Origin of the sequence: Streptomyces sp. JJ66, from assembly GCF_019303495.1 — a bacterium.
Classification (GTDB): Bacteria; Actinomycetota; Actinomycetes; order Streptomycetales; family Streptomycetaceae; genus Streptomyces.
On record NZ_JAEVFI010000005.1, the window covers coordinates 1 to 57,671 of the forward strand.

47 protein-coding genes, 1 tRNA gene and 2 pseudogenes are annotated in these 57,671 nt (G+C 70.3%); 37 read left to right on the forward strand and 13 right to left on the reverse strand.

From position 1 onward, the window contains the following. Positions 1-507: 507 nt before the first annotated feature. From JJV70_RS04815 to JJV70_RS04825, 3 genes are all read right to left on the reverse strand, one after another. Entirely contained in the window at positions 508-768 is a 261-nt protein-coding gene (locus JJV70_RS04815; RefSeq protein ID WP_219046443.1) for a hypothetical protein, read from the reverse strand. Between the two features lie 10 nt (positions 769-778). Then, the gene (locus JJV70_RS04820; protein ID WP_219046444.1) at positions 779-1,492 is read right to left on the reverse strand and encodes a TetR/AcrR family transcriptional regulator; all 714 of its coding nucleotides are present in this window, start codon (positions 1,490-1,492) and stop codon (positions 779-781) included. Positions 1,493-1,606: 114 nt separating this feature from the next. Continuing rightward, positions 1,607-2,548: a diiron oxygenase gene (locus tag JJV70_RS04825; RefSeq protein ID WP_219046445.1), complete on the reverse strand. Its 942-nt coding sequence runs from the start codon at positions 2,546-2,548 to the stop codon at positions 1,607-1,609. Between the two features lie 287 nt (positions 2,549-2,835). Between JJV70_RS04825 and JJV70_RS04830 the strand changes: the two genes are divergently transcribed. From JJV70_RS04830 to JJV70_RS04850, 5 genes are all read left to right on the forward strand, one after another. Further along, entirely contained in the window at positions 2,836-3,954 is a 1,119-nt protein-coding gene (locus tag JJV70_RS04830; protein WP_219046446.1) for a ferritin-like domain-containing protein, read from the forward strand. 53 nt (positions 3,955-4,007) lie between these two features. Further along, positions 4,008-4,079, forward strand: a tRNA-Arg gene (locus JJV70_RS04835). Positions 4,080-4,480: 401 nt separating this feature from the next. Continuing rightward, positions 4,481-5,860: a DUF2254 domain-containing protein gene (locus JJV70_RS04840; protein WP_219046447.1), complete on the forward strand. Its 1,380-nt coding sequence runs from the start codon at positions 4,481-4,483 to the stop codon at positions 5,858-5,860. Positions 5,861-6,582: 722 nt separating this feature from the next. Then, positions 6,583-7,602 (forward strand): LysR family transcriptional regulator, encoded by a 1,020-nt coding sequence (locus JJV70_RS04845; RefSeq protein ID WP_219046448.1) that lies wholly within the window; start codon positions 6,583-6,585, stop codon positions 7,600-7,602. A gap of 208 nt (positions 7,603-7,810) precedes the next feature. Continuing rightward, complete coding sequence (locus JJV70_RS04850) at positions 7,811-9,172, forward strand: carbohydrate-binding protein (protein ID WP_219046449.1); 1,362 nt, start codon at positions 7,811-7,813, stop codon at positions 9,170-9,172. Positions 9,173-9,281: 109 nt separating this feature from the next. Here the strand turns inward: JJV70_RS04850 and JJV70_RS04855 are convergent, their stop codons facing one another. Next, positions 9,282-9,956 (reverse strand): DedA family protein, encoded by a 675-nt coding sequence (locus JJV70_RS04855; protein WP_219046450.1) that lies wholly within the window; start codon positions 9,954-9,956, stop codon positions 9,282-9,284. Positions 9,957-10,314: 358 nt separating this feature from the next. Between JJV70_RS04855 and JJV70_RS04860 the strand changes: the two genes are divergently transcribed. The 25 genes and pseudogenes from JJV70_RS04860 to JJV70_RS04980 all read left to right on the forward strand — a co-directional run. Beyond that, positions 10,315-10,845 (forward strand): PleD family two-component system response regulator, encoded by a 531-nt coding sequence (locus JJV70_RS04860; protein ID WP_219046451.1) that lies wholly within the window; start codon positions 10,315-10,317, stop codon positions 10,843-10,845. Positions 10,846-10,894: 49 nt separating this feature from the next. Further along, entirely contained in the window at positions 10,895-11,677 is a 783-nt protein-coding gene (locus tag JJV70_RS04865; protein ID WP_219046452.1) for a DALR anticodon-binding domain-containing protein, read from the forward strand. A gap of 15 nt (positions 11,678-11,692) precedes the next feature. Beyond that, positions 11,693-13,084, forward strand: a complete 1,392-nt coding sequence (gene lysA, locus JJV70_RS04870) for a diaminopimelate decarboxylase (RefSeq protein ID WP_219046453.1) — start codon at positions 11,693-11,695, stop codon at positions 13,082-13,084. A gap of 143 nt (positions 13,085-13,227) precedes the next feature. Continuing rightward, positions 13,228-14,529, forward strand: a complete 1,302-nt coding sequence (locus tag JJV70_RS04875) for a homoserine dehydrogenase (RefSeq protein WP_219046454.1) — start codon at positions 13,228-13,230, stop codon at positions 14,527-14,529. Between the two features lie 5 nt (positions 14,530-14,534). Further along, complete coding sequence (gene thrC, locus JJV70_RS04880; RefSeq protein ID WP_219046455.1) at positions 14,535-15,623, forward strand: threonine synthase; 1,089 nt, start codon at positions 14,535-14,537, stop codon at positions 15,621-15,623. Between the two features lie 340 nt (positions 15,624-15,963). Beyond that, positions 15,964-16,947 carry a homoserine kinase gene (gene thrB, locus JJV70_RS04885; RefSeq protein WP_219046456.1) on the forward strand — a complete coding sequence of 328 codons (984 nt, stop codon included), beginning with the start codon at positions 15,964-15,966 and terminating at the stop codon, positions 16,945-16,947. A 369-nt stretch (positions 16,948-17,316) separates the two neighbouring features. Continuing rightward, positions 17,317-19,398: a transcription termination factor Rho gene (gene rho / locus JJV70_RS04890; protein WP_219046457.1), complete on the forward strand. Its 2,082-nt coding sequence runs from the start codon at positions 17,317-17,319 to the stop codon at positions 19,396-19,398. A gap of 374 nt (positions 19,399-19,772) precedes the next feature. Beyond that, the gene (gene rpmE, locus JJV70_RS04895) at positions 19,773-19,991 is read left to right on the forward strand and encodes a 50S ribosomal protein L31 (RefSeq protein ID WP_219046458.1); all 219 of its coding nucleotides are present in this window, start codon (positions 19,773-19,775) and stop codon (positions 19,989-19,991) included. Positions 19,992-20,098: 107 nt separating this feature from the next. Further along, positions 20,099-21,169 (forward strand): peptide chain release factor 1, encoded by a 1,071-nt coding sequence (prfA, locus tag JJV70_RS04900; protein ID WP_219046459.1) that lies wholly within the window; start codon positions 20,099-20,101, stop codon positions 21,167-21,169. A 33-nt stretch (positions 21,170-21,202) separates the two neighbouring features. Beyond that, entirely contained in the window at positions 21,203-22,084 is an 882-nt protein-coding gene (gene prmC / locus JJV70_RS04905) for a peptide chain release factor N(5)-glutamine methyltransferase (protein WP_219046460.1), read from the forward strand. Further along, positions 22,084-22,731 (forward strand): L-threonylcarbamoyladenylate synthase, encoded by a 648-nt coding sequence (locus JJV70_RS04910; protein WP_219046461.1) that lies wholly within the window; start codon positions 22,084-22,086, stop codon positions 22,729-22,731. The genes prmC and JJV70_RS04910 overlap by 1 nt, the downstream gene beginning before the upstream one ends. Continuing rightward, on the forward strand, positions 22,728-23,381 hold the full coding sequence (locus tag JJV70_RS04915) for a protein-tyrosine-phosphatase (protein WP_219046462.1): 654 nt from the start codon (positions 22,728-22,730) through the stop codon (positions 23,379-23,381). The genes JJV70_RS04910 and JJV70_RS04915 overlap by 4 nt, the downstream gene beginning before the upstream one ends. 112 nt (positions 23,382-23,493) lie before the next feature. Then, a complete protein-coding gene (locus JJV70_RS04920; protein WP_219046463.1) occupies positions 23,494-24,837 on the forward strand; it encodes an MraY family glycosyltransferase in 1,344 nt (447 codons plus the stop codon). A gap of 296 nt (positions 24,838-25,133) precedes the next feature. Then, positions 25,134-25,565 (forward strand): hypothetical protein, encoded by a 432-nt coding sequence (locus JJV70_RS04925; RefSeq protein ID WP_219046464.1) that lies wholly within the window; start codon positions 25,134-25,136, stop codon positions 25,563-25,565. A 267-nt stretch (positions 25,566-25,832) separates the two neighbouring features. After that, positions 25,833-26,642, forward strand: a complete 810-nt coding sequence (gene atpB, locus JJV70_RS04930) for a F0F1 ATP synthase subunit A (protein ID WP_219046465.1) — start codon at positions 25,833-25,835, stop codon at positions 26,640-26,642. A 96-nt stretch (positions 26,643-26,738) separates the two neighbouring features. Next, on the forward strand, positions 26,739-26,972 hold the full coding sequence (atpE, locus tag JJV70_RS04935; RefSeq protein WP_219046466.1) for an ATP synthase F0 subunit C: 234 nt from the start codon (positions 26,739-26,741) through the stop codon (positions 26,970-26,972). Positions 26,973-27,009: 37 nt separating this feature from the next. Next, positions 27,010-27,573 (forward strand): F0F1 ATP synthase subunit B, encoded by a 564-nt coding sequence (locus JJV70_RS04940; RefSeq protein WP_219046467.1) that lies wholly within the window; start codon positions 27,010-27,012, stop codon positions 27,571-27,573. Further along, positions 27,570-28,394 carry a F0F1 ATP synthase subunit delta gene (locus tag JJV70_RS04945; RefSeq protein WP_219046468.1) on the forward strand — a complete coding sequence of 275 codons (825 nt, stop codon included), beginning with the start codon at positions 27,570-27,572 and terminating at the stop codon, positions 28,392-28,394. The genes JJV70_RS04940 and JJV70_RS04945 overlap by 4 nt, the downstream gene beginning before the upstream one ends. Positions 28,395-28,491: 97 nt before the next feature. Further along, a complete protein-coding gene (gene atpA / locus JJV70_RS04950) occupies positions 28,492-30,063 on the forward strand; it encodes a F0F1 ATP synthase subunit alpha (protein WP_219046469.1) in 1,572 nt (523 codons plus the stop codon). Between the two features lie 2 nt (positions 30,064-30,065). Then, positions 30,066-31,004, forward strand: coding sequence for a F0F1 ATP synthase subunit gamma (locus JJV70_RS04955; protein ID WP_219046470.1), 939 nt, complete (start codon positions 30,066-30,068; stop codon positions 31,002-31,004). A gap of 2 nt (positions 31,005-31,006) precedes the next feature. Further along, positions 31,007-32,449: a F0F1 ATP synthase subunit beta gene (gene atpD, locus JJV70_RS04960; protein ID WP_219046471.1), complete on the forward strand. Its 1,443-nt coding sequence runs from the start codon at positions 31,007-31,009 to the stop codon at positions 32,447-32,449. A gap of 94 nt (positions 32,450-32,543) precedes the next feature. Continuing rightward, on the forward strand, positions 32,544-32,924 hold the full coding sequence (locus JJV70_RS04965) for a F0F1 ATP synthase subunit epsilon (protein ID WP_219046472.1): 381 nt from the start codon (positions 32,544-32,546) through the stop codon (positions 32,922-32,924). Between the two features lie 170 nt (positions 32,925-33,094). Next, the gene (locus tag JJV70_RS04970; RefSeq protein WP_219046473.1) at positions 33,095-33,547 is read left to right on the forward strand and encodes a DUF2550 domain-containing protein; all 453 of its coding nucleotides are present in this window, start codon (positions 33,095-33,097) and stop codon (positions 33,545-33,547) included. Between the two features lie 132 nt (positions 33,548-33,679). Beyond that, positions 33,680-35,701, forward strand: a complete 2,022-nt coding sequence (locus JJV70_RS04975; protein WP_219046474.1) for an NADPH-dependent 2,4-dienoyl-CoA reductase — start codon at positions 33,680-33,682, stop codon at positions 35,699-35,701. Between the two features lie 33 nt (positions 35,702-35,734). Next, positions 35,735-36,259: pseudogene (locus JJV70_RS04980) on the forward strand (PadR family transcriptional regulator); the annotation flags it as partial. A gap of 236 nt (positions 36,260-36,495) precedes the next feature. On the opposite strand, the gene JJV70_RS04985 reads toward JJV70_RS04980, so the two are convergent. Both JJV70_RS04985 and JJV70_RS22465 read right to left on the reverse strand, forming a co-directional pair. After that, on the reverse strand, positions 36,496-38,034 hold the full coding sequence (locus JJV70_RS04985; RefSeq protein ID WP_257573447.1) for a glycosyl hydrolase family 18 protein: 1,539 nt from the start codon (positions 38,032-38,034) through the stop codon (positions 36,496-36,498). Between the two features lie 360 nt (positions 38,035-38,394). Next, positions 38,395-38,556: pseudogene (locus JJV70_RS22465) on the reverse strand (response regulator transcription factor); the annotation flags it as partial. A gap of 250 nt (positions 38,557-38,806) precedes the next feature. On the opposite strand from JJV70_RS22465, the gene JJV70_RS04995 reads away from it, so the two are divergent. From JJV70_RS04995 to JJV70_RS05005, 3 genes are all read left to right on the forward strand, one after another. Next, positions 38,807-40,273, forward strand: a complete 1,467-nt coding sequence (locus JJV70_RS04995; protein WP_219046477.1) for an aldehyde dehydrogenase family protein — start codon at positions 38,807-38,809, stop codon at positions 40,271-40,273. 16 nt (positions 40,274-40,289) lie between these two features. After that, positions 40,290-41,837 (forward strand): GMC family oxidoreductase, encoded by a 1,548-nt coding sequence (locus tag JJV70_RS05000; RefSeq protein ID WP_219046478.1) that lies wholly within the window; start codon positions 40,290-40,292, stop codon positions 41,835-41,837. Between the two features lie 128 nt (positions 41,838-41,965). Next, positions 41,966-42,172 carry an antitoxin gene (locus JJV70_RS05005; RefSeq protein ID WP_219046479.1) on the forward strand — a complete coding sequence of 69 codons (207 nt, stop codon included), beginning with the start codon at positions 41,966-41,968 and terminating at the stop codon, positions 42,170-42,172. Positions 42,173-42,687: 515 nt separating this feature from the next. On the opposite strand, the gene JJV70_RS05010 is transcribed toward JJV70_RS05005, so the two are convergent. After that, on the reverse strand, positions 42,688-43,122 hold the full coding sequence (locus JJV70_RS05010; RefSeq protein ID WP_219046480.1) for an ATP-binding protein: 435 nt from the start codon (positions 43,120-43,122) through the stop codon (positions 42,688-42,690). A 235-nt stretch (positions 43,123-43,357) separates the two neighbouring features. Here JJV70_RS05010 and JJV70_RS05015 point away from each other — a divergent pair, with 235 nt between their 5' ends. Further along, on the forward strand, positions 43,358-44,212 hold the full coding sequence (locus tag JJV70_RS05015) for a helix-turn-helix transcriptional regulator (RefSeq protein WP_219046481.1): 855 nt from the start codon (positions 43,358-43,360) through the stop codon (positions 44,210-44,212). A 2-nt stretch (positions 44,213-44,214) separates the two neighbouring features. Then, entirely contained in the window at positions 44,215-44,418 is a 204-nt protein-coding gene (locus tag JJV70_RS05020) for a DUF397 domain-containing protein (protein ID WP_219046482.1), read from the forward strand. A gap of 156 nt (positions 44,419-44,574) precedes the next feature. Here JJV70_RS05020 and car read toward each other — a convergent pair whose 3' ends face one another. From car to JJV70_RS05045, 5 genes are all read right to left on the reverse strand, one after another. Further along, a complete protein-coding gene (gene car / locus JJV70_RS05025) occupies positions 44,575-47,985 on the reverse strand; it encodes a carboxylic acid reductase (protein ID WP_308294687.1) in 3,411 nt (1,136 codons plus the stop codon). 137 nt (positions 47,986-48,122) lie between these two features. Next, positions 48,123-50,072 carry an anthranilate synthase family protein gene (locus tag JJV70_RS05030; RefSeq protein ID WP_219046483.1) on the reverse strand — a complete coding sequence of 650 codons (1,950 nt, stop codon included), beginning with the start codon at positions 50,070-50,072 and terminating at the stop codon, positions 48,123-48,125. Further along, entirely contained in the window at positions 50,069-50,746 is a 678-nt protein-coding gene (locus JJV70_RS05035) for an isochorismatase family protein (RefSeq protein WP_219046484.1), read from the reverse strand. The genes JJV70_RS05030 and JJV70_RS05035 overlap by 4 nt, the downstream gene beginning before the upstream one ends. A gap of 97 nt (positions 50,747-50,843) precedes the next feature. Next, the gene (locus JJV70_RS05040) at positions 50,844-52,046 is read right to left on the reverse strand and encodes a 3-deoxy-7-phosphoheptulonate synthase (protein ID WP_219046485.1); all 1,203 of its coding nucleotides are present in this window, start codon (positions 52,044-52,046) and stop codon (positions 50,844-50,846) included. A 449-nt stretch (positions 52,047-52,495) separates the two neighbouring features. Beyond that, the gene (locus tag JJV70_RS05045; RefSeq protein ID WP_219046486.1) at positions 52,496-54,019 is read right to left on the reverse strand and encodes an MFS transporter; all 1,524 of its coding nucleotides are present in this window, start codon (positions 54,017-54,019) and stop codon (positions 52,496-52,498) included. Positions 54,020-54,121: 102 nt separating this feature from the next. On the opposite strand from JJV70_RS05045, the gene JJV70_RS05050 reads away from it, so the two are divergent. Continuing rightward, on the forward strand, positions 54,122-55,006 hold the full coding sequence (locus JJV70_RS05050; protein ID WP_219046487.1) for a helix-turn-helix transcriptional regulator: 885 nt from the start codon (positions 54,122-54,124) through the stop codon (positions 55,004-55,006). Between the two features lie 335 nt (positions 55,007-55,341). Then, entirely contained in the window at positions 55,342-56,523 is a 1,182-nt protein-coding gene (locus JJV70_RS05055) for a transposase (protein WP_257573412.1), read from the forward strand. A gap of 164 nt (positions 56,524-56,687) precedes the next feature. Here JJV70_RS05055 and JJV70_RS05060 read toward each other — a convergent pair whose 3' ends face one another. Continuing rightward, positions 56,688-57,638: an oxidoreductase gene (locus tag JJV70_RS05060; protein WP_219046488.1), complete on the reverse strand. Its 951-nt coding sequence runs from the start codon at positions 57,636-57,638 to the stop codon at positions 56,688-56,690. Positions 57,639-57,671: the final 33 nt, after the last annotated feature.

Here is a 57,671-nt window from a genome sequence, read left to right on the forward strand (position 1 = left end):
GGGCGAGGCAGGCGCGGCGGGCGCGGACGGCGCGCCGGACACGGCCGGGGCGGGCGCGGACGGGGCGGACGGCCCGGACGAGGCGGCAGGGGACGGCGGTGCGGGCGCAGGTGCCGCCGTGGCCGGGAGCGGCGTGGGCCGCAGCGGTCCGGTGAGCGCCACGACCACCGCCGTGGCGGCACACACTCCGCCGATCCGTCGCCCGCGCCGACCCGTCTTCGGGGCGCCACGTGCCGCACGTGCTGACACGGCCTCACCTCCCACGTTCTACAAGAGGGGATGCACCCGCCGCGCAGTCATATTGTCGTCAGGAAGCTGGGCGATTCGGCCCAGTGAAATCACCCGCCCAGGGAGCGGTGCGCCCGCCACCGACGGCTCGCCCGCCTGCCGCCCGCGCCGATGCGGACCGTAGGCCGCGCTGCGGCACCCACGCCCCGCTAGGCCGCCGGACGCGCGAGCCCACCGGGAGCCCGCGCGTCGCGAGCGGGGCGCACCGGAGCCCGGGCCTCAGCGTCCGGACCCCCACGGCCAGCGCACGCGCGGCGGCCGCCCCTGTGGCGCGTAGACGTACCGCCAGCCACGCGGCAGCCCCAGCTTGCCGGTTCCCGCGGGCTCCAGGCGGTAGGCGTGGACGAGCGGCGGCCCGCCCCCGGCGTCGGGTACCGGCACCTCGTACCACTTCGGCGGGCGCCCCGTCGGGCCGACCAGTACCTCCAGCACGCGTCCGTCCAGCGGTCCGCCGACGAACACCGTCTCCTCGCTCCTCACCGGACCAGTCTCACAGCAGATGTTCGGCGCTGGCCACGACGGGCAGGACGCGGCGCGTCAGGACACCGGCGGGGCTGTCGCGGTTCTCCTGCGCGAGCGCCCGCCGCACGACGTCCGCGCTTTCCTCGTCCTGAACGGCGGTGGTCAGCAACTGCGCGATGAACTGGTCCACGAGCCAGTCGCGCAGCTCCGCGCGCGGCGGCTGCTTGCCCTCGTCCAGCCAGATCAGCGACGCCGCCTCCACCCCGGCGATCCAGGTGCGCAGCGTCAGCCGCACCCGGGTGGCCGTCGGCGGCACCTGGAGGTGCAGGGCCAGCGTGTCGGCCGCCGCGCGCCGCACCTCGTCCACGATGGCGGTGGTACGGGAGGTCTCGGCGACGCTGCCGCCCGCGAGCAGTGCGGTGAACCCGGCGGCGTGCTCCTCCACAAAGGCCAGGTAGCGGTCGAGCACGTTGACCAGCCGCAGCGACGGCGGCCCGGCGGGCGGCTCCTCGAAGCAGCCCTCCAGCAGGTCAGCGGCACCGCGCAGCGCGGCCTCGTACAGCTGCTGTTTGCCGCCGGGAAAGTAGCGGTAGACCAGCGGCCGGGACACCCCCGCCTCGGCGGCGACGTCGTCGAGGGTGACGTCCTCGGGCGCGCGGTGCGCGAACAGGCCGAGCGCGGTCGCGATCAGCTGGCTGCGCCGTTGTTCCACGCTCAGTCGTCGGTAGGCCGGGGCGGACATGGCCGCAGCGTAACCGCCCGGGTCCCGGTCAGCCGTTAGCGGGCCGGTCAGGCGTCCGGAGCCCGGGCGTCAGGCGTCCGGAGCCCCCGGGCGTCACGCGGGTGGGCCAGCAGATCAGGCCAGCAGGCCGGAGCTCTTCCACAGACGCCGCCCGGTACCGCGCAGCACGCCGATCTCGTCCAGGAAGCCGGTCAGCCGCCTGGCGCCGGACTGCATCACCTCGCGCCGGTGCGCGCTGGCCTTGACCTGTGCCACCGCCTCCCGGCGGTCCAGCCCTACGTCGGTGTAGACCTGCGGGTTGACGAAGGCGAGGGAGAAAACCCGGGCGGCCTCACCCGAGCTGAGCCGGGTCAGTTCCCGCTCCCAGCGCGGCGCGGTGACCATCTGGCGGCGCAGCTCCTCACGCGCGTACCGCACATGCCGCGCCTCCTCCACCACGTGGATGCGCGTCACCCCACGCACCAGTGGCTGCACACGTTCGTCGGGGAAGGTCAGCCGTTGCATCCAGTCGAGGATCTCCTCGCCCAGCAGCGTCGCGGCGAAGGAGCCGGGCGTGGTGGAGACCGTCTTCAGCACCCGCGCGAGGTTGTGGTGCAGCCTGCGCACGGGATAGGCGGGGGCACCAGCGCGCTCGATCATGCGGGCGAACATCATCGAGTGGCGGCACTCGTCGGCGATCTCCGTCAGCGCGTACCGCACGTGTCGGCTGGTCAGCGGTTTGTCGTAGATGTGCCGCACGAGCAGCTGCATCAAGATCACCTCGAACCAGACGCCCAGCGAGGCGAGCGAGGCGGCCTCGTGCCGGGCCAGCTCCCGTTGCTGCTCCTCGGTCATCCGCCGCCACATGGGGGTGCCGTAGAGCGACACCAGCTCCGGTGGCCAGAACCACTTGCCCGCTTCGAAGGGCGCGTCCCAGTCCAGCTCCGTGTCCGGATCGAAGGAGTGCTTGCGGGAAGACTCCAGCAGGCGCTCGGCGATCTGCTCACGGTCCTTGAGCTGGCCGAGCGCGTCGTGGAGGAGGGTGAAGTCGGTCCCGGTGTCGGAAACTGCGGTCATGGGGCACCTCACTGCGGTACGGGAGCGCGGCGCTGGTTACCGGCGGTCACGCCTGTGGTGCTTTTATGAGACAGCGTGTCAGCAACGACGTCAACCCCTCATTCGCGACGTGTTGACCGCCGCCGCGAACCCGTGTGACCCTGCCACCAAACTCCTGCTCTCCACGTCTAGTTGACGAAGATACCGCCCTGCGGGGCCACGCGGGTCGCCCGCACGCGTGCGCAGCGCCCGCCGCCGGCGGTGAACATCCGCCCCCCGTCGCACCATGAGGCTCCACGGAGGCACCCATGTCGACGCACGACCTGTACGCGAAGGCCCCCGACGCCCCCGGCTGGCAGGTCCCCGCCACCGGCGCCGCCCGCTTCACCTGGGATTACGACGACGGCCGCGACCGCCTCCTGGCCCTCTACCAGAAGGGCAAGGACAAGCAGTGGGACGGCGCCCGGCGTATCGACTGGGACCAGGACGTGGACCCCTACGACGCCCTCGGCCTCCCCGACGAGGCCCTGGCCCTCCACGGCACCCCGCACTGGGACCGCCTGGCCCCACGGGACCGCGCCGAGCTGCACCGGCACGTCGCCTCCTGGCAGTTCAGCCAGTTCCTGCACGGCGAGCAGGGTGCCATGATCTGCGCCGCCCGTATCGTCGAATCCGCCCCCGATCTCGACGCCAAGTTCTACTCCGCGACCCAGGTCATGGACGAGGCCCGGCACGCGGAGATCTACGCCCGCTTCCTGCACGACAAGCTGGGCCTGGTCTACCCGGTCAACGACAACCTCCAGACCCTCCTCGGCGACACCCTGCGCGACTCCCGCTGGGACCTGCCCTACCTCGGCATGCAGGTGCTCATCGAAGGGCTGGCCCTGGCCGCCTTCGGCATGCTGCGCGACGTCACCGACAAGCCGCTGCCGCAGCAGATCCTCGCCTACGTCATGCAGGACGAGGCCCGGCACGTCGCCTTCGGCCGCATGGCCCTGCGCGACTACTACCGCCAGCTCACCGACGCCGAACGCCGCGAGCGCGAGGACTTCGTCATCGAGGGCTGCTACCTGATGCGCGACCGCCTGAAGGGAGCCGAGGTGCTGGAGAACTTCGGCATCCCGCCCCGCCTCGCCGACACCTACAGCGAGCAGTCCGCCTACCTGCGCCTGTTCCGCAAGCTGCTGTTCAGCCGCATCGTGCCCTGCGTCAAGGACATCGGCCTGTGGGGCGAACGCCTCCAGCGCGCCTACCTCGACCTCGGTGTCCTCGACCTTGGTGACGCCAGCCTCGACGCGCTGATGACCCAGGACGAGGAGATCGCCGAGCGCCTGGACGCCAGCCGCTTCGCCGCCGAGGAAGCCGCCCGCCGCGCCGAGGTCACCGCCACGATCACCACCGCCGCCACCGGGGAAACGGGTTCCTGACCACGCCGCACGAGCTGGTAAGGTTTGACCCGTCGCCGCCACCAGGCAGCCACGCCCCCGTAGCTCAGGGGATAGAGCAACGGCCTCCGGAGCCGTGTGCGCAGGTTCGAATCCTGCCGGGGGTACTTGCAGGTCGGTAAGCCGTATCGAGGCTCTGGCCAGGGCAGGAACCCACGAGAACGGGTGGTACTCAGTCTCACCGAGTACCACCCGTTGTCGTTCATCCTCGACGCTCGCGACTCACCCTCACCCCTGTCCCGCCCCCTCCAGTGCGGCGGTGATCATGCGGTTCGCGGGCCTCTCCTCAGGGCCGCTGGCTACGCGTCAGGGTGCCGCGCCCTGACGGCTGAACCGTCGCGTACCAGGGCACGCTCGGCGGGACGGGATGCTCTGGGGCAGCGTTTTCCCGTGTGCTGGGCTCGTCATGGCCGGTAGCGTGAGACCGTGGTTGATGTCGCGCTGCCTGCTCCCTCCCGCTGTCCCCAAGGCCCCTTCGGGCTGTCTGGTCGTCCTGTTGGTGCTGCCGGTGAGTGACACGCTCCGGGCGCAGCTGTGGCCGCTGCCGACGCTGGGTGTCGGGCTCGCCGTCGTCGCGGGCGTGGGGATGCCGCGGGTGGACAAGCGTATCCAGTACGACATGCCCGCCGGGCTGGACGATTACCTCTTCGGCGGCAACGCGGATGCCGCGCGCTCGGTCCTGGGGGCCATCGCTGGCTCCATGATCACGGTCACAGCGCTGACGTTCTCGCTCACGGTGCTGACGCTGCAACTGGCCAGCAGCCAGTTCTCCCCGCGCTTGCTGCGGACCTTCGCCGCGGACCGGTACGTCCAGACGACTCTGGCACTCTTCCTCGCCACGTTCACGTACGCCCTGACCGTATTGCGCACCGTGCGCACCGGGGAGGACGGGCGGACCGGCTTCGTCCCTCAGGTCTCCGTCACGGTGGCCTTCATGCTCACGCTGACCAGCGTGCTCGCCCTGGTGCTCTTCCTATCGCATCTGGCGCGCGAGATCCGCATCGAGACGATGATGAGCAGCGTCCACACCGCCGCGCAGCGCACGATCCGCCGCGTCTTTCCAGCGGAGCCGCAGGAGCCGGACGCTCCGGAGGGCGGGGGTGAGCCGCACGGGAGTCACGCCGCCGGGGACCCTCGTGGCCTCCCGCCGGAACCGCCCGCGAACGCGCTGCTCCTGACCGTCGGAGCGTCCGGTTTTCTGACCGCTGTGGACGAGGGGACACTGCTGCGGGCTGCGGTGGAATCCGACGCCGTCGTGTTCATCAACCGCTCTCCCGGCAGTTCTCTGATCACCGGCACGCCCGTAGGCGCCGCCTGGCCACGCGACGGGGGGTCATTCGCGCCCGATATCCCGGCACGCTTGACGGCGGATGTCGCCGGGGCGCTGACCACCGGACCCGAACGCACCGACCGTCAGGACGTCGCCCTGGGGCTGCGGCAGTTCGCCGACGTCGCGGCCAAAGCCCTCTCCCCGGGAGTCAACGATCCGACGACCGCCGTCCATGCCCTGTCTCATGCCTCCGCGCTGCTGTGTGAGCTGGCACGGCATGACCTCGGCCCCCGCTTGCTGTGTGACGACGATCAGCAGATCAGGGCGGTACTGCGACGCCCGGACCTGGAGGACCTGCTGGACCTGGCGGTGGCCCAGCCGATGCGCTACGGCGCTGCCGAACCCGCTGTCCTGTCCCGTATCGCGATGCTGCTGCGCGAACTCGCCTGGAGCGTTGCCCCCGGACGGCAAACACCCGTCGCCGCCGCGCTCACCCGGTTGCGTGCCACCATCGACGCCCAGGACTTCCACCCCGCTGAGCGCCTCCAGCTCACCGAACTGACCGAGCTCGTGGACCAAGCGCTGGCCGGGCAGTGGCCGCTCGGCCCGACCCCCTGACCGCGGCACCGCGCGGGCCGAAACCCACCCGTCGGGCCGCGCCCAGCACCCTGTCGCCGCAACTCAGACCGCTCCGGACGCGGGCGATGAGGATGGCGCTCGCGCGGACGGCGCGGGCGCAGGCTCCGGAGCGGCCTGGGCAGACCGTATCCCGGTCCTGCCCGCCCTGACCCTGCTTACCGGTGTCGTGTGGCTCACGCTCATCGCTCTCCGCCAGCGGCACCTTGAACACCCGCTGATCGGATTTTCCCTGTTCCGTGACCGTGTCTTCACCATCGCGATCACCCCCCGGTCTGCTACCGCTGGCAGCGTGGTCGGCGGCGGCATACGCGACAGAAATCAATACCTTCAGCGCAGTTCAGTTCACCCCCTGCCGCGCTCACAGCGGTCGTCACTCTGGGGCGAGCATGCCGGACGGTCTGCCCGTCCGGCGCGTTAGCCATACCCCCTCGGTCCCCGGGTTACTTCCGACGGCCTCGCCCCGGGCACCCGGGATGGCATGGCCGCGCGGCACCGGCCCCACTGGCGGATCGGGGCTGTCCGGGGCGCCGGCCCCTCGCCCACGCGGGCCGGAAGCGCACCCCGGGCGGCGCCTGACGGCTCGCGGCACGAGCGCTCACGCCGCCCGCACCTTCGCACCTTGACGCGCGTGCGGTTCCCGCGTGCTGCTGGTCGCCGCACGAGCCTTGTCGGTGAGGTGTGGTCTGGACCAAGCTCGGGGGATGGAGCTGGAATTGCGGCACTTGCGAGTGGTCCGCGCGGTGGCCGAGGCGGGCAGCCTGACCAAGGCCGCCTCAGCGCTGGGCGTCGCGCAACCGGCACTGAGCGCCCAGCTCAAGCGGGTGGAGCGCATGCTCGGCGGGCAGCTGTTCGAACGGTCGCGGCAGGGTGTGCGGCCCACGGCGCTGGGGGAGTTGGTACTGCACCGTACCCGGGTGGTGCTCCCGGCCGTCGCGGCGTTGCAGGAGGAGGCCGTGCGGTTCGCGCGCGGGGGCGGGCAGGCACGGGGCTTCCGGCTGGGCGGGACGCACGGGCCGCTGCTCGGCGGGCTGGTGGACCGGCTCGCGTCCGCGCACCCGGGCGTGCCGGTCACCACGCAGACGTCGTGGTCGGAGCGTGTGCTCGCCGAGGCGGTGCGCGCGGGGCGGCTGGACTTCGCGCTGGCCGGAGCCTGCGGGGACAGCGCGCCACCCGGGGTGGAGGGACTCGTGTGGCGGGTGGTGGCCGTCGATCCCGTCTTCGTCATGCTCCCGGAGGATCACGTGCTGGCCGGGCGGACGGAGATCGCCCTCGCGGAACTGGCGGGCGCGACGTGGACCGACGTGCCCGGGGACGGATGCTTCGCCGACTGTTTCGCCGCCGCCTGCGCCCGCGCCGGGTTCACCCCGGCCGGGGTGTACGAGACGGACACCGCCGCCTGCGTCCACCTAGTGCGGGTGGGTCGCGCGGTGGGGCTGTGCCGGGCCACCTTTCCCCCGACGCCGGGCCTGGTGACGCGACCGCTCGCCGGGACGCCGCTGTCCTGGCGGCACCTCATCGGCTGGCACCCCGACGCGGCGTCCGCCTGCGCCGGGGTGCCAGCCCCGGCCGTGCTGGGCCACGCCCGCGCCGCGCACGCCGACGCCGCCGCCCGCAGCGCCAGCTACACCGCCTGGCTCACCCACCACCCGGACGGAGTCCGGGGCGTCCCCGCCATGCCCCCGCCCCCCGCCGGGCCGTCGCCGTGCACCGGGCTGGAGTGACCGCCGGGCCACCGCCGTCCGCCGGTCAGTGCCGCCGTCAAAGCCGTGCGCCGGGCCGGTGGTCCCGTGCGGAACCGGGCCGTCCGGTGGCGCCGACCCGGGTGAGGCGGTGGTCATAACGCCAGGGCAGGGGCGAACTGGTCTCTCCTCTGCTTGACGTGCTCACGGCTAGCGTTTCGGGCACCCCCCGAAACCGAGGAGATGACTCATGCTCCACAGATCCGTCAAGGCCGCCTGCGCCGCCGTGCTGGCGGTCGGCGCACTGTCGGCCACCGGGCTTCAGGCCACCGCGGCGGCCGATCCCGCCCCGGCCTCCACCCCGTCCGCCTCGGCCGACGTCGATCCGCGCCTGCTGGACGCGTTGCAGCGCGACCTCGGCCTCACCGAGGCCGGGGCCCGGCAGCGGCTCGCGGCCGAAAGCCGGGCCACCGCCGACGCCCGCACCCTGAGCACCGCGCTCGGTGACACCTTCGCGGGCGCCTGGGTCAGCGGGGACGACGCCCACCTGACCGTCGCCACCAGCGACCCGGCCGACGCCTCGCGCATCACCGACGGGGGTGCGCGGGCCCAGGTGGTCCCGCACGGACTGGCCGAGCTGGAGGCCGCCAAGGCCACCCTGGACGCCGCCGCGCTGGAGGAGGCGCCCGCCGCCCGCGTCTGGTACATCGACGTCACCACCAACACCGTGGTCGTGCACGCCCCGGACCCGGCCGACGCCCGCGCCTTCGTGGCCGACAGCGGCGCCGACGCCAGCCTCGTCCGTGTCGTCGCCTCCGATGAGGCGCCGCGTCCGCTGTACGACCTGCGCGGCGGCGACGCGTACTACATGGGCTCCAGCGGCCGGTGCTCCGTCGGCTTCCCGGTGACCCGCGGCACGCAGCAGGGCTTCGCCACGGCGGGCCACTGCGGCCGCGTCGGCACCACGACCTCCGGCTACAACCGCGCCGCCCAGGGCACCTTCCAGGGCTCGTCGTTCCCCGGCAACGACTACGCGTGGGTGGCCACCAACAGCAGCTGGACGGCGACGCCCTACGTCAAGGGCTCCGGCGGCCAGAACATCCAGGTCACCGGATCGACCCAGGCTCCGGTGGGCGCGTCCATCTGCCGCTCCGGTTCCACCACCGGCTGGCACTGCGGCACCATCCAGCAGCACAACACCTCCGTCACCTACCCGGAGGGCACCATCACCGGCGTGACCCGCACCAGCGTGTGCGCCGAGCCCGGCGACTCCGGCGGCTCCTACATCTCCGGCAGCCAGGCCCAGGGCGTCACCTCCGGCGGTTCCGGCAACTGCCGCACCGGCGGGACGACGTACCACCAGCCGGTCAACGAGATCCTGTCGGCCTACGGCCTCACCCTGAAGACCACCACCGACCCGGGTGACCCCGGTGACCCGGGCGACCCGGGTGACCCCGGCGACCCGCCGGGCGGCACGTGGGCGGCGGGCACGCAGTACCAGGCGGGTGACACGGTCACCTACGGTGGCGCGACCTACCGCTGCCGCCAGGGTCACCGCGCGCAGACGGGCTGGGAGCCGCCGAACGTCCCCGCACTCTGGCAGCGCGTCTAGAACCAGTAAGAACCCGCGAGCACGGCACGGGCGCGGGCGGCCGGAACCATGTGGGGATGCGTTCCGGCCGTCTCCGGCGCCCGCGCCGTGCTCGCGGCGCCACCCCGGGTCAGGTGCGGCGGTGGCGGCCGCCGCTCCCGGAGCGGGCGGGCTTGACCAGCAGCCGACGGCCGACGAACACGACGACGGCGACGACGACGGCCGCGAGCACCACCTTGGAGAACACGCCGACGTAGTTCTCCACGACGTGCCACTGGTCACCGAGCCAGTAGCCCGCCAGCACGAGCACGCTGTTCCAGATCGCGCTGCCCAGCGACGTCAGCACCAGGAACAGCAGCAGCGGCATGCGCTCCACACCGGCGGGCACCGAGATCAGGCTGCGGAAGATCGGCACCATGCGCCCGAAGAAGACGGCCTTGCGGCCGTGCTTGGCGAACCACGCCTCCGTCTTCGCCAGGTCGGAGACCTTGACCAGCGGCAGCCGCGCCCAGATCGCGTACATCCGCTCCCGGCCCAGCAGCGCCCCCAGCCAGTACAGCGCGGTGGCCCCGACAACCGAACCCAGCGTCGTCCAGAACAGCGCGGAGGCGAGGCTGAGCACCCCCTGGCCCGCGGCGAAGCCGGTGAGCGGGAGGATGATCTCGCTGGGCAGCGGCGGGAACAGGTTCTCCAGGGCGATGGCGATGCCTGCCCCGGGGCCGCCCATGGCTTCGACCAGGCCGGTCGCCCAGCCCGCGATGCCGCCAGAGGGTTCGCCCTCAAGGGCCAGAGTGACGGAATGCATGCAGTGCCTTTACGCCTCGGAGTTCCGGCTTACCCACCGCAGAACCTAAGGTGCCGAAGCGGCCACCCCTACGGCGGGGTGCCTCGGTGGACGGTCAGGGTCCTCACCCCCAACGCCTTCCGCATAACGGTAGTTCCCCACGCGGGTGGCAGGGCGCACGCGGGCGGCAGCGCGCTGGTGCCGGGCGGCGGCGGGCTGACCGGCACCGGCTGGGAGACCGGGCCGCGCTCCGGCCAGAACGGTACGTGCGTCAACTGCCCGGCTCCAGGGCCGAATCGCCGCGCGCGGGAGCGCCGCCGTCGGGGACGCGTGACGTACGCCCGCCCGCCGCCACCGGCCCGGCGCCGAGCACGCCGCGATGCGGGAGCGGACCGAAACGGGCAAACGCCGGACGGGGCGACGGCGCGCCGCCTACGCTGGCCGAGTGGCAGGTGCATCCGGCCGGGTGCTCGTCGTGGACGACAGCGCGGTGATCCGGCAGCTGATCACGGTCAACCTGGAGCTGGAGGGCTTCGAGGTGCTGACCGCCACCGACGGTGTCGCGTGCCTCGACCTCGCCCACCGCGTCCGCCCTGACGTGATCACCCTCGACATCGTCATGCCGCACCTGGACGGGCTGCGCACCGCCGAGCGCCTGTACGCCGACCCGCGCACCCGGCACGTCCCGGTCGCCGTCGTCAGCGCCCGCACCCAGCTGGGTCCGGCGCGCGGGGTGGACGCCTTCCTGCGCAAGCCCTTCGACCCGGCCGACCTGGTCCACCTGGTGCGCCGCCTGGCCCGCCCCGGCGTGCGCGGGCGGCGCGGGGCCTGGCCGTCAGGGTCGTCAGGACCACCAGGCTCGTCACCCTCGGTGGCCGGAAATGCGGAGCGGGTGGCGCGGCGTCCCTGAGGGTGAAACGGATTCGCCCCACCGCACCGGCGTCCCTAACCTGGCTTCCGTGACCCCCGACCAGCTCACGCGCACCCTGCACGCCGCCCTGCGCCGTGCCGTGGCCGCCGGGACGCTGCCCGGGCCCGCCGCGCTGCCGCCGAAGGTCACCCTGCGCCGTCCGCCGCACGGGGACGCCGACTACGCCTCCAACCTCGCCCTGCGCCTCGCGCCCGCGCTGGCCCGTCCCGCCCGCGAGGTCGCCGCCGTGCTGCGCGCCCAGCTGGCCCACGCGCCGGGCCTGGCCGCCGTCGAGGTCGCGGGCCCCGGTTTCCTCAACCTCACCCTGGACGCCGACGCCCGGCCCGGCATCGTCGCCGCGCTGCTGGCCCGCCCCGCACCTCAGCGGCTTCCCGAGGACCCGGCCCGCGACGCCACCCGATGGGCGCACCTCACCGGCGCCCCGCTGACGTACGCCCGCCGCGCCCACAGCCCCCTGTTCCGCGTCCAGTACGCCCACGCCCGCACCCGGGCGCTGCGCACCGGCGCCCGCGCGCTCGGCTTCCGCGCCGCACCCGGCCCCGGCACCGGCCGCGCCGAGCAGGCGCTCACCGCCCTGCTGGCCGACGCCGACCGGGTGGCCGCACGCCGTGACCCCGCCGCCCGCGCCCGGCACCTGGTGCACACCGCGGACGCCTTCCTCGACGTCTTGGAGGCGCACCCCGTGCTGCCCAGCGGCGACGAGAAACCCGGGGCCGCCCACCGCGCCCGCCTGGCCCTCGCCGAGGCCACCGGGACGGTGCTGGCCGGCGGCCTGACCCAGCTCGGCATCAGCGCACCCGAACACGTCTGAGGAACCGAAGAGACCATGAGCCGTTCCGCCCACCCCGCCGGGCCCCGTCACGCCGACGTCCTGCCCGAGGCCCACCACGCCCCGCCGCCCGCTGACCTCAACGCGCTCGACCCCCGCGTCTGGCCGGGCACCGCCGTCCGTGACGACCGTGGCGTGCTCACCGTCGGCGGCCTGCGCGTCACCGACCTGGCCGAGGAATTCGGCACCCCCGCCTACTTCCTGGACGAGGCCGACTTCCGCGCCCGCTGCCGCGCCTGGCGCGACGCCTTCGGCCCGGACGCCGACGTTTTCTACGCGGGCAAGGCGTTCCTCTCCCGCGCGGTGGTGCGCTGGCTGCGCGAGGAGGGCCTGAACCTGGACGTGTGCTCCGGCGGCGAGCTGGCCACCGCGCTGGCCGCCGGGATGCCGCCCGAGCGCATCGCGCTGCACGGCAACAACAAGTCCACCGCCGAGCTGCGCCGCGCGATCGAGGCCGGGGTGGGCCGCATCGTGCTCGACTCCTTCCAGGAGATCGCCCGCGTCGCCCACCTCGCCGCACAGCGGGGCGTACGGCAGAAGGTGCAGCTGCGGGTGACCGTCGGCGTCGAGGCCCACACCCACGAGTTCATCGCCACCGCGCACGAGGACCAGAAGTTTGGCATCCCGCTCGCCGACGGGCAGGCCGCCGAAGCCGTGCGGCGGGCCCTGAAGCTGGACGGGCTGGAGCTGGTCGGCGTCCACTCGCACATCGGCTCGCAGATCTTCGACACCTCCGGATTCGAGGTCGCCGCCCACCGCGTCGTCGCCCTGCTGGCCGACGTGCGCGACGAGCACGGCGTCGAACTCCCGGAGATCGATCTCGGGGGTGGCCTGGGCATCGCCTACACCCCCGAGGACGATCCCAGCGCGCCGCAGGACATCGCCGCGTCGCTCACCGACATCGTGCGCCGTGAGTGCGAGCTGGCCTCGCTGGCCGTGCCCCGGCTGTCGGTGGAGCCGGGACGGGCGATCGCCGGGCCGACGACGTTCACGCTGTACGAGGTGGGCACCGTCAAGCCGCTCCCGCACCTGCGCACGTACGTCAGCGTGGACGGCGGCATGTCGGATAACATTCGCACCGCGCTCTACGACGCCGCGTACTCGGTGACGCTGGCCTCCCGCACCTCCACCGCACCGCCGATGCTGAGCCGGGTGGTGGGCAAGCACTGCGAGAGCGGCGACATCGTCGTGCGCGACGCGTTCCTGCCCGCCGACCTCGCCCCCGGCGACCTGCTCGCTGTCCCGGCGACCGGCGCGTACTGCCGCTCGATGGCCAGCAACTACAACCACGTGCCGCGCCCGCCGGTCGTGGCCGTCGCCGACGGGACGGCCCGCCCGATCGTCCGCCGGGAGACGGAGGAAGACCTGCTGCGGCTCGACGTGGACTGAACGGCTGGGCGCCTCCAGCGCGGGGTGCACGCAGAGTGAGAGACACATTTCACATGCTGGACCCGGGGCGGAATCCCGGGTCCGGTGCGTGAGACTGGTGAGCGAAGTACACACCGTGCCGAGAGGCTGAGAGGCGAGGTCAGATGATGCGTACGCGTCCGCTGAAGGTGGCGCTGCTGGGCTGCGGAGTGGTCGGCTCCGAGGTGGCGCGCCTGATGACGACGCACGCGGAGGACCTCGCCGCCCGCATCGGGGCCCCCGTGGAGCTGGCCGGGATCGCGGTGCGGCGGCCCGGCCGGGTGCGCGAGGGCGTGCCGGAGCACCTGGTCACCACCGACGCCCAGGGCCTGGTCGCCCGCGAGGACGTGGACGTCGTGGTGGAGGTCATCGGCGGCCTGGAACCCGCCCGCTCGCTGATCACCACCGCCTTCGAGCACGGCGCCAGCGTGGTGTCCGCGAACAAGGCGCTGCTCGCCCAGGACGGCCCCACCCTGCACGAGGCGGCCGAGAAGCACGGCGTGGACCTGTACTACGAGGCCGCCGTCGCCGGTGCGATCCCGCTGGTGCGCCCGCTGCGCGAGTCGCTGGCCGGGGACAAGGTCAACCGCGTCCTGGGCATCGTCAACGGCACCACCAACTTCATCCTCGACCGCATGGACACCCTGGGCGCCGGCTACTCCGAGGCGCTGGAGGAAGCCACCGCGCTCGGCTACGCCGAGGCCGACCCGACCGCCGACGTCGAGGGCTTCGACGCCGCCGCCAAGGCCGCCATCCTCGCCGGGATCGCCTTCCACACCCGCGTCGGCCTGGACGAGGTGCACCGCGAGGGCATCACCGAGATCACCGCCGCCGACATCGCCTCCGCGCGCCGCATGGGCTGCACCGTCAAGCTGCTGGCGATCTGCGAGCGGGCCGCCGACGGCCGCTCGGTCACCGCCCGCGTCCACCCGGCGATGATCCCGCTGGCCCACCCGCTGGCCTCGGTGCGCGAGGCGTACAACGCGGTGTTCGTGGAGGCCGAGGCCGCCGGGCAGCTGATGTTCTACGGCCCCGGCGCGGGCGGTTCGCCCACCGCCTCGGCCGTACTCGGCGACCTGGTCGCCGCCTGTCGCAACAAGGTCGGCGGCGCCCGCGGGCCGGGCGAGTCGGCGTACGCGCAGCTGCCGGTCAGCCCGATGGGTGAGGCCGTCACGCGCTACCACATCAGCCTGGACGTGGCCGACAAGTCCGGCGTGCTGGCCCAGTGCGCGCTGGTCTTCGCCGAGCACGGGGTGTCCATCGACACCGTCCGCCAGCAGGGCAAGGAGGGCGTCGAGGGCGACGCCTCCCTGGTCGTCGTCACTCACCACGCCTCGGACGCCGCGCTCGCCGCCACCGTCGAGGCACTGCGCGCCCTGGACACCGTCCACGGCGTCGCGAGCATCATGCGGGTCGAAGGGGAATGAACAGCATGTCCGCAACCGCCAACCCCGTCCGCCCGGCCACCCACCAGTGGCGCGGGATCATCGAGGAGTACCGCGACCGGCTCCCGGTCAGCGACGCGACGCCGGTGGTCACCCTCGGCGAAGGTGGCACGCCGCTGGTGCACGCGCAGGTGCTCTCCGAGCGCACCGGCTGCGAGGTGTACCTGAAGGTCGAGGGCGCCAACCCGACCGGCTCCTTCAAGGACCGTGGCATGACGATGGCGATCTCGCGCGCCCGGGAGGAGGGCGCCAAGGCCGTCATCTGCGCCTCCACCGGCAACACCTCCGCCTCGGCCGCCGCCTACGCGGTGCGCGCGAGGATGGTGTGCGCGGTGCTGGTGCCGCAGGGAAAGATCGCACTCGGGAAGATGGGTCAGGCCCTCGTCCACGGCGCCAAGATCCTTCAGGTGGACGGCAACTTCGACGACTGTCTCACCCTGGCCCGTGGCCTGTCCGACAACTACCCTGTCGCGCTGGTCAATTCGGTCAACCCGGTGCGCATCGAAGGCCAGAAGACGGCCGCCTTCGAGGTCGTGGACCGCCTCGGCGACGCCCCTGACCTGCACATCCTGCCCGTCGGCAACGCCGGGAACATCACCGCCTACTGGAAGGGCTACCAGGAGTACGCCGCCGACGGCGTCTCCTCGCGCACCCCGCGCATGTGGGGCTTCCAGGCCGCCGGTTCCGCGCCGATCGTGCGCGGCGAGCCGGTGAAGGACCCGCAGACCATCGCCACCGCCATTCGCATCGGCAACCCCGCGTCGTGGAAGCTCGCCGAGGCCGCGCGGGACGCGTCCGGCGGCCGCATCGACGAGGTGACCGACCGTCAGATCCTCGCCGCCTACCGCCTGCTGTCCTCCCAGGAGGGCGTGTTCGTGGAGCCCGCGTCCGCCGCCTCGGTGGCCGGGCTGCTCAAGGCCACCGAACAGGGCCTGGTGGACTCCGGCCAGCGCATCGTGTGCACGGTCACCGGGAACGGGCTGAAGGACCCGGACTGGGCCGTCGCCGGTGCCCCGCAGCCCGTCACCGTCCCGGTCAACGCGGCCGCCGCCGCGGCCCGGCTCGGCCTGGCCTGACGCCGCCCCGACCGCGGCCGGGTGACCGGCCGTGGCGGGCCGTCCGGCCGCTACGGAAGCTCAGCCTGGCCCGGCGCGTGGCCGGGCTGAGCCGCCCGCACGCCGCCCCGGCGGCCCGGGAGCACGGGCAGGAGGACGACACGCATCGTGCGCCGCTTGTGCGCCCTGTGTCGCGACGGAAGCTTCCTTCGCTAGGCTGTCCCCAGCCCCCGCCCTTCGCGCACGCCTGTGCCATGGGCCGGCCCATGCCGCGTGTCCCCACACCACGCGCGGCGCCGCTTCCCACGGCGGCAGAGCCGGGGCTTCGCTCCATCCACCAACCAAGGAGAGTCACCGCCAGATGGCCGGTCCAGCGTTCCGCGCCGCCGCCGTCCGGGTCCGGGTGCCCGCCACCAGCGCCAACCTCGGGCCCGGCTTCGACGCCCTCGGCCTGTCCCTCGGCCTGTATGACGACGTCGTGGTCCGGGTCGCCGACTCGGGGCTGCACCTCGACATCGCGGGCGAAGGCGCCGACACCCTGCCCCGGGACGAGAGCCACCTGCTCGTGCGCTCGCTGCGCACCGCCTTCGACCTGCTCGGCGGGCAGCCGCGCGGCCTGGAGATCGTGTGCGCCAACCGCATCCCGCACGGCCGTGGCCTGGGCTCATCCTCGGCCGCCATCTGCGCCGGGATCGTCGCCGCCCGCGCGGTGACCACCGGCGGTCCCGAGAAGCTGGACGACACCGCCCTGCTGGAGCTGGCCACCGAGATCGAGGGCCACCCGGACAACGTCGCCGCCTGCCTGCTCGGCGGCTTCACCCTCGCCTGGACCGACGGCGGCGCGGCCCGCGCCATCCGGATGGACCCGGCGCCCGGCGTCGTCCCGGTCGTCTTCGTGCCCGGCAAGCCGGTGCTCACCGAGACGGCCCGTGGCCTGCTGCCGCGCACCGTCCCGCACGTGGACGCCGCCACCAACGCGGGCCGCGCGGCCCTGCTCGTCGAAGCGCTCACCCGGCGCCCGGAGCTGCTGCTCCCCGCCACCGAGGACCGGCTGCACCAGGAGTACCGGGCGCCCGCGATGGCCGAGAGCGTCGAGCTGATCAGCCGGCTGCGCGCCGAGGGCGTCCCGGCGGTCATCTCCGGCGCCGGGCCCACGGTGCTGGCGCTGGCGGAGGAGAAATCGGCCGGCCAGGCCGAGGAGATCGCCAGGGCGGCGGGCGCGGGCTGGACCGCGAACCGCCTGGCCCTGGACCTGGGGGGTGCGGCGGTGCTGCCGCTGACGGACGCGCACGGCGCCCCGCAGGGCGCCGGGGAACCGCGTCCGCGCACCGGCCAGGGGCAGTGACACGATTGTCTGGTCCGGACTGGGGGAATGTTTGGAAGAGCCGGCAGTGTTAACCTCAAGTCTGCATCCGCAGCCGTACCGGTGCGGTGCACGCGTCCCCTTCCGGGGCCACTCTTTCTTCCGGGAGCCATCCACACTGTCCGAGCAGCATGCCGAGCAGTGCCGAGCCTGCCCCGGAACCGGCGCGAACCTCGCAGGTCAGCCTGTCGCGCCAAGCGCCACACACCTTTGTGACGCGTTTGATTCTCCGCCGTACGCACAGGCGGGACCACCGCCCCGGCCCGGTCCACCGATCCAGGACCGCAGCCGGACAGCACGACCGGTCGCCGAGCCTGACAGGCCGACGTCCGCTCCAGGGAAGGACCCTTCGTGAGCGACACCACCGATCTGATGGGCGTGAACGCCGACGCGCCCGCCACGGACGCCTCTGCCGCGCCTGCCTCCGGTGCTCCCTCCGGCACCGCCGGACGGCGGCGCCGCTCCGGCACCGGCCTTGAGGGCATGGTCCTGGCGGAGCTGCAACAGGTCGCCTCTTCTCTCGGTATCAGGGGCACCGCGCGCATGCGCAAGAGCCAGCTGATCGAGGTCATCAAGGAGAAGCAGGCCGCCAGTGGCGGCGCAGCGCCCACCTCCGGCGGCGACGGCGCCCCCGCGCCGGATGCCGCCGAGACCAAGCCCAAGCGCCGGACCACCTCCAAGGCCCGCACGGGCGCGGACGAGGCCGCGGACGGCGCCGGGAAGACCGACGGCGCCGATGGCCGGGAGCGGTCCGCGCAGCAGCAGATCGACATCCCCGGCCAGCCGGCCAGCGACGACCCGCAGGGCGGCGCCACCCGTCGCGGCCGGGTCCGCGCCGACCAGCCGGCCGACGGCACGGCCCAGGCCAGCGCCGACACCGCCGAGGGCAAGGCCGCTCCGGCCAAGGACGCCGACGCGAAGCCCGACACCGGCAAGGGCGAGCCCAGGGCCGAGGCCAAGGGCGACACCGGCAAGGGCGACGCCCGGCAGGGCCAGGGCCAGCAGGGCCAGGGCGGCGGCCAGGGCCAGGGCGGCGGCCAGGGTCAGGGCGGCCAGGGCCAGCAGGACCGCCAGTCCAAGCGCGAGCGCCAGCGTGGCCGCAAGGGCGGCGACGGCGGCGGCAAGGGCGACGGCGGCCAGAACCAGCAGCAGGGCGGCGGCCGTCAGGGCAACCGCGACAACCGTGACGATGACGACTTCGACGGCGGCCGCCGAGGTCGCCGGGGCCGCTACCGCGACCGCCGGGGTCGCCGGGGCCGCGACGAGCAGTTCGAGCCGCAGATCGCCGAGGACGACGTCCTCATCCCGGTCGCCGGAATCCTCGACATCCTCGACAACTACGCCTTCGTGCGCACGTCCGGCTACCTGTGGGGGCCGAACGACGTGTACGTCTCCCTCGCCCAGGTCCGCAAGAACGGCCTGCGCAAGGGCGACCACGTCACCGGTGCAGTGCGCCAGCCCCGCGAGGGGGAGCGCCGCGAGAAGTTCAACGCGCTCGTGCGGCTGGACTCCGTCAACGGCATGTCGCCCGAAACCGGCCGTCAGCGCCCGGACTTCACCAAGCTCACCCCGCTCTACCCGCAGGAGCGCCTGCGCCTGGAGAACGACCCCGGTGCGCTGACCACCCGGATCATCGACCTGGTCTCGCCCATCGGCAAGGGGCAGCGCGGTCTGATCGTGGCCCCGCCGAAGACCGGTAAGACCATGATCATGCAGGCGGTGGCCAACGCCATCACCCGCAACAACCCCGAGTGCCACCTGATGGTCGTCCTCGTGGACGAGCGTCCGGAAGAGGTCACCGACATGCAGCGGTCGGTCAAGGGCGAGGTCATCTCCTCGACCTTCGACCGCCCCGCCGAGGACCACACCACGGTCGCCGAACTGGCCATCGAGCGCGCCAAGCGCCTGGTGGAGCTGGGCCACGACGTGGTGGTCCTGCTGGACTCCATCACCCGCCTCGGCCGCGCCTACAACCTGGCGGCCCCGGCCTCCGGGCGCATCCTGTCCGGTGGTGTGGACTCCACGGCCCTGTACCCGCCGAAGAAGTTCTTCGGCGCCGCCCGCAACATCGAGGACGGCGGCTCCCTGACCATCCTGGCCACCGCGCTGGTCGAGACCGGCTCGCGCATGGACGAGGTGATCTTCGAGGAGTTCAAGGGCACGGGCAACATGGAGCTCAAGCTCGACCGCAAGCTCGCCGACAAGCGGATCTTCCCCGCGGTGGACGTGGACGCGTCCGGCACCCGCAAGGAGGAGATCCTCATGGGCAGCGACGAGCTGGCCATCGTGTGGAAGCTCCGCCGCGTGCTGCACGCGCTGGACCAGCAGCAGGCGATCGAGCTCCTGCTGGACAAGATGAAGCAGACCAAGTCCAACGCCGAGTTCCTGATGCAGATCCAGCAGAAGACGCCGATGCCGGGCAACGGCGACTGAGGGGGCAGCTCCGCCCCCTCACCCCCCGAAGGGCCGCCCTCGCCGGGTGGCCCTTCGGCCCTTTCCGGAGCAAGTGCCCTGCCCCGCACCTTGGCAAGTGCCCTGTCCCGTACCTTCCCGAAACTGGGGCTCACACCCCCCGGGAGCGACTTCGCCCCTGTCCTCACCCGCCGGACGGGCTGAATCGCGCAAGGGACGAAACGGGGGCACCCCGCGCCGTCGGTCCGCCCAGCTGAACGCGGCCCGGAATAGCGGTGAGCGGGAGCGCGTTTTGAAGGTGCGGCCCCAGTAGTGGCAGACTGGTCCGTCGGCCCCGGTTCACGCCCCGCGTCCGCGACGGCGACCCGGCGCCCTCCCGATCCCTAGGAGACACCGTGAAGCGCGACATCCACCCGGAGTACGTCGAGACCCAGGTCAGCTGCACCTGTGGCGCGTCGTTCACCACCCGTAGCACCGTCAGCGACGGCACCATCCGTGCCGACGTGTGCTCCGAGTGCCACCCCTTCTACACCGGCAAGCAGAAGATCCTCGACACCGGTGGCCGCGTGGCCCGCTTCGAGGCCCGCTTCGGCAAGAAGAGCGCGGCCAAGTAGCGACGTTCAGCGCCGGTTCCCGGCCCGCCGCCCGGCGGGTGCGGGACCGGCGCTTTGTCGTCGTCACCGCCAGCCCACCCCCTTCCCGCACCCAGAGGAACCTGACGATGTTCGAGGCGGTCGAGGAACTGATCGGCGAACACGCCGACCTCGAAAAGCAGCTCGCCGACCCGTCGGTCCACGCCGACCAGGCCCGGGCCCGCAAGCTCAACAAGCGCTACGCCGAGCTGACGCCCGTCGTCGCGACCTACCGGAGCTGGAAGCGCACGGGCGAGGACATCGACACCGCCCGCGAGCTGGCCGCCGACGACCCGGAGTTCGCCGGGGAGGTCAAGGAGCTCCAGGCGCACCGCGAGGAGCTGACGGACAGGCTGCGCCTGCTGCTCGTCCCGCGCGACCCGAGCGACGACAAGGACGTGATCCTGGAGGTCAAGGCGGGGGAGGGCGGCGACGAGTCGGCCCTGTTCGCCGGGGACCTGCTGCGCATGTACCTGCGCTACGCCGAGCGCCAGGGCTGGAAGACGGAGATCATCGAGGCCACCGAGTCCGACCTCGGCGGCTACAAGGACGTCCAGGTCGCCGTGAAGGCCAAGGCGAACGCCGAGCCGGGCCAGGGGGTGTGGGCGCGGCTGAAGTACGAGGGCGGCGTGCACCGCGTGCAGCGCGTGCCGGCCACCGAGTCCCAGGGCCGCATCCACACCTCCGCCGCGGGCGTACTGGTGCTGCCGGAGGCCGAGGAGGTGGACGTCGAGATCAACCCGAACGACCTGCGTATCGACGTCTACCGCTCGTCCGGCCCGGGCGGCCAGTCGGTCAACACCACCGACTCCGCGGTGCGCATCACCCACGTGCCCACCGGCATCGTCGTCTCCTGCCAGAACGAGAAGAGCCAGCTCCAGAACAAGGAGCAGGCGCTGCGCATCCTGCGCGCCCGGCTGCTGGCCGTCGTCCAGGAGGAGGCCGATCGGGAGGCGTCCGACGCGCGCCGCAGCCAGGTCCGCACCGTGGACCGCTCCGAGCGGGTGCGCACCTACAACTTCCCGGAGAACCGGATCTCCGACCACCGCGTGGGCTTCAAGGCGTACAACCTTGACCAGGTGCTCGACGGCGAACTCGACGCGGTCATCCAGGCGTGCGTGGACGCCGACTCCGCGGCCAAGCTGGCCGCGGCGAGCTGAGCGGGCACACATCGGGACGGGTGAGGAACAGCGATGCGGCAGTCTCCCGGGGGCCGCGCCCCCTCTCCGCGCAGTGTGCTGCTGGCGGAGGTCGCGCAGGCCACGCAGCGGCTGGCCGACGCGGGCGTCCCCTCGCCCCGGTTCGACGCCGAGGAGCTGGCGTCGTTCGTGCACGGCGTCAAGCGCGGTGAGCTGCACCAGGTCGCCGACGCCGACTTCGACGCACGCTACTGGGAGGCCATCGCCCGGCGCGAGGCCCGCGAACCGCTCCAGCACATCACCGGGCGCGCGTTCTTCCGCTATCTGGAGCTGGCGGTCGGACGCGGGGTGTTCGTGCCGCGTCCGGAGACGGAGTCCGTGGTCGGCTGGGCGATAGACGCCGTGCGGGCCATGGATGTCGCCGAGCCGCTGATCGTGGACCTGTGCACCGGCTCCGGCGCCATCGCGCTCGCCCTGGCCCAGGAGGTGCCGCGTTCGCGGGTGCACGCCGTCGAGCTGGACGAGGGCGCGCTGCACTGGGCGCGCAAGAACACCGACGGCACCCGGGTGCGGCTGCACCACGCCGACGCCCGCACCGCGCTGCCGGAGCTGGACGGCCAGGTGGACCTGGTCATCTCCAACCCGCCCTACATCCCGCTCACCGAGTGGGAGCACGTCGCCCCCGAGGCCCGCGACCACGATCCGCAGCTGGCCCTGTTCTCCGGCGAGGACGGCCTGGACCTCATCCGGGGCCTGGAGCGCACCGCGCACCGCCTGCTGCGGCCCGGCGGGCTCGTCGTCATCGAGCACGCCGACACCCAGGGCGGCCAGGTGCCGTGGATCTTCACCGAGGACCGGGGCTGGGCCGACGCCGCCGACCACCCCGACCTGAACAACCGCCCCCGATTCGCCACAGCCCGCAGGGAGGTGCCGTAATGGCACGGCGCTACGACTGCTCCGACCCCACCGACCGCCGGACCGGGCTGCGCGAGGCCGCCGCCGCCGTCCGCCGCGGCGAGCTGGTCGTGCTGCCCACCGACACGGTGTACGGGATCGGGGCGGACGCGTTCGCCCCGGAGGCCGTCGCCGACCTGCTTCAGGCCAAGGGACGCGGCCGGGGCATGCCCTCCCCGGTGCTCGTCGGCTCCCCGAACACCCTGCACGGGCTGGTCACCGACTTCTCCGAGTCCGCCTGGGAACTGGTGGACGCCTTCTGGCCCGGCGCGCTCACCCTCGTCGCCCGCCACCAGCCCTCGCTGACCTGGGACCTGGGGGAGACGCGTGGCACCGTCGCCGTGCGCATGCCGCTGCACCCGGTGGCGATCGAGCTGCTGACCGAGGTCGGCCCGATGGCCGTCTCCTCGGCCAACCTCACCGGCCACCCGGCCCCGCAGGACTGCGACGCGGCACAGGAGATGCTGGGCGACTCCGTCGCCGTCTACCTCGACGGCGGCCCCACCCCCGACACCGTGCCGTCCTCCATCGTTGACGTCACCGGAACGCAGCCGGTGCTGCTGCGCGCCGGGGCCCTGAGCGCCGACGAGCTGCGCAAGGTGGTCCCCGACCTCAAGGAGGCCAGTTGACCGCGCCCGAAGGGCGTGGCATAGCGACCCCCACCGAGGCCGGTACGCCCTTCCGCATCCTGCACGTCTCCACCGGCAACGTCTGCCGCTCACCCATCACCGAGCGGCTGACACGGCACGCCCTGGCGGCCCGGCTGGACGGGATGGCCGCCGGTGGCCTGCTGGTGGAGAGTGCCGGGACGTGGGGGCACGAGGGCGCGCCCATGGAGGAGCACGCCGCCACCGTCCTGGCCGACTACGGCGCCGACGCCACCGGCTTCACCGGCCGCGAGCTGCTGGACGAGCACGTCATCCGCGCCGACCTGGTGCTGACCGCCACCCGCGACCACCGGGCGCAGGTCATCTCCATGGGGCACTCCGCGGGGCTGCGCACGTTCACCCTGAAGGAGTTCACCCGGCTGGTGGGCGCGATCGACGCCGCGAGCCTGCCGGACCCGGCCTCGCCCGGCGGCGTCGCCGAGCGGGCCCGCGCCCTGGTCCAGGCCGCAGCCGCACTGCGCGGCTGGCTGCAGGCTCCCACCGCCGAGGCGGACGAGGTCTACGACCCGTACGGGGCGCCCATCACCTACTTCCGCAGCGTCGGCGAGGAGATCAGCCGCGCGCTCGACCCCGTGGTGACCGCGCTCACCGGGGTGCCCGCCCCGGCGTAGCCGCTGGGCGGGGGACGCAACCAGCCAGCCGCGTCGCCGTGTCCTAGTCTGTAGGGCCTAGTACTCCTAGTACGCCAGCTGGTACTAGGCGCCGAAGAACCCAGGGGAGCCCGTGCGGGAGTATCTGCTGACGTTGTGCGTCACGGCCGCGGTCACCTACTTGCTGACCGGGCCGGTGCGGAAGTTCGCCATCGCGGCGGGCGCCATGCCGCAGATCCGCGCCCGGGACGTACACCGTGAGCCCACCCCGCGACTCGGCGGCATCGCGATGTTCGGCGGCCTGTGCGCGGGTCTGCTGGTCGCCTCACAGCTCACCAATATCGGTGAAGCCTTCACCCTGTCCGACGAACCGCGCGCGCTGCTCGCCGGCGCCGGGATCATCTGGGTGCTGGGCGTGCTGGACGACAAGTTCGGCGTGGACGCGCTGGTCAAGCTCGGCGGCCAGATGATCGCCGCCGGTGTCATGGTGTGGCAGGGCCTGACCATCTTGTGGCTGCCCATCCCCACCGTCGGCAACGTCGCCCTCACCCCGCTCCAGGGCACCCTGCTGACCGTCGCGCTGGTCGTCATCACCATCAACGCCGTGAACTTCGTGGACGGGCTGGACGGGCTGGCCGCGGGCGTGGTGTGCATCGCGGCGATGGCGTTCTTCATGTACGCCTACCGCATGTGGTACGGCTACGGCATCGAGGCCGCCGCCCCGGCCACGCTCTTCGCCGCCGTCCTCATCGGCATGTGCCTGGGCTTCCTGCCGCACAACATGCACCCCGCCCGCATCTTCATGGGTGACTCCGGCTCGATGCTCATCGGCCTCGTCCTCGCGGCGGGCGCGGTCACGATCACCGGCCAGGTGGACCCGGACGTGGTCACCGAGCACGAGGGTTCGGTGCGCGAGGCGGTGCAGGTGATGGTGCCGGTCTACATGCCGCTGCTGCTGCCGCTGACGATCCTGGCCGTCCCGATCGCCGACCTCGCGCTGTCGATCATCCGGCGCACCTGGAAGGGCCAGTCGCCGTTCGCCGCCGACCGGGGGCACCTGCACCACCGGCTGCTGGAGATCGGTCACAGCCACAGCCGCGCGGTGCTGACGCTGTACTTCTGGTCCGCGCTGATCGCCTTCGGCGCGGTCGCCTTCTCGGTGAAGTCCCGCTCGCTGGTGATCGTCCTGACGATCGTCCTGCTGAGCGCGGTGGGCCTCGTCGTCCTGCTGCTGCCCCGCTTCACCCCGCGCGTCCCGGCCTGGGGCCAGCGCCTGGTCCCACCCCGCTACCGGCGCCTGGAGGACGAACCGGTAGCGGCGCCCGCCGGGGAAACGGAGTCCGCCGCTCCGCAGCGCGAACCGGAGACCATCAGCGCTTCGGCCGCCCGTCCGCACACCTCTGGTCTCAACGGCGCGACCGCCCTCACCGACCGCCACCGCCCCTCCCGCCGCCGCACGTTGGACTCCCGTTCCTGAGGGTGTCGCCCGCCCTGGCGGCGGCTGCCGCGAGCACCGCGGTAAGCGAGCGCTCAGCTAGGGTGGTGCCAACTGCCCGTCAGTGCACGGATGATGGGCGTCGCTCTCAAGTGTGACGGCTGGCACACCAACTTGGTAAAGACCTCATCAAATAGTTTGTGATACCGTTCACGAGACCGGTCAGGAGGTCGGCGGGCAGCGACCCAGGCCCCCGCTCCGCGCGTTCGCGCCGCCGGGCTACGCTCACCACCGACGTCACGTCGCCCCCCGCAGTCCCCCTTGCTGGAGCAGCACTTATGCAGTCGAACGACGCCCGGATTCTCCGCGGCGCCGCGATTCCCTCGGCCTGCGCCGGGCTGGTCGGCGTCGTCGTCGGCACCCTCGTGGCCGGTGCGCAGGGTGCTCTCGGGGCCGCGCTCGGCACCGTGCTCGTCCTCGCGTTCTTCGGTGCCGGACTCGTCGCGCTGAGCCGTATCGGCGAGGCATGGCCGCACCTCTTGCTCGGCGCGGGGTTCCTCGTCTACACGACACAGGTCGGCGTCATGCTCGTCCTGCTCCTGCTGCTGCGCGACGCCACGTGGATGGACGGCCGGGTCTTCGGCCTGACTGTCCTGGCCTGCCTGCTGGTGTGGCTCGCCGCCCAGGCGTGGACCCACACCCGGGTGAAGACCCTGTACGTCGATCCCCCCGCCCCGAGCACGTCCACGGACGCGGAGCCCCGCGCATGAGGGCCGAGTACGGAGGCACCGAAGGTAGGGGCGACATAAGAACACCTTCGGCGGACTGCTATGGTCCGACGCCGAGAGTGTGGCGAGCGATGGAGCGTGCGCTGTGCGGGACAGCGTCGCGAGCTCCCCGCTTCTTCGTGGACCGCTCTGCCGTCGCGCCGGCCGGTCCCTCCTCCCGTGATACCCAGTCCAGTGCCGCTCCGTGGCCCTGTGCCGCGCCGACACACGAGGTAGCCGTACCTATGCGTCCGACCGAAGGAGCTCGCGGTGAGTAGTGATCAGTTGCTCGCCTTCGAGGTTGACTGCCACCTGTTCCAGGGGTGTGGCTTTGAGGCCCCGAGCGTGTGGTCGTTCATCTTCGAGCCGATGTTCACGGTCGGGCCGCTCGAGTTCAACAAGCCGATGCTCCTCGCGTTCATCGGTACCGGCCTCATCCTCACGTTTTTCGGGATGGCGTTCTCGAAACCCAAGGTCGTCCCCGGCAAGCTCCAGATGGTCGCCGAGGCGGGCTATGAGTTCGTGCGCAAGGGCATCGCCCGCGAGGTGATCGGCAAGAAGGGCGAGCCCTTCGTCCCGCTGCTCGTCTCGCTGTTCTTCTTCGTGTGGGTGATGAACCTGTGGGCGCTCATCCCGATCGCCCAGTTCCCGGTCACCTCCGTGATCGCCTACCCAGCCGCTCTGGCGATCGTCGTGTGGGTCACCTACATGACGGTGACGTTCAAGACGAACGGGTTCGTCGGCGGCATGCGCAACCTGTGTGTACCTTCCGGGCTGCCGAAGCCGATCTACGTGATCCTGACCCCGATCGAGTTCGTCTCGAACATCTTCGTCCGGCCGTTCACGCTGGCCGTACGGCTCTTCGCGAACATGTTCGCAGGTCACACCCTGATCCTGATCTTCACGATCGCGACCTGGTACATGCTCGGCACGGTCCTCGGAACCGTGTACGCCACCGCCTCCTTCGCCATGACGGTCGTGCTCACCGTCTTCGAGCTTTTCATCCAGGCGTTGCAGGCGTACGTGTTCACCGTGCTGACGGCCACCTACCTCTCGCAGGCGCTGGAAGAAGCGCACTGAGGTAGCGGCCCGCACGCCCGCCAAGCCACCCCGCACCACCCAAGACGTCCGGTGGACCAACCACCCACCGGCCCACCAAGAGAAGGAACCAAGGGAATGTCTGCTCTCGAGACGCTCGCGCAGGTTGAAGGCAACGTCGGCACCATCGGCTACGGCCTCGCCGCGATCGGCCCCGGTATCGGCGTCGGCATCATCTTCGGTAACGGTGTGCAGGCCATCGCCCGCCAGCCCGAGGCGGCCGGCCTCATCCGCCAGAACATGCTGCTCGGTTTCGCGGTCGTCGAGGCCCTCGCCCTCATCGGTTTCGTCGTTCCGTTCGTCCTGAACTGACCATCGGACCCGAGCCGCATCAGACGAAAGGTCCCCCATGATGTACCTGGCAGCCTCAGAGGAACAGAATCCGCTGTTCCCGGTCTGGCCTGAGATCGTCATTGGCCTGCTCGCCTTCGGCATCGTCTTCTTCGTCTTCGCCAAGAAGCTCCTCCCGGCCATCAACAAGGCCCTGGACGAGCGCCGGGAGGCGATCGAGGGGGGCATGGAGAAGGCCGAGGCAGCTCAGGCCGAGGCGCAGCAGACGCTGGAGGAGTACCGGGCGCAGCTCGCCGAGGCCCGGCACGAGGCCGCGCGGCTGCGGCAGGACGCCCAGGAGCAGGGTGCCGCGATCATCGCCGAGATGCGCGCGGAGGGCCAGCGGCAGCGTGAGGAGCTCGTCGCCGCCGGTCACACCCAGATCGAGGCCGACCGCAAGCAGGCCGCGCAGGCGCTGCGCCAGGACGTGGGCTCGCTCGCGACCACCCTGGCCGGCAAGCTCGTCGGCGAGTCCCTTGAGGACCAGGCCCGGCAGAGCCGCACGATCGACCGGTTCCTGGACGAGCTGGAGCACAAGGCCGACGCTACAGCCGCCTCCGACGCCGCCGGGGCCGCCCGATGAACGGAGCGAGCCGCGAGGCACTGGCCGTCGCCCGGGAGCAGCTGGACGCGCTGACGGACAACACCGCCGTTGACGCGCGGCAGCTGGCCGACGAGCTGGCCGCTGTCACCACGCTGCTCGACCGCGAGGTGCGCCTGCGCCGGGTGCTCACCGACCCGGCGCAGCCCGGCGAGGCCAAGGCCGAACTGGCCAGACGCCTGCTGGGCCGCCAGGTCAGCGGCGAGGTGGCCGACCTCGTCTCCGGCATGGTCCGCTCGCGCTGGTCCCGGTCGCGCGACCTGGTGGACGCCGTCGAGCAGCTTGCCGACAGCGCCGACCTGATCGCCGCCGACCGGGCCGGCACCCTGGACGACGTGGAGGACGAGCTGTTCCGGTTCGGCCGGATCGTCGCGTCCTCGACCCAGCTGCGGGCCGCGCTCAGCGGCAAGGTTGACGACCCCGCCGCGCGCGGTGCGAAGACCGAGCTGCTGCACCGCCTGCTGGGCGGCCGGGCCAAGCCCGCCACCGAGCGGCTGGTGACGCGCCTGGTCGCCGCCCCGCGGGGTCGTAGCCTGGAAGGTGGCCTGGAGGCGCTGTCCCGGCTGGCCGCCGAGCGCCGCGACCGCTCCGTCGCCGTCGTCACCTCCGCGGTGCCGCTCAGCGACGGGCAGAAGCAGCGTCTGGGCGCCGCGCTGGCCCGCCTGTACGGGCGGGAGGTGCACCTCAACCTCGACGTGGACCCGGCGGTCCTCGGCGGGATCTCGGTGCGCATCGGTGACGACGTCATCGACGGCACCGTCGCCGCGCGTCTGGGTGAGGTCGAACGGCGGATGGCCGGTTAGTCCCGGCCGCACAACCAACTCAACAAGCAGTACGTAGCGGCCCGAGTTGGGCCGTAGCAGATACATACGGGCCCAACAAGGAGAGCAGGGAACCCAGATGGCGGAGCTCACGATCCGGCCGGATGAGATCCGGGACGCGCTGGAGAACTTTGTCCAGTCGTACACGCCGGACGCGGCCTCGCGCGAAGAGGTCGGGACGGTCAGCGTTGCCGGTGACGGCATCGCGAAGGTCGAGGGGCTGCCCTCGGCCATGGCGAACGAGCTGCTGAAGTTCGAGGACGGCACGCTCGGCCTCGCCCTGAACCTCGAAGAGCGCGAGGTCGGTGCGGTGGTCCTCGGCGAGTTCAGCGGCATCGAGGAGGGCCAGACGGTGCGCCGCACCGGCGAGGTCCTCTCGGTGGCGGTGGGCGACGGCTACCTCGGCCGTGTCGTCGATCCGCTGGGCAACCCGGTGGACGGACTCGGCGACATCGAGACCTCGGGCCGCCGTGCGCTGGAGCTGCAGGCCCCCACGGTCATGCAGCGCAAGTCGGTGCACGAGCCGATGGAGACCGGCTACAAGGCCGTGGACGCCATGACCCCGATCGGCCGTGGCCAGCGTCAGCTGATCATCGGCGACCGGCAGACCGGCAAGACGGCCCTGGCGGTTGACACGATCATCAACCAGAAGGCCAACTGGGAGACCGGCGACCCGAGCAAGCAGGTCCGCTGCATCTACGTCGCCGTCGGCCAGAAGGGCTCCACCATCGCTGGCGTGCGCGGCGCGCTGGAGGAGGCCGGTGCCCTGGAGTACACGACGATTGTCGCCGCCCCGGCGTCCGACCCGGCGGGCTTCAAGTACCTGGCGCCCTACACCGGTTCGGCCATCGGCCAGCACTGGATGTACGAGGGCAAGCACGTCCTGATCGTCTTCGACGACCTGTCCAAGCAGGCCGACGCCTACCGCGCCGTGTCCCTGCTGCTGCGCCGCCCGCCGGGCCGTGAGGCGTACCCGGGTGACGTGTTCTACCTGCACTCCCGGCTGCTGGAGCGCTGCGCCAAGCTGTCGGACGAGATGGGCGCGGGCTCGATGACCGGTCTGCCGATCGTCGAGACCAAGGCCAACGACGTGTCGGCGTTCATCCCGACCAACGTCATCTCCATCACCGACGGCCAGTGCTTCCTGGAGTCCGACCTGTTCAACGCGGGCCAGCGCCCGGCGCTGAACGTCGGCATCTCGGTCTCCCGCGTCGGTGGCTCCGCGCAGCACAAGGCGATGAAGCAGGTGTCGGGCCGTCTGCGCGTGGACCTGGCCCAGTTCCGTGAGCTGGAGGCGTTCGCCGCCTTCGGCTCGGACCTGGACGCCGCGTCCAAGTCCTCCCTGGAGCGCGGTCAGCGCATGGTGGAACTGCTCAAGCAGAGCCAGTACGCGCCGTACCCGACCGAGAACCAGATCGTCTCCATCTGGGCGGGCACCAACGGCCTGATGGACGAGGTCCCGGTCGCGGACATCCGCCGCTTCGAGAAGGAGCTGCTGGACTTCCTGCACCACGAGCACAAGGACCTGATGACGTCCATCCGCGAGGGCGCCAAGATGTCGGACGACACCCTGGCCAAGCTGCGTGAGGTCGTCGACTCCTTCAAGCGCCAGTTCGAGACCTCGGACGGCAAGCTGCTGGGCGAGGGCTGAGCATGGGTGCCCAGCTCCGCGTCTACAAACGACGGATCAAGTCCGTCAAGGCGACCAAGAAGATCACCAAGGCGATGGAGATGATCGCCGCCTCGCGCATCGTCAAGGCGCAGCGCAAGGTGGCGGCCTCCACTCCGTACGCCGACGAGCTGACCGCCGCGGTCACCGCGGTGGCCGACGGGGCGAACGTCAAGCACCCGCTGACCACCGAGGCGGAAACCCCCAGGCGGGCCGCCGTCCTGCTGATCACCAGCGACCGCGGTCTGGCCGGCGGCTACTCCTCCAACGCCATCAAGGCCGCGGAGGCGCTGACCGCGCGGCTCGACGGTGAGGGCAAGGAAGTCCAGACCTACGTCGTCGGCCGCAAGGGCGTGGCGTACTACAACTTCCGTGAGCGCCCGGTCACCGACTCCTGGACCGGCTTCACCGACGCGCCGTCCTACGCGGACGCCAAGACGGTGGCGGCTCCCCTTATCGAGGCGATCGAGCGGGAGACGGCCGAGGGCGGACTGGACGAGCTGCACATCGTCTTCACCGAGTTCGTCTCGATGATGACCCAGACGCCCGTCCAGCGCCGCATGCTGCCGCTGACGTTCGAGCCGGACGCCAGCGAAAGCGCCGAGAACGCCGAGGGCACGGCGAAGGAGCGGCAGATCCAGCCGCTGTACGACTTCGAGCCCTCAGCCGAGGAAGTCCTCGACGCGCTGCTGCCGCGTTACGTCGAGAGCCGGGTCTACAACGCCCTGCTCCAGGCCGCCGCCTCCGAGCACGCGGCCCGCCGCCGGGCGATGAAGTCGGCGACGGACAACGCGGAAGAACTCATCAAGTCGCTCACGCGGCTTGCCAACGCGGCCCGCCAGGCCGACATCACCCAGGAAATCAGCGAGATCGTCGGTGGTGCCAGCGCGCTGGCCGACGCTTCTGCGGGGAGTGACCGATAACTATGACCACCACTGCTCAGACGGCCGTCGCGACGGGCCGCGTCGCGCGGGTCATCGGCCCGGTCGTCGACGTGGAGTTCCCCGTCGACGCGATGCCGGACATCTACAACGCCCTGACCGTCGAGGTCCTCGACCCGTCGGCCGAGGGTGCCACCAAGACGCTGACGCTGGAGGTCGCACAGCACCTCGGCGAGGGTGTGGTGCGCGCCATCTCCATGCAGCCCACCGACGGCCTGGTCCGCCAGGCCCCGGTGACCGACACCGGCGACGGCATCACGGTGCCCGTCGGCGACGTCACCAAGGGCCGCGTGTTCAACACGCTCGGCGAGATCCTCAACGAGCCGGAGGCCGCCTCCGAGGTCACCGAGCGCTGGGCGATCCACCGCAAGGCCCCGGCCTTCGACCAGCTTGAGTCCAAGACCGAGATGTTCGAGACCGGCCTGAAGGTCGTGGACCTGCTGACCCCGTACGTCAAGGGCGGCAAGATCGGCCTGTTCGGCGGCGCGGGCGTCGGCAAGACCGTGCTCATCCAGGAAATGATCATGCGTGTGGCCAAGCTGCACGAGGGTGTTTCCGTGTTCGCCGGTGTGGGTGAGCGCACCCGTGAGGGCAACGACCTGATCGAGGAGATGGCCGAGTCCGGCGTGCTCCCGCAGACCGCCCTCGTCTTCGGCCAGATGGACGAGCCGCCGGGCACGCGTCTGCGCGTGGCGCTGGCCGGTCTGACCATGGCGGAGTACTTCCGCGATGTGCAGAAGCAGGACGTGCTGTTCTTCATCGACAACATCTTCCGCTTCACCCAGGCCGGCTCCGAGGTCTCCACGCTGCTGGGCCGCATGCCCTCCGCGGTGGGCTACCAGCCGAACCTCGCGGACGAGATGGGCATCCTCCAGGAGCGCATCACCTCCACCCGTGGTCACTCGATCACCTCGATGCAGGCGATCTACGTCCCCGCGGACGACCTGACCGACCCGGCCCCGGCGACCACGTTCGCCCACCTGGACGCCACCACGGTGCTCTCCCGTCCGATCTCGGAGAAGGGCATCTACCCGGCGGTGGACCCGCTGGACTCCACCTCCCGCATCCTGGACCCGCGCTACATCTCGCAGGAGCACTACGAGTGCGCCTCGCGCGTCAAGGGCATCCTGCAGAAGTACAAGGACCTCCAGGACATCATCGCCATTCTCGGTATCGACGAGCTCGGCGAGGAGGACAAGCTCACCGTCCACCGCGCCCGCCGCATCGAGCGCTTCCTGTCGCAGAACACGCACGCGGCGAAGCAGTTCACCGGACTCGACGGATCGGACGTGCCGCTGGACGAGTCGATCGCCGCGTTCAACGCGATCGCCGACGGTGAGTACGACCACTTCCCCGAGCAGGCGTTCTTCATGTGCGGTGGCCTGGACGACCTCAAGGCCAAGGCCAAGGAGCTGGGCGTCTCCTGACGCTCCCGGCTCGCCGGCGGTGGGAACGGACCCGTGTCCGTTCCCACCCGCCGCACCCCGTATCCTTGTGAAAATCCCAGTCTGAGGAGCCACAGTGGCTGAGCTGCACGTCGAGTTGGTCGCCGCCGACCGCAAGGTCTGGTCCGGTGAGGCCAGCCTGGTCGTCGCGCGCACCTCGTCGGGTGAGATCGGCATCATGCCCGGCCACCAGCCGCTGCTTGGTGTGCTGGTGTCCGGCCCGGTCACCATCCGGTCCACCGGTGCGGACAGCGGCACCGTGATCGCCGCCGTGCACGGCGGTTTCATCTCGTTCGCGGACAACAAACTCTCCATCCTGGCCGAGATCGCGGAGCTGAGCTACGAGATCGACGTCCAGCGCGCCGAGCGCGCGCTGGAGAAGGCCAAGTCGGAGCAGGACTCGGCGGCCGAGCGGCGCGCCGATGTCCGACTGCGGGCAGTGGCGGTCGCACGCTGAAACCGCACGCCCCTTCTCGCCCCAGCCGCGGACGGCTCCGGAGCCCTGCTCCGGAATGGTCCGCGGCTGCGTCGATCACGGGCGCGGCACGCTGGGAACGCTGGGAGACCGGGCACGGCGCACCGCACACGGCGCGCGGCCCGCTACAGACGCGAGGAGGTCGGTGACACATGGCCCTCGCCCTGTGGCTGTGCGGATCGTTCGTGGCGCTGGCCCTGCTGGCGCTGTTCGTCTTCGGCCTGCGCCGCCGCCTGATCCAGCGCTCCGGCGGCACGTTCGACTGCAGTCTGCGGTGGGACGTCGCCGGGGTGGAGGCGAGTGAGCCGACGGGCCGGGGCTGGAGCTACGGCATCGCCCGCTATCGCGGCGATCGCGTCGAGTGGTTCCGCGTCTTCTCCTACGCGCCCCGGCCGCGCCGCCTGCTGGAGCGTGAGTCGGTGGAGGTGCTGGAGCGCCGGGTGCCGAAGGGCGAGGAGGAGCTGGCTCTGTTGTCCGGCGCGGTCGTCCTCGTGTGCCGGCTCCGGGGTGCGCGGGTGGAACTGGCGATGAGCGAGGACGCGCTCACGGGTTTCCTCGCCTGGCTGGAGGCCGCGCCTCCGGGCCAGCGCGTCAACGTGGCGTAGCGCGTCCGCCCCGGCGATGGCCGGGGCTTTTGTGTTCCTCACCTCCCTCTGCCGCCAAGCCTGTGCAACTTGTTGCACAACCGACGGCGACGGCGCTACTCTCCAGTAACCGCGCCCGCCGGAGGAGGACCCGTGCCCGCATACCCACGCCTGCTGGAGCCGCTGAACCTGGGCTTCACCACGCTCCCCAACCGCGTGCTGATGGGCTCCATGCACGTGGGCCTGGAAGAAGCCGACAACGGCTTCGACCGCATGGCCGCCTTCTACGCGGAGCGCGCGGCGGGCGGCGTCGGCCTCATCGTCACCGGCGGCATCGCCCCCAACGACGCGGGCCGCATCTACGAGGGCGCGGCCCGCCTCACCACCGAGGCGGAGGCCGGGCAGCACCGCGTGATCACCGACGCCGTGCACGCCGCCGGCGGCCGGATCGCGGTGCAGTTGCTGCACTCCGGCCGGTACGCCTACCACCCCGGCCTCGTCGCGCCGAGCCCCCTTAAGGCGCCGATCAGCCCGTTCCCGCCGAAGGAGCTGACCGAGGCCGAGATCGAGCAGACGATCGAGGACTACGCGCACGCCGCCGCCCTCGCCCAGCGCGCGGGCTACGACGGCGTGGAGATCATGGGCTCCGAGGGCTACCTGATCAACGAGTTCATCGCCGCGCCCACCAACCAGCGCACCGACCGCTGGGGCGGCTCGTACGAGAACCGGATGCGTTTCCCCGTCGAGATCGTGCGCCGCGTCCGCGAGCGCGTGGGAACCGACTTCATCCTGATCTACCGCCTGTCCATGCTGGACCTGGTGCCCGGCGGCTCCACGCTGCCCGAGGTCATCCAGCTCGCCCAGGCCGTCGAGGCGGCGGGCGCCACGATCATCAACACCGGTATCGGCTGGCACGAGGCGCGCATCCCGACGATCGCCACCTCCGTGCCACGCGGCGCCTACGCGTGGGTGACCAAGAAGCTGATGGGCTCGGTCAGCGTGCCGCTCGTCGCCGTCAACCGCATCAACACTCCTGACGTCGCCGAACACCTGCTCGCCGACGGCTACGCCGACATGGTGTCGCTGGCCCGTCCGCTGCTCGCCGACCCCGCCTTCGTCAACAAGGCGGACGCGGGCGAGCCGGAGGCGATCAACACCTGCATCGGCTGCAACCAGGCGTGCCTGGACCACACGTTCAGCGGCAAGATCACCTCCTGCCTGGTCAACCCCCGCGCCTGCCACGAGACGGAACTGGTGCTCTCGCCCACCCGGCACGTCAAGCGCGTTGGCGTCGTCGGTGCGGGCCCGGCCGGGCTGGCCTGCGCGGTCTCAGCGGCCGAACGCGGCCACGACGTCACGCTGTACGACGCGGCCGAGGAGATCGGCGGTCAGCTGAACGTGGCCCGCCGCGTCCCGGGCAAGCAGGAGTTCAACGAGACCCTGCGCTACTACCGCCACCAGCTCCAGGCGCACGGCGTCACGGTCAAGCTCGGCACCGCCGTCACCGCCGATGACCTCACCGGCGCGGGCTACGACGAGATCGTCCTGGCCACCGGCGTCACCCCCCGCGTCCCGGACCTGCCCGGCGTGGACCACCCCCGGGTGCTCGGCTACCTCGACGTGCTGCGCGGCGGCGCGGAGGTGGGCGAGCGCGTCGCGGTGCTCGGCGCGGGCGGCATCGGCTTCGACGTCGCCGCCTACCTCACCGACCCCGGGCACGGCGCGAGCGAGTGCCCGGAGGTGTTCTTCGCCGAGTGGGGCGTGGACACCGGGCACCGCACCGAGGGCGGCCTCACCGCGCCCGAGCGCCCGGCGTCCCCGCGCGCCGTCCACCTGCTCCAGCGCAAGACGAGCAAGGTCGGCGCGGGCCTGGGCAAGACGACGGGCTGGATTCACCGCACCGAGCTGCGCCACCGTGGCGTCCAGATGACCCCCGGCGCCACCTACCGCCGCATCGACGACGCGGGCGTGCACGTCACGGTGGACGGCGAGGAACGCGTGCTGGAGGTGGACACCGTGGTGCTGTGCACCGGCCAGGAGCCGCGCCGCGAGCTGTACGACGCGCTGACGGCCTCCGGCACCAGCGTGCACCTGATCGGCGGCGCCGACGTGGCCGCCGAGCTGGACGCCAAGCGCGCCATCGACCAGGGCACCCGCCTAGCCGCCGCCCTGTAAGCGCTGACGCGCCCTGCCTAGGATGGGCCGACCATGTCGCTGCCGCACGCCATCCTCACCGCCCTGCTGGAGAAGCCGTCTTCGGGGCTGGAGCTGACGCGCCGGTTCGACAAGTCCATCGGCTTCTTCTGGTCCGCCACGCACCAGCAGATCTACCGCGAGCTGGGCAAGCTGGAGCAGGCGGGCTGGGTGCGGTCGGAGCCGGAACCGGGCAGTCGCGGGCAGCGCAAGGAGTACGCGGTGCTGCCCCAGGGCCGCGCGGAGCTGAGCCGCTGGGTGGGCGCCGCGCAGGACCCCAAGCCGCTGCGGGACGCCACGATCCTGCGGCTGCGGGCGGCAGCCGTCGTCGGCACGGACGGCCTCGCCGGGGAGCTGGCCCGCCATCTCGCCCTGCACGAGCGGCAGCTGGCGGAGTACCAGCGGATCGAACGCCGCGACTTCCCGCCGGAGCGCACCGACGAGATCGCCCGGCTCCAGCACGTGGTGCTGCGGGCGGGCATCGAACTGGAGTCCTTCTGGACGCGGTGGCTGACGGACGCGCTGGCCGCACTCGGCGAACCGGCCCCGGAGTCAGCGCCGCAGCCAGCGCCGGAAGCCGGGGTGCGGAGAGCCGGGGCGCCGGAAGCCGCAGTATCCGACACCGCAGCGCCGGAAGCCGGGGCGCCGGAAGCCGAGGCGCCGGAGCGCGCGTGAAAGAGCCGGGGAGACGGCGGGCGGGCCGTCTCCCCGGCGGTCTGACGGGGCGGACTCAGCGGGCGGTGCTCAGCCACCCAGCCCCGGTGGAGGGGCGGCGATCAGCCATTGAGCCCCCGGTGGATGGCGGTGATCAGCTCGCCGTCGGCGGTGTCGCCGCTGGTCTCCCAGAAGAACGCGCCGCCCAGCCCCTGCCGCTTGGCCCAGTCCATCTTGCCGTCGATGGTGGCCGGGGTGTCGTAGCTCCACCACTGCTCGCCGCAGTGCGCGTAGGCGGTACCGGCGATCGTGCCGGTGGCCGGGCAGCGCTGCTTGAGCACCTTGTAGTCCTCGATGCCCGCCTCATAGGTGCCGGGCGCCGCGCCGGTCGCGCTGCCACCGGGCGCGGACTGCGTGACGCCGGTCCAGCCGCGCCCGTAGAAGCCGATGCCCAGCAGCAGCTTGTCGGCCGGGATGCCCTTGGCCTTCAGCTTGGCGATGGCGGCCGCCGCGTTGAAGCCTTCCTTCGGGATGCCCTCGTACGACGTCAGCGGGGAGTGCGTGGCGGTCGGGCCGGTCTTGGCCCAGGCGCCGAAGAAGTCGTAGGTCATGACGTTGTACCAGTCGGTGTACTGGGCCGCGCCGGCGTAGTCCGCCTGGTCGATCTTGCCGCCCGCGGAGGCGTCGGCGGTGATGGCCGCGGTGACCAGCTGGTCCTGGCCGAACTCGGCGCGGAACGCCCGCATCATCGTGCGCATCACGTCCGGACCGCTGTCGTCGCAGCTCAGGCCACAGGCGTTGGGGTACTCCCAGTCCAGGTCGATGCCGTCGAACAGGCCCTCCCAGCGCTCGTCGTACACCAGGTCGTGGCAGGACTGCGCGAAGGCGGCCGGGTTCTTCATGGCGTCACCGAAGCCGCCGGACCAGGTCCAGCCGCCGAAGGACCACAGCACCTTGAGGTGCGGGTGCATCTGCTTCAGCTTCAGCAACTGGTTGAAGTTGCCGCGCAGCGGCTGGTCCCAGGTGTCGGCCTTGCCGTCCACCGACTCGGCGGCGGTGTACGCCTTGTCGGTCGCCGCGTAGGCGTCGCCCATGGTGCACTTGCCGCCCTGGACGTTGCCGAACGCGTAGTTGATGTGCGTCAGCTTCGCGGCGGAGCCGGACGTCACCAGGTCCTTGACGTGGTAGTCGCGGCCGTAGACGCCCCACTCGGTGAAGTACCCGAGGTTGATGTACTCGCCCGGCGGCTCGGGGTCGGGGTCCGGGTCCGGGTCCGGGTCCGGGTCGGGGTCTGGGTCCGGGTCGGGGTCCGGGTCGCCGGAGCCGTCGCAGGCGGCGCCGTTGATGGTGCAGCCGCTCGGCTCGCCCGGTCCGCTGCCGTTGAGGCCGAAGCTGACGCTCGCCCCGGGCGCGAGCTGGCCGTTCCAGCCCGCGTTGACGGCGGTGTAGTGGTCACCGTCCCGGGTGACCGTGGCCTCCCAGTGGCTGTTCACGGTGGTGCCGGAGGGGAAGTCCCACTCCAGCTCCCAGCCGTTCAGCGTGGTGTCACCGGTGTTCTTGATCGTCCACTTGGCCTCGAACCCGGTACCCCAGTCCGAGGTGCGGGTGAAGCTGGCCGTGGCCGACTCGGCGGCCTGTGCCGACGGCGCGAGGGCGACCATGCCGCCGACGGGGATGAGCAGGGCGGCCGCTGCCGCGAGGGCCCGCCGTCGTATGCGATGCGAAGTGCTGCGTTCTGGTGTCACGAGAGCGCTCCTGTGCCGGGGCCGGTGGGGGCCGGTCCGATGGGTCGCTGCGCCGCCCGTGGGAGCACGGCATAGCCTGTTGCCGCGTCCCTCGCAGTTGTCCGTGGACACTAAAGAGGTCTGTACCATTGGTCAAGAGGTCTGGACCATATCGCCGTGGTGTCTGCCCCTGGTGATGCCCGCCAGGACCGCTCCGAACTGCGGCTTCCCCGTTCGACGGGCGGTGAGTTGACCCAAAGTCCGGGGCGGCCGTTGGCCCTCGCGGCAGAGCGACGCCTACTCCCGCGTCACGCCCCACTCGCGGGCCAGGACCGCCGCCTGGGTGCGACTGCGCAGGTCCAGCTTGCGCAGCAGGCGGCTGACGTGCGTCTTGACCGTCGCCTCGGCCATCGACAGCGCCGCCGCGACCTCCGCGTTCGCGTAGCCCTCGGCCAGCAGCGCCAGCAGTGGATGGGTCTCGTCGCCGCCGTCGCCCTGATCATCGCCGTCAGTTACACCCTCTGGCCCAAGCAGCCGCCCGCCGGGAAGTCGGACGACGGCCCGGAGCGGACCCCGCGTCAGGCGTCCCGGCGCTGATCCGACAGAGTGCCGCGCGGCCCGGGTGGCCCCGGCTGGCGGTACGCCGGGTGGCGCGCGGGCGCGCACCGGCCGAAGGTGGGAAGCCAGTCGCCATCTCCAGGGAGTCCGCGTGCCCGAGCTGTATATCGACGGTCAATGGGTCGCCGCGGCGGCCAAAGGACGCCACCAGGTCGTCAACCCGTTCGACGCCTCGGTGATCACCGAAGTGGACGACGGCGACGCGACCGACGTGGACCTCGCCGTACGGGCCGCCCGCCGCGCCTTCGACTCCGGCGAGTGGTCAGGGCTGCCCACCCGCGAGCGCGCCGACGTGCTCTACCGCGTGCACGAGTTCCTGCTGCGCGACCAGGAGGAGATCGCGCGCACCGAGACCCTGGACACCGGCAAGACGCTCACCGAGGCGCGCATCGACATCGAGGACGTCGCGAACTGCTTCCGCTACTTCGCCGAGGCCGCGGGGAAGGACGCGGGCCGGGTGGTGGACGTCGGCCCCGGCGTGCTCAGCCGCGTCGTGTACTACCCCGTCGGCGTCTGCGCGCTCATCGCCCCGTGGAACTACCCTCTGCTGCAAGCCTCCTGGAAGGTGGCCCCGGCGCTCGCGGCGGGCAACACCTTCGTGCTCAAACCGAGCGAGGTGACGCCGCTGTCCACCGTCCACCTGCTCCGCCTCATCGCGGAGGCGGGCGCCCCGCCCGGCGTGGCCAACCTCGTCCTCGGCCAGGGCTCACGCGTCGGGGCCGCGATGACCGCGCACCCGGACGTGGACCTCGTCTCCTTCACCGGCGGCCTGGAGACCGGACGCCGCATCATGGCGACCGCAGCCGAAGACGTGAAGAAGATCGCCCTGGAACTCGGCGGCAAGAACCCCAACGTCATCTTCGACGACGCCGATTTCGACGCCGCGCTCGACTACGCGCTGGACGCCGCCTTCCTCCACTCCGGCCAGGTCTGCTCGGCCGGGTCCCGGCTCATCGTGCAGGAGGGCATCCACGACCGGTTCGTCGAAGCGCTGGCCGACCGGGCCGCCCGCATCCGGCTGGGCAACGGCCTGGAGCCCGAGACCGAATCCGGCCCGCTCAGCTCCGGCGAACACCGCGCGAAGGTCGAACGCTATCTGGAGATCGCCCGCAAGGAGGGCGCCCGCTTCGCCTGCGGCGGCGCCCGCCCTAAGGACCCGGCACTCCAGCGGGGCTTCTTCCTCCAGCCGACCGTGCTGGCCGACTGCGACCGCTCCATGCGCGTCGTCCAGGAGGAGATCTTCGGCCCCGTCGTCACCGTCGAGCGCTTCCGCACCGAGGAGCAGGCGCTGCGCCTGGCCAACGACACCCGCTACGGCCTCGCGGGCGGAGTGTGGACGTCCGAGGCCAGCCGCGCCCAGCGGTTCGCCGACGGCCTGCGGCACGGCACCGTGTGGATCAACGACTTCCACCCCTACGTACCGCAGGCCGAATGGGGCGGCTTCGGCCGCTCCGGCATCGGCCGCGAGCTGGGCCCGTCCGGGCTGCACGAGTACCAGGAGAGCAAGCACATCTACCAGAACCTCACACCGGCGCCGTCCGGCTGGTTCAAGGGCTGAGGGGGCATTCCCACCCATGGCGACCTCGACGAACGAAGAGACCTACGACTACGTCATCGTCGGCGGCGGCACCGCCGGCTGCGTGCTCGCCGCCCGGCTGAGCGAGGACCGCGCCACCCGCGTCGCCGTCATCGAGGGCGGCCCCAGCGATGTCGGCGACGAACGCATCCTGAAGCTGCGCAACTGGATCAACCTGCTCGACTCCGAGTTCGACTACGGCTACACCACCGTCGAGCAGCCCCGGGGCAACTCCCACATCCTGCACTCGCGCGCCCGCGTCCTGGGCGGCTGCTCCTCGCACAACACCCTCATCAGCTTCCTGCCGCTGCCGCAGGACCTGGAGGAGTGGACGGCGATGGGCTGCACTGGCTGGGGCCCCGAGACCCTGTTGCCCTACCGCGACAAGCTGCGGACGAACATCGTCCCCGTGGGCGAGGGTGACCGCAACGCGATCGCGAAGGACTTCGTCACCGCCGCCTCCGCATCGCTGGACGTGCCCGTCATCGACGACTTCAACGCCCGGCCCTTCCCCGACGGAACCGGCTTCTTCTCCCTCGCCTACGACCCGGCTACCGGCAACCGCTCCTCGGCCTCCGTCGCCTACCTGCACGACATCATGGACCGGCCGAACCTCACGCTGCTGCTGGAGACCTGGGCCTACCGGCTGCTGCCCGACGCCGGTGGCCGCCACACCCGAGTCCGCGTCCGCCGCTCCGACGGCACCACCGCCGTCGTGCGCGCCGAGCGCGAGCTGATCCTGTGCGCCGGGGCCATCGACACCCCGCGCCTGCTCATGCTCTCGGGCATCGGCCCCGCCCAGGAGCTGCGGCGGCACGGCATCGACATCGTCGCCGACCTGCCCGGCGTCGGCGAGAACCTGCTCGATCACCCCGAGTCCGTCATCGTCTGGGAGACGCGCCAGCCACTTCCGCCCAACTCCGCGATGGACTCCGACGCGGGCCTGTTCCTGCGCCGCGACCGCAGCCAGCCGCGCCCGGACCTGATGTTCCACTTCTACCAGGTGCCGTTCACCGTCAACACCGAGCGCCTGGGCTACCCCACGCCCGAACACGGGGTGTGCATGACGCCCAACGTGCCGCGCGCCCGCTCCACCGGCCGCATGTGGCTGCGCAGCGCCGACCCGGCGGACAAGCCGGCGCTGGACTTCCGCTACTTCACCGACCCCGAGGGCTACGACGAACGCACCATCGTGGACGGCCTGCGCATCGCCCGGGAGGTCGCGCGCGCCGAGCCGCTGCGCTCCTGGCTGGTCCGCGAGATCGCCCCCGGCCCGGACCTGGAGACGGACGCGGAACTCTCCGAGTACGGCCGCCGCGTCGCCCACACCGTCTACCACCCGGCGGGTACCTGCCGCATGGGCGCCGGTGACGACCCCCTCGCCGTCCTCGACTCCGAGCTGCGGCTGCGCGGCATCGACGGCATCCGCGTCGTGGACGCCTCCGTCTTCCCGACTATGCCGACGATCAACCCCATGGTTACGGTCCTGCTGGTCGCCGAACGTGCGGCCGACCTGATCCGGGGGAGCGGCGACGCGGGGGCGTAGGTGCGCGGGGTGGTCGGCGCGCGGGGTGGTCGGAGGGCGAGGCACCTTCCTCCGCGCTCGGGATGCGAAACCATCCCAAGTGTGGTGATCCTGTACCAGGACCGTGCACCACGGCTGAAGGGACTGCCATGTCCATGAAGGATAAGCTCAAGGGGATGCTGAAGGGCCACGAGGACAAGGCCCACAAGGGCGTCGAGAAGGGCGGCGACTACGTGGACCGCCGTACGGGCGACAAGTACAGCAAGCACGTGGACACCGCCCAGGAGCGGCTGGACAAGGAGATCGGCGGCGACCAGCCCCACGGCCGCGGCGAAGACCGCCCACCCCAGCCCTGACACCCCCGCCGCCTCCTGACGGCACCCGACGCCCCTGGCGACCCCGGTCGCCAGGGGCGTCCCCGTGACCGGGGGCGTCTGGGCTTCCGGCGTGTCCTTCCGTCACGTCAGGACGGCCCGTGGCCACCGGGGTGCCCGTGGCCGCCGTCCGGCGGGGAGCGCGGGGGCTGCCGCGTTGCCGGAACCCGCCCGGGCGTCCGTGTCACCCGGGCTTCCCGGGGTGACGGGGCACCGGGGGGCGCCGTGCCGACCGCGCGGCCACCGTGACCCATCCGCCGCCCGGGCGGCGGATCACCGCCGGAGCCGGTACCCGAGCCAGCGCCGTGGCCATGACGAGCGCCGGTGCCGGGGCCGATACCGGGACCGGGGCTGCCCGCCACCCATCAGCTGACGACAGCCACCGTCACACCCGGGGCAGGACCCGTCCGGCCGCGCCGCCTCCACCGGGGTGAGAACCAGCGCGCTCATCACCGCGCCCACGGTGAACCCGACCACGCCGAACAACAGCGCCGACGTCACGACTGAGCCTCCTGCCGCGTCCCGTCCCGGAGCTCGAACCACACACTCTTGCCCGTCGGCTCCACCCCGCCGAACCACGTCGTCCCCCACGCGTCGGCCAGCTCCCGCACCAGGCACAGCCCTCGCCCGCCCTCCTCCACACTCAGCGCCCGCCGTGCCAGCGGCACCGCGCGCGGCTCGGCGTCCAGCACCGACACCAGCAGGCACCAGGGCCGCACCGTCGCGTCCACGGTCAGCTGCGGCACCTTGGTATGCATCCACACGTTGGCGACGACCTCCGAGACGAGCAGCTTCGCCACGTCCACCAGCGCGTCCCGCTCGTTGGCGTGCAGCAGCGCTGCCACCATGTCCCGCGCCACCTTGGCGGTCCCCGGCACGTTGGGCGCACACATCCGGTACGTGCGCACCCCGTCCAGCACGGCTACGGCCATATCCCCTCCCACAGGGCATCGTTGACCAGGTCACTCCACGCCCCACCGTGGCCCTGCCACCCACAACTGAGCAGCCGCACTGCGGACTTACCGAGACGCGTAGCGGTATCACCACCGACAGTAGGGCGCAAACACGTACCGGTACAAGGTTATGCGGAAAGTTAACCCGTACGGGGTCCGGCGTGGTAGAAGTACGCTGCTCACCGGCGGATGAACGGAAGGATTCACAAGCGCGATGCCCCCGAGGGAGAACCCAACTGCCCGGCAGGTGCGCCTCGGTGCTGAGTTGCGGAAGATGCGTGAACGTGCTGGCAAGACGGCACGGGAAGCCGCTGGACGGCTCGGAGTGGACCAGGCCAGGATGAGCAACATCGAAGCCGGTCGCATGGGAGTGAGCGAGGAGCGCTTGCGCACGCTGGCCGCGTTCTACCTGTGCGACGACCAGGCGCTCATCGATGCGCTGGCAGCCATGACCCACGAGCGCCGAGGGCAGTTTTGGTGGGATGAGTACCGAGGCATCCTGCCGCCCGCCTTCCTCGACATCGCGGAGCTGGAACATCACGCCAGCTACCTCCGGTCGTTGCAGACGCTCTCGATCCCAGGGCTGCTCCAGACCGAGGACTACGCCCGCACTCTGTTCAGCAGCGAAGTGACGATGCTTCCGCCAGCAGAGATTGATGCGAGGGTCGAGCACCGAATGAGGCGCCAGCGCATCCTCGACCGAGATGTGCCCCCGCCTCTCACCATGATCATCCATGAGGCAGCTCTCCGTATGCGCTACGGCGGCAGGAAGGTTCTCATACAACAGTTCGACCGCTTGCTGGCAGTCTCCGAACGGTCGAATGTCACCATTCGTGTGCTGCCCTTCACCAGTGAGCGCTACATCGAGGTCACCCAACCGGTTCTTTACGCAGGCGGTGTGGTCCCCCAACTCGACACCGCCCAAATGGACAACCACCTGGGTGGCTATCACTGGGATGCCGAAGCGGAGTTGCGGCGACACCGCCTGCTCCTGGACTTCGCGCAGCAAGACTCCTTGGACGCCGTAGCGTCACGAGAGTTCATCCGTCAGACAGCGAGGGAACTGTGAACATGAGCAACGAGCTTGTGCATTGGCAAAAGTCGTCCTTCTCCGGAAACGTCGGACCCGAGTGTGTGGAGCTGGGACGGCAGCGGAATCACCTTGCACTGCGCGAGAGCGACGCCCCCGCCACCGTCATCCGTACCTCCCAGCGCCGCGCGGCCGCCTTGCTCCACGCCACCAAGTCCGGCGTCTTCGCCAGCCTGACCGACTGAACCCTTCGGGAGTAAACACATCTGGACCCCACTGTCAGAAGTGAAGCTTCCCCTTGGTTGTGGAGACCTGCGCTCAGAAGCCACGCACTTTCAGGCGATGAAATGCGTGGCTCCTGGCGGCTACGACACCGAGTCGCTATGACCCGACACCTCTCTTCAGGCGACCATCAAGCGCCGCAGGTCTGTCGCATATTTTGAGATAAGGGCCGGAGACAGGTGCGGGATGTCCCAGGCCGGTCCGATGCCGGTCGCCTGGACTGCTTCCCGGAAGCGAGCCGACGGGATGACCGAACCGGGCACCGCCTTCTCCGGCTCCTGGAAGCCGTGCAGGAGGGGGAGAACCGAGGCCTGGCGTAGTGCCTCTGGCAGGGTGCGCAGGGCGGCTTCGAGGCGAACGAGCCAGTCACCGTAGTCCGCGATTCGTTCGATGCGGTGCCCGTCGTCGATGAGCCACTGCACGAACGTGTCGAGCGAGATGCCGTCGTCGTGCGGGTTCACCAGACTGAAGGTGCGGTACCCGGAGGTGTCCCACCCCAACGTGACGACCGACGCCGTGGTGAAGTCAACGGGCAGGCCATCGTAGTGGGCATGAGGCAGGTCACCGCTATCGGTCTGGTAGAACGAGAGTGGGGCCACGCCAGTCGCGAGCACGCTGAAGAGGAGTCGGCTGAACATGTCGGATATGTTCAGTTGCCCTGAATACCGGCTGTGCGCGAGGATCATGTTGGATCGAAACACCGTCACCGGAAGTCCGCAAAGATCGTGGGCCTCTCGAAGTAGCACCTCTCCGGCCCACTTGCTCGTCGCGTATCCGCTGGCGTACCCGTCGTCAACGGGCTGGATCGGCAGCGCGGTGCGCACGTCGGAATCCTCGTCAAGAGGTTGCCCTGTCCGGGACGTTGCCACGGCCACGCTGGAGATGTACGTGAAGGACTTGAGTCGGTTGGTCAGGGACAGCCGGATGAGTTCCGCGGTTCCGACTACGTTGGCGTCGAACAGGTGGTGGTAGGGCAGCACGTGATTCACCAGGGCGCCCGCGTGGACAATCAGATCCACCTCGCTGGTCAGCCGTTCCCACGTTGCTTCGTCCAGGCCTAGTCTGGGCTCAGCGATGTCGCCCGTCAGGACCTCCAGATGTTCGGCGGCCAGTTCCTCGAAGGTGCGGGTTAGTTCGGGCGCGTCGCTACCGAAGGCGTCGGTCAAGCGCTGCCTGGCGGCATTCTGGGACTTACCGCGGACCAAGACGATCAGCTTGCCGTCGACTGAGGCTAGCCTCTGGAGCCACTCCAGGGTGAGGAAACGCCCCAGGTACCCGCTCGCACCGGTCAGCAGGACGCGGTGTGGTCCCCCCGCAGGTCCCGGGAGGCTACGGGCGCCATCCAGCGTCCCCGTGTCAATAAATCGGTCCAGGGTGAGGTCCTTGGCATGCACTTCGGTGGCGTCCTCGCCGTGTACCGAGGCGAACGTGGGTCGCGTCGCGGGAGCCGTGAGCTTGGCCTCGATGTAGGCGGCTAGCTGTCCCAGGTCGTGCGCGGGACTGATGATGACGTCGACCGGTACCCGGATACCGAAGATATCGTGTAGTAGATTCGACAGTGACACCGCCGACAGCGAGTCCCCACCGAGGTCCCGGAAGTGGGCGGAAGGGCTCACTTCGGTCATTGAGGCCACCAGCAGCGCCCTTGCCGCCTGCTGGACTGTCTCCAGCACCGGCCGGTCGCTGCCTGTGCGGCGTAGGTCAAGCAACTCTTGCCTCTCGCGGGCCGAGATGTCGGCGTACAGTTGCTCCAGCCGCTCGCCGTAGTGTTCCACGAGCTTGGGCCACAGCAACTTGCGGTGGTCCGAGAGCAGGCCGTTGATCTGGCTGAACGGCTCGGTCTCGAGCAGCAGGCCCCGGGGGATCTCGTACGAGTTCAGGCCAGCGTCCTTCGCGATCCGCCGGAACGATTCGCTCAGCAGCTGTTCGAGGTGCTCCCGGTCCTCCCCGTACCGTGCCAGGGCGTCCGGGGTGGGGACGACGACAGCGAGCAGGTAGGAGCGCTCGCTCTTGCCGTGGACGAAGATCTGCCGTATCAGCGGACTGGCGGCGAAAACCGCTTCCAACCGGGCGGTCGCCACGAATTCGCCCTGGGAAAGCTTCAGGACACTCTTGCGGCGGTCCACAACTGCGATGCGGTGCGGACCGAGCTCCGCGACGATGTCGCCGGACTTGTAGTAGCCGTCCTCGTCGAAAAGATCCCTCGTCAACTCGGGTTGCTTGTAGTAGCCGGGAATGATGGAGTCACTCTTGAGGAGGAGCTCGCCCCGAGGGTGCGGAGTGTCCGTGCGGAAGTAGCCAAGCTCAGGCACGTCAGCCAGCTTGTAGTCGGTCACGGGCGGGCGCAGCAGCTCACCATCCACGGAGATGCCCGCAGCCTCCGTGGAACCGTAGATGTTGTGGAGGGGGATGCCGAGGAGGCCCTCGGTGAACTCGGTCAGTTCGGCGGACAACGGCGCGGAGCTGGAACTGGCCCAGGTGACGCGCCCGCCGAGGACGTCCTCGCGGAGGTGCTTGCGCACCTCTGTCGCAGCCACCTCCAGGTGAGCGCCTTCGGTGGTCAGCCGGTCCAGCTCGCTCAGGTAACGCTGGTGAAGCATCTCGCATACGCGCGGCACCAGGGACAGCTCAGTGGGTCGTACGAGTGCGATGTCCTCAAAGAGTGTCGACAGATCGCTGCTGGCAGTGAAGCAGCTGATGCCACCGCGTACCAGTGCGTTCTTCAGCGAGGAGTGGCCGGCGACATGGCTCATCGGCATGTAGTTGATGGTGACCACGTCCGTGCCGGCGAACAGCTTTGACCAGGTGCCGCCCCACATCGCCCGGGCCAACCGCTCGCTATACATGGCGCCCTTCGGCGTTCCTGTGCTCCCCGAGGTGTAGATGAGCATCGAGAGAGGATCCTCCTCCTTGCCGGGGGTGTGCAGGGGTGCCTCGGACAGGTCTGCGCCTCGGTCAAGGATTTCCGACAGGGCTATGAGGTCTACCTCCCGTCCAGCCCGTGCAAGACTCTCGCGGGCGGTGGCGAATCGGTCCGCCTGGTCCTCGGCCTGTGGGTGATAGTCGAACACGACCAGCCGCTGGACCGAGGGTGTGTGCAGGGCCAGTTCGGTCGCCGTGCCCAGGCGCTCGATGTTCGTGGCGAGGAGGAACGGCTCGCTCTCTGCCACGATGGACCTCAAATGCTCGATAGGCGCACTGGTTTGCAGCGGAACGCTGACGAGACCGAGGTGGATGCAGGCCAAGTCCAGCGTTGCGTAGTCCCGGCTGGTGAAACCGAGCAGGGCCACATGGTCGCCCGCCCTCAGAGGGCGCTGCGGGTGATGGTGCCATTCGCGTGCCACCGCGCGGATTCGACTCCACAGTTCGCTGTAGGTGGTGGTCTCGTAGTGTGGCAGCAGTCGGGCCGAGACGAGCCCGGTCCGAGCGTCCCGCACGAACTCCTTCGCGCGTTCGCCGACGGCGGGTCGGTCCGCGTGGCGCTCAAAGACATCTGCCATGACTTGTGCGATTCGCAATGTGATCTCCACGTCAGATAGTTGATGACTATGTGTCGGGTGTGCATGAGAATCTCGGAGAGTGAGAGAGTGGGCCGACACGGTTGATGGAGTGGTCAAGGCGATCCGGCCAGGAGAGCGCCAGGTTGTTCCGGTGCCCCGGCCGGTCCTCACATCGCCTGCTTGTCCACCACCTCGGCCAACAAGGCGCCGACGATACGGACGCCGTGCTCGGTGAGCAGCGACTCGGCGTGGAACTGTGTTGAGGCGAAGTGCGGACCGCGAAGCGCGTGCACCTCACCGGTGACCACATCCCTACTCACTCGTATCGGGCCCACGCCGTCGCACAACACCTCCTCCTCAGCGCTGCGGGCTGCGAATGTGTTGTAGAAGCCGACGCGTTCGCGGCTGCCGAAGAAATCAATCTGTCGCTGCACGCCTTGGTTGGGTACGTCCCTGCGGCGTAGAGGGAATCCGAGTTGGGTGCTGAGCACCTGGTGACTGAGGCAGACCGCGAGGAACGGACGGCGTTCCCGCAGTAGGGTTTCGACCGCCCGGTGCAGATGGGCGATCTTTGGGTTGCCGGCTTCTCGAGGGTCGCCGGGGCCAGGGCCCATGAGGACGAGGTCGTGCCCGTCGAAGGCGTAGGGCTCGTCGAAACGGCACACCGTCACCAACAGTCCCAGCGAACGAAGTTGGTGGCGGAGCATCCAAGTAAAGGTGTCCTCCGCATCCACTACCAAGGCCGTACGACCGCTCAGGGCTGGCACAGGATGCAGGCGGGTGGCATCCTTCGCCAGCCAGAAGCCGGCGAGTGTCGTGTTACGCCGTTCTAGGACCGCTCGGACGTCCGGGTGCCTCGCGAAGTAAGTCGGCTGACCTATGGGCGAGTCGGCACCCAGCGCGGGGCGTTGCCCTGCGGGGCCGCTGTCCGTCCGCAGGGCGGCAAGCAGCCCAGCCGCCTTCGCCCGGGTCTCGGCAACTTCGGAAGCGGGGTTGGAGTGGCGTACGAGGGTGGCACCGACGCCCACCCGCACCCGCCCCCTGGCGTCGATATCGGCAGTCCGGATCGCGATGGATGAGTCCAGGGCGGGCTCGCCGTTGGTGTCTCGCCCGATGAGGGCCAGCACTCCGCTGTAGTAGCCGCGGCCGTGTGACTCGTACCGGCTGATGACCCGGCAGGCGCTTTCGACGGGGCTGCCGGTAACCGTCGGGGCGAACATTGCCTCCCGCAGGATCAAGCGCGGGTCGAGGGTGCTATGTCCCTCGATGAAGTACTCGGTGTGTGCGAGCCGAGCCATTTCCTTGAGGTGTGGGCCTACCACGCGGCCGCCCGACGCGCAGATCCTGGCCATCATCTTCAGCTCTTCGTCGACGACCATGTACAGTTCGTCAGCTTCCTTACGGTCGGCCAGGAAGTCCAGGACACCTGTGAGGGTCGGTCCGGTGGCCGGGTAGCGGTAGGTGCCGCTGATGGGGTTCATGACGGCGGTGCCACCCGTGAGGCTGACGTGACGCTCGGGAGTGGCACCCACGAAGGTGCGGTCGCCGGTGTGGACGATGAAGGTCCAGTAGGCGCCCGACTCGCCGCGCAGGAGGCGGTGGAAGAACGACAGCGCTTTGTGGTGGGAGTAGTCGGTGATGTCTGCGACGAAGGAGCGCTTGATGACGAAGTTGGCGCCCTTGCCTTCGCCGATCTCGTCCGCGATGACCGCGCGGACCAGATCGGCGTAGTCCTCGTCGGTAACGTCGAAGTGCTCGCCGGTCACCAGCGTCGGCTCGTTCGGCAGATGCTCCAGCACCTCAGCCACAGGCAGCTGGCCCTGGCCAGTGACGGTCATGGCGAGGAGCGGCTCGCCGTCATCCACGCAGGCGAATCCGCGCTCAGCGATCTGCCGGTACGGGATGAGCGCCAGCACGTCGTGGTGAGCGCTATCGGGGCCCGACGGGCATTCCGAAACGGGGATGTCCCCCAGGGTTGCTGCTGTCGAGATGTCGCCCACGAGCACGTCGAGCGTGTTCGGGCCAGTCGCCTCCGGGCGGTGCAGTAACGCGAAGGCGGGTGGTTGGGGCGCCAGTACCCGGTCGAGGAGCTCCTCGGCCAGGGGGTGTGCGGTCATATGTTCAGTTCCTGAGCGTCGGACGGGACGGGCGGGGTGGATGACTCCAGCGCGGTGGCGATGGAGTCGGTGGTGGTGACCACGGCGCAGCGCCGGGCCGCGTACTCGATGGCGAGGCGGTGGTCGTCGGCGGAGAAGTCCGCGACGGCGTCGGCCACCAAGAACGGTTGGATGTCGTGGGTGAACGCCTCCACCACGCTCATCAGCACGCCGACGTGCGCGTACACGCCGCAGATGACCAGTTGGTCGCGGCCGTGCTCGCGCAGCCAGCGCAGGAGTCCCGAACGGTGGAAGGCGCTGTAGCGCCACTTGGTGAACACCGCATCCCGGGGCGCGGGCGCGAGCGGTTCGACGACCGCCCGGTCAGCTGGGTCGACGCGCATGCCAGGTCCCCAGAAGTCCTTCAGCAGCCCGCGCTGCTCGTCCGACATACCACCGGGCTGGGCTGTGTACGCCACAGGCACGCCCGATGCGACGGCTTGGCGCCGCAACCGGGCCGCGTTGCGTACGAGCGGGTCGCGGACTGCGCGCGGAAACGGCTGCAGAAAGTAGTGCTGCATGTCGTGGACGAGCAAGGCCACCCGGCCGGGGTCCACGGTCCAGTGAGCGGTGTTGGGAGGCAGGACCTCCGCTGACGGCAGTGAATAGGGCTCAATGGGGGGAATGCCCGCCATGATGTTCCTTCCTGAAATTCCACCTGAGCTCTTGAGCTCCTGCAGGTCGTGAGACGAACCCGGGGCCGCCGGGCGCTTGAGTGCGGAGCCGGTGCTCTCAGGCCATGACCGTGGCTGCCGCCCGTCCGCTTACCCGCCAGGCACCGACCGAGGCGAGAGCCTGGGCGGGGTTGAGACGCGGGTCGCAGAAGCTGGTGTAAAGCGTTCCGACACGGTCGATACCGGATTCGTCGGTGACGCACTCGCTGACGTCGTCGGGGGTGGTCTCCAGGTGGAGGCCGCCCGGCACGCCGCCTGCAGTCGCGACCGCCGTCTGAAACCGCTCGATTTCGTACGTCACCGAGCTCACGAAGCGGGTCTTTACCCCACCTGGCGTGGTGACCGTGTTTCCGTGCATGGGGTCGCTCAGCCAGAGCACCGGATGTCCAGCTGCCCGGACAGCCTCGACGAGCGGAGGCAGCCGTTCGGCCACCGAGTCGGCTCCCATCCGGGCGATCAGGGTGAGCCTGCCCGGCGTGCGAGCGGGGTCGAGCCGTTCACAGAGGACCCGCAGCTCGTCGGGGGTCATCCGCGGGCCGACCTTGCACGCCACGGGATTGGCCACTTGGGCGAGCAGGGCCACATGTGCTCCGTCGACCTGACGGGTGCGCTCGCCGATCCACGGCCAGTGCGTGGAGGCCAGCATCAGGCGCCCCTGCTCGTCGCGACGCACCATGGGGATCTCGTAGTCGAGGAGCAGGGCCTCGTGGCTCGTCCAGACCGGCGCGCCGATCAGGGTGTGAGCACGCGGGGCGCGCCAGCCGAGGTGGCCCATGATATCGTAGGCCGACTGATACCCTGTCAGTATCCGTTCCGGATCGGGTTCCCGCAGAGCGGGATCGGGCTCTGGGCTGTTGACCATGTGTCCCCGGTAGACAGGGAGTTTGAGATCTCCCACTTGTTCCAGGGGTTGCGAACGAGGTTTGGCGTACTGACCGGCGATTCGACCCACGCGCACGACCGGCTTGCCGCTTTCCATCTCCAGTGCGCCGGCGAGCATGTTTAACAGCCCCGCCTTGCGTGCCACGTGGTCGCCGGTGCTCTCTGCCGGGTCCTCGGCGCAGTCGCCGACTTGCATGACATGGGCTTCTCCCGCCGCGACCTGACTGAGCAGGACACGCAACCCGTCCACGTCCCGGGCCTCTACGAGAGGAGGACGGTTTGCGAGTTCCTTCCGGATCTCTCTGGCGCGGGCGCGGTCTCCCCACGGCGGCTGCTGCAGTGCTGACTCGTACTTGATATCGAGCAGTCCATCGTCCATTGTTTCACCCATCATGAATGCCGTAGGAACGCCGCCCTGCCGCCCGCATTTTTGCAGGCGGCATCAAGGGAAATGGATGGGGAATCAAAGTGGGCGGATAATCGACCACAGCAAACACGCTCGACCCCCCGGTCGTCCGCCGACGCGTCTCGTCGACACGACAGATCATGGAACGTGACAAGATCGCTTGCCAAGCACTTTCGGTGTAGTCCGTCAAGTAGTCAGCGGTCCGTCAGGTGGTCGAAAGTGCGTCAAGTTCGGGTCAGCAGGTAGAGCCAGCCCTTGGGGTGGAGGTGGGTAATGTCCCCGGCGGCCCAGGTACCGGGGCGTGCGGCGGTGAAGTCCCGGCCGATCAGGTCCGGCGTCGGCGCTGGACAGGGGAAGCTTCACCGGCAGCGCATCACCAGTCCCTGTTCGGCGAAGGCCGAACAGGGACTGGTGATGGGTGATCAAGCCTTGCTTTCCACTCGGTCCGCAGTGGGCTCGCCAGGCATACGGGTGTCAGGTTCACTGGGCTCCGACTTGGGGAGCCAGCGCAGCGCGACAACCCCGAGTACGGCGTGCAACAGGCCGGCCACCGCGGCAGCAGCGTGAAGGCCGGTAACGAAGGCCGCCTTCGCCTCCTGAAGTGCGGTGGGCACGAGGTCGGGTAGCTGAAGGGTCTCGTCGAGGGTGGGGGCAAGAGCTGGCCCCTGGAGCCGGAAGATTAGCGCGGCGAGTGAGCCGAGGAGTGCGATACCGAGGGCATTGCCGATCTCGTTGCTGGTCTCGGCGATCGCGCCGGCTGACCCTGCTCGCTCCGTAGGTACTGCACCGACCGCGGTGTCGGCGACGAGGCTGAAGGAGATGCCGTAGCCCACACTAGCGATCACCGTTGAGGCGACATACCAACCGACCCCGTCTGCCGTCGTGGTGAGGAGCAAGAGCCCCAGACCGGCCGCGATGGAGAAGTGGCAGATGATGAGTGCGGTCTTCTTACCGATGCGATCGACGACCGTCGGTGTGATAATGCAGGAGACCGTGAGGACGACCGCACCCGGGAGCGCCAGGAGTGCAGCGTGCAGGACGCTCAGGCTTAGGACGGACTGGAGGTAGATGCCTGCCAGGTATGCCGCTGCCGACCACGCTGCCAGCGGCAGCAGACCAGTGATGATCGCGATTGTGAAGACGCGGTCACGGAACAGGGAGAAATCGATCAGCGGGTGCTCAAGGTGCCGCTGGCGCAGAGCGAAAAACGTCAATAGCGCGATGCCGAGAAGCGCCGCCAAGACTGGCAGGACTGACACCCCGTCTGCGGCCATGCGCTTGAGACCGTACATCGTGAGCAGAAGACCTCCAGCGGAGGTTGCGACACTGAGCGCGTCGATGCGACCTTGCCGAGTCGCGTGAACCTCACGGAGAAGTGTGGGCGCGAACAGCAAAAAAACGACGAGTACGGGGAGATTGACCAGAAACACCGAGCCCCACCAGAACCGCTCCAGTAGGGAACCGCCGACGACTGGACCAATGGCGAACCCGGCTGCAAATGCTGCTGCGAAGATACCGATGGCTTGGGCCCGGCGCCGGGAGTCGGGGAACAACTCGCTCAGCACGGCCAGCGCCGAGGGTAGGAGGGTCGCGCCGGCCACCCCCATAAGTGCTCGGAAGGCGATGAGAAGCTCTGCGTTTGGAGCGAATGCTGCCCCAACGGAACCGATTCCGAACACCGTCGCGCCGATCATCAGCAGCTTCAGCCGACCGTAGCGGTCGCCAATGCTGCCAAAGGCGACCAGCAAGGAGCCGACGGCAAATCCGTAGATGTCCAAGATCCACAACGCCTGGTCAGCGGTCGGCGAGAGGGCTTGGCTGATCCGCGGCATCGCCAGAAACAGGATCGATCCGTCCATGGAGACGAGGAGGACCGGTCCCAGGATCACCGCCAGCCCGAGCCACGCCCGCAGTCCGGGTGAGCTGTGCACACGCTGTTCAGTCATGACGTCCACGGTCTGACGCAGCGCGGTCGACAACCATCCCCCTGCCGTGGGTACACCCGGCAGGTACACCCACAGACCTGGTGAGCAACGTAGGCTCGACTCATGGAGACCCTCGGAACGTTTCTGAAAAGTCGTCGTGCTCGCGTCACCCCGGCCGAGATCGGCTTGCGCACCTACGGCACCTCTCGCCGAGTCCCTGGCTTACGGCGGGAAGAGCTCGCCCAGCTGGCTGGGATGAGTGCTGGGTACTACACGCGCTTGGAGCAAGGCCAGGCTGAGACTGCTTCCGAGCAGGTTCTCGACGCGCTTGCCCGTGTGCTACGGCTCGACCAGGTAGAAACCGTCCATCTGCATAATCTCGCTCGGCAATCTGCGAAGCCCGGTCTGCGCGAACCACCTCCCGAGAAGCCTCACCCTCGCGTCCTCACACTTCTGGAGTCACTCGGTGAGGCCACACCTGCGGTTGTTCTCGGCAGGCGCGGAGACGTGCTCGCCTGGAACCGCACCGGGCACGCACTCGTTGCCGAGCACATCTCGTTCGACGCACCACCGGATCCGTCACGGCGTCCGTCGATCCCCCGGATGTTCTTCCTCGATGTCCTCACCCGCGACATGTACCGCAACTGGCACGAACTCGCCCGCGTCCACGTCGCCTATCTGCGACTTACCGCGGGCCGGTACCCCACCGATGCTCGGCTGGCGGAATTGATCGGCGAACTCGCCATGTGCAGCGACGACTTCGCCACGATGTGGGCGACTGGTGATGTTTCCGACTGCACCGTCGGGGCCATGGCTCTGCAGCACCCCACCGTTGGTGCGGTGAACGTGGACTACCAGGTGTGGCTCCAGCCCGACAGTCCCGACCACCGGCTTGAGATCTACACTCCGAAGGAATCGGCCTCTGCCGACACACTGCGAGTACTGACCTGCCAAAGCAGGCTGGCCAGTGAGTCACGGCCGATCAGTAGCACTGAATCACTGACCTGATCAGACAGGCACCAGGTGCGGTTCCGTCGGCAACGATGCAGGGGGCGAGCCGGTGAGGAACCTGTGGAAAGGCAGGCCAGGGCATGCGCTCCTCGCTGGGCGGACTACCAGTCCGGAGAGCGCCGAGGGCAGGGGTCTTCGCAACCGGGGCCACGATGTTGTCGCATGTGTGGTGGTTGCGGCGCCCCCGATACCCTGCGGTGTCGCTGCTGAATCCCGCCTCTTCCGCTGTTCGTACGACCGAGGGTGACTGCGGCGCCCTCCGTCACCCTCGACGGATCAGTACCTACGTGCCTCCCCCCAGCAGCAGTCCTTACCCGATGGCAAGGAGGATCATGACCTGCATCGATATCTCTCCCGAGGCCGGGCCGCGAGAGGCGATTCCCCCGCTTCCCGCAGATTCACACAATCTGACTCTCGCCGAACTTACCTCCCTGATGTTCGCCTCGCTGAACCGCAGTGATCAACACAGGAAAGCCATGTATTATTTGCGTGGCCTTTTGGAGGTCAGGGGACGGAAATCCATACGAGCGATCGCCGAGCTGTTTAGTGACCACGTATCGGAGCAGAACTTACACCATTTTATTTCCTCCTCAACATGGGACTGGAGCGCCATGCGACAGGCTTTCGCCGAGCATGTGATGGATATGATGCAGCCGCAAGCTTGGGTGGCTCGGCTCATGATCATACCGAAGTCAGGGCAACAATCTGTGGGCGTGGAAAGAAACTTCTTTCCCAGCGTGGGTCGAGTTCTGAACGCGCAGCGCGCAATAGGTATATGGGCCACCTCGCAAGAGATGGCCGTGCCGCTCAACTGGCGCCTGTACCTGCCTCATGCCTGGCTTAGGGACCGCAATAGGCGCAGTCGAGTGTCGATACCCGATGGAGTTGAGCCGGAAAGCCTGGCGGAATGCTTGATGGGGGTTTGTTCTGAGACTTTCATGGAATGGGAACTGCCCGTTCGGCCGCTAATCGTTGACATGTGTGAAGCCCACACCGTGACGATCTTCAAGGAACTCGCCGCTTCGGGCGTCCCTCTCCTGGTGAAAGTCGGTCGTGATCTGCGTCTGACCGTCACCGACCCCATGGTCCCTGTCAATGGGAGCAGGGAGTTGACCGCTGGTCAGATTATGGAAATAGCCAGCAGTCTACGACCTCCCGCTGTCTGGACGGACTCCAACCCCCGGCTTGCGCGGCTGGCAGCCACCGTGCGGGTCGCGTTGCCGAGCGCGTCCACGCTGCCCCCCGTCTGTGACGACCTGCTCCTGCTCGGCGTGAGGGACAGCCACGGGCGCGGCCAGAAGGAGCTGTGGCTGACCACCATGAGGACTGCGCAACCGGCTTCTCTCATGCGATTGAGCAGGCTCACGGAAAAGGTCGAACAGGACTTCACTGCGATCTCGGACCGGGTCGGAATTCGCGACTACGCCGGACGCTCCTTCGATGGGTGGCACCGACACGTCACGCTCGCCTCAGCCGCCCACGCGATCATCGCATTGACCGGTCGGCCCCACTGAGTGCTCGTCTGACTTTCGCCCGTCCGCGCTCAGGTGTTCATCCAAGGCAGGCAGCCAGAGCGGCCGCCTGCCTCTTCCATGATCTCTAAGGTGTCAAACCCGGGGCACATCAATATCTCCCTCAAACCCAGATTGGTTCACCTCTCCCTCAGCTGGGGGAAGGGTCAAAGGCCCGGGTATGTCACGCCGGTCAGCTCCTCGGAGACGGCCCACAGGTGGTGGGCCGTGGCGCGGTCGCGGGCGGCGGCGGTAGTGCTGACCCACACGGGCGCGCCGCGGGTTTCGAAGACGCCGCCGGGACCGAGGTAGTCGCCGCCGGTGACGTCCGGGTCGGTAGCGGCGCGCAGGGTGGGCAGGGCGCCGCCTTCCGCGCTCTGCGTCATCAGGCGCGTGCCCCGGTGCAGCAGCTCCGCCTGACGGGTACGTCCGGCCAGCCGGGGTCCGGCCGCCGCGAGGTTGGTGGCCGACATGCCGGGGTGCGCGGCGACGGCTGTCAGCGTCCATCCGGCGGCCCGGGCGCGGCGGTCCAGCTCATGGGTGAACAGCAGGTTGGCCAGCTTGGACTGCCCGTAGGCGAGCCACTTGCTGTAGCGCCGCTCGGCGGAGAGGTTGCCGAAGTCGATACGGCCGATGCGGTGGGCCAGGGAGGACACCGTGACGACGCGGGCCGCCCGCGCCGCGCGCAGTGCCGGGAGCAGGCGCCCGGTGAGTGCGAAGTGACCGAGGTGGTTGGTGCCGAACTGCATCTCGAACCCGTCGGCGGTGCGCCGCAGCGGCAGCGCCATCACTCCGGCGTTGTTGACCAGCACATCCAGCGTGCCGCCGGTCTCGCGGCCGATGCGCTCGGCGGCGTCCCGGACGGAGGACAGGTCGGCGAGGTCGAGTTGGACGAGTTCGAAGCTCCCCTTCGGTACCTCGCGGGTCAGCTGGTCGTGGGCGTCCCGGCCCCGGCGCGGGTCCCGGCAGCCGAGCCAGACGTGGGCGCCCGCGCGGGCCAGCTCACGTGCTGTCACCAGGCCGATGCCGCTGTTCGCCCCGGTCACGGCGGCGGTGCGGCCGGTGAGGTCGGGGATGTCGGCGGTCGTCCACGTCTTGGGCGGCGTCCTCGGCGTCATCGGGCTGGCTCCTCGGGTCGCGGTGCGGTCCTT

What these genes read in the sequence shown, in the direction of transcription:
- JJV70_RS05000 (WP_219046478.1), top strand. Translation starts at nt 40,290, where the DNA reads ATGGCGACCTCGACGAACGAAGAGACCTACGACTACGTCATCGTCGGC.
- JJV70_RS05035 (WP_219046484.1), bottom strand. Translation starts at nt 50,746, where the DNA reads ATGGCGGGCATTCCCCCCATTGAGCCCTATTCACTGCCGTCAGCGGAG.
- JJV70_RS04850 (WP_219046449.1), top strand. Translation starts at nt 7,811, where the DNA reads ATGCTCCACAGATCCGTCAAGGCCGCCTGCGCCGCCGTGCTGGCGGTC.
- atpD (WP_219046471.1), top strand. Translation starts at nt 31,007, where the DNA reads ATGACCACCACTGCTCAGACGGCCGTCGCGACGGGCCGCGTCGCGCGG.
- JJV70_RS04820 (WP_219046444.1), bottom strand. Translation starts at nt 1,492, where the DNA reads ATGTCCGCCCCGGCCTACCGACGACTGAGCGTGGAACAACGGCGCAGC.
- thrB (WP_219046456.1), top strand. Translation starts at nt 15,964, where the DNA reads ATGGCCGGTCCAGCGTTCCGCGCCGCCGCCGTCCGGGTCCGGGTGCCC.
- JJV70_RS05030 (WP_219046483.1), bottom strand. Translation starts at nt 50,072, where the DNA reads ATGACCGCACACCCCCTGGCCGAGGAGCTCCTCGACCGGGTACTGGCG.
- JJV70_RS04940 (WP_219046467.1), top strand. Translation starts at nt 27,010, where the DNA reads ATGATGTACCTGGCAGCCTCAGAGGAACAGAATCCGCTGTTCCCGGTC.
- JJV70_RS05060 (WP_219046488.1), bottom strand. Translation starts at nt 57,638, where the DNA reads ATGACGCCGAGGACGCCGCCCAAGACGTGGACGACCGCCGACATCCCC.
- prmC (WP_219046460.1), top strand. Translation starts at nt 21,203, where the DNA reads ATGCGGCAGTCTCCCGGGGGCCGCGCCCCCTCTCCGCGCAGTGTGCTG.
- JJV70_RS04860 (WP_219046451.1), top strand. Translation starts at nt 10,315, where the DNA reads ATGCGGGAGCGGACCGAAACGGGCAAACGCCGGACGGGGCGACGGCGC.
- JJV70_RS05055 (WP_257573412.1), top strand. Translation starts at nt 55,342, where the DNA reads ATGACCTGCATCGATATCTCTCCCGAGGCCGGGCCGCGAGAGGCGATT.
- JJV70_RS04910 (WP_219046461.1), top strand. Translation starts at nt 22,084, where the DNA reads ATGGCACGGCGCTACGACTGCTCCGACCCCACCGACCGCCGGACCGGG.
- JJV70_RS05010 (WP_219046480.1), bottom strand. Translation starts at nt 43,122, where the DNA reads ATGGCCGTAGCCGTGCTGGACGGGGTGCGCACGTACCGGATGTGTGCG.
- JJV70_RS04875 (WP_219046454.1), top strand. Translation starts at nt 13,228, where the DNA reads ATGATGCGTACGCGTCCGCTGAAGGTGGCGCTGCTGGGCTGCGGAGTG.
- JJV70_RS04855 (WP_219046450.1), bottom strand. Translation starts at nt 9,956, where the DNA reads ATGCATTCCGTCACTCTGGCCCTTGAGGGCGAACCCTCTGGCGGCATC.
- prfA (WP_219046459.1), top strand. Translation starts at nt 20,099, where the DNA reads ATGTTCGAGGCGGTCGAGGAACTGATCGGCGAACACGCCGACCTCGAA.
- JJV70_RS05020 (WP_219046482.1), top strand. Translation starts at nt 44,215, where the DNA reads ATGAGCAACGAGCTTGTGCATTGGCAAAAGTCGTCCTTCTCCGGAAAC.
- JJV70_RS04945 (WP_219046468.1), top strand. Translation starts at nt 27,570, where the DNA reads ATGAACGGAGCGAGCCGCGAGGCACTGGCCGTCGCCCGGGAGCAGCTG.
- JJV70_RS04830 (WP_219046446.1), top strand. Translation starts at nt 2,836, where the DNA reads ATGTCGACGCACGACCTGTACGCGAAGGCCCCCGACGCCCCCGGCTGG.
- thrC (WP_219046455.1), top strand. Translation starts at nt 14,535, where the DNA reads ATGTCCGCAACCGCCAACCCCGTCCGCCCGGCCACCCACCAGTGGCGC.
- JJV70_RS04970 (WP_219046473.1), top strand. Translation starts at nt 33,095, where the DNA reads ATGGCCCTCGCCCTGTGGCTGTGCGGATCGTTCGTGGCGCTGGCCCTG.
- JJV70_RS05005 (WP_219046479.1), top strand. Translation starts at nt 41,966, where the DNA reads ATGTCCATGAAGGATAAGCTCAAGGGGATGCTGAAGGGCCACGAGGAC.
- JJV70_RS04925 (WP_219046464.1), top strand. Translation starts at nt 25,134, where the DNA reads ATGCAGTCGAACGACGCCCGGATTCTCCGCGGCGCCGCGATTCCCTCG.
- JJV70_RS05015 (WP_219046481.1), top strand. Translation starts at nt 43,358, where the DNA reads ATGCCCCCGAGGGAGAACCCAACTGCCCGGCAGGTGCGCCTCGGTGCT.
- atpA (WP_219046469.1), top strand. Translation starts at nt 28,492, where the DNA reads ATGGCGGAGCTCACGATCCGGCCGGATGAGATCCGGGACGCGCTGGAG.
- JJV70_RS04825 (WP_219046445.1), bottom strand. Translation starts at nt 2,548, where the DNA reads ATGACCGCAGTTTCCGACACCGGGACCGACTTCACCCTCCTCCACGAC.
- JJV70_RS04985 (WP_257573447.1), bottom strand. Translation starts at nt 38,034, where the DNA reads ATGGTCGCCCTCGCGCCGTCGGCACAGGCCGCCGAGTCGGCCACGGCC.
- JJV70_RS04955 (WP_219046470.1), top strand. Translation starts at nt 30,066, where the DNA reads ATGGGTGCCCAGCTCCGCGTCTACAAACGACGGATCAAGTCCGTCAAG.
- JJV70_RS04845 (WP_219046448.1), top strand. Translation starts at nt 6,583, where the DNA reads ATGGAGCTGGAATTGCGGCACTTGCGAGTGGTCCGCGCGGTGGCCGAG.
- JJV70_RS05050 (WP_219046487.1), top strand. Translation starts at nt 54,122, where the DNA reads ATGGAGACCCTCGGAACGTTTCTGAAAAGTCGTCGTGCTCGCGTCACC.
- atpE (WP_219046466.1), top strand. Translation starts at nt 26,739, where the DNA reads ATGTCTGCTCTCGAGACGCTCGCGCAGGTTGAAGGCAACGTCGGCACC.
- JJV70_RS05040 (WP_219046485.1), bottom strand. Translation starts at nt 52,046, where the DNA reads ATGGACGATGGACTGCTCGATATCAAGTACGAGTCAGCACTGCAGCAG.
- lysA (WP_219046453.1), top strand. Translation starts at nt 11,693, where the DNA reads ATGAGCCGTTCCGCCCACCCCGCCGGGCCCCGTCACGCCGACGTCCTG.
- JJV70_RS05045 (WP_219046486.1), bottom strand. Translation starts at nt 54,019, where the DNA reads ATGACTGAACAGCGTGTGCACAGCTCACCCGGACTGCGGGCGTGGCTC.